The organism is Haloplanus sp., from assembly GCF_028275055.1.
In the GTDB taxonomy this organism is placed as follows: domain Archaea; phylum Halobacteriota; class Halobacteria; order Halobacteriales; family Haloferacaceae; genus Haloplanus.
In genome coordinates this window covers 1-44022 of the sequence record NZ_JAQCNJ010000023.1, presented here as the reverse complement: position 1 = coordinate 44022, position 44022 = coordinate 1, and the positions used below count along the sequence as shown (strand labels likewise).

Below are 44022 nucleotides of genomic sequence, written 5' to 3'. Positions count from 1 at the left end.
GACGGGGACCGGTCGTGATGCACCGAACGCCACTCTTTGACCGAGCAACACCGTGACGGGATTTTTATATAGAGCGATAGATACAACGACGTGGTTCGGATTGGTCCCCTCCAGTTGACCGAGATGTGGACATACGCACTCGTCGGTGGGCTACTCGCACTCCCGTTCACCGTGCTCGAAGTGTGGCGATCCCCGGAGAACATAACGCTCAAAGCGGTCCTCGTCGGGAGCGTATTCGCCGGGTATCTGATCAAGCGACACGGCGGGAACAGCACCGCGACCGGGATACGGGCCGCGCTTATCGGTGGAATACCGGCCCTCTGGGCGCTGACAGAACTGCTCCGGGCGATCTCGAACATCCCGAACCCGCCGTGGTTCCAAGCGGTCAGCGTCGGGATGGCACTCGCGTTCGGCGGCCTCATGTTAGTAATAGTGGCCGTCTCCGGAGCGCTCGCCGGCCGCGTCGGCGGCTGGCTGGCCGAACGGAGAGGTCTCGACGGTGTCGCCGGCCCACGGGGTCGCACGTAGCGAGGGATCCTGGATGAGAAAAGTTAGAACGCACTCTACACTACTAGTGTTCCTGAGACACGACGCCTCTCTGCGTGACCACTGGTGTTTTCCTCAGTAACATATGTCGAGTTCGTGGTGGTACGGCGTCGCCCTGTTCCCCCTCGTTGCGGTGACGACGCTTCTCTCCGACTTTGGTTCGCGGACGTTTGTTCTCGTGTCCTCGTCCGGCGGTGATCCGAACGTCGCTACTGGCATCGCGTCGTTCGTCCTCGCAGTGGTTTCGTTCTGGGGCGGTATCTTCGTGGCCCTCGTCGTCTTTGGGTGCCTGCTCGCAGACATTCGGACACTCGGTGACGACGAGCACTGGTCGCCGAGTCTCGTGTGGAACCTCGGCGGCCTCGCACATCTCGGGGCTGCCGTCTCCTCGCCGCTGTTGATCATCTCGATTCCCACGCTGACGTACTACCTGTACCGACGCCGTGGCCGTTCTGCTCCCGGTCAATCAGCCATCTAGGGGCGGTCGTGTTCGCTTCCGTTCCGGATTAGAATCGTCCGACAGCACGGCAAGCCAGCACCGGAACACGCTCAACGAACCGGAAAGGACGTGAGTTCGGGAGAACGGTCATCTTCATCAAGCCACACACCGGTCACGTTCATCGGCGAGGGTTTGAACGGAGCGATAACTCAGTGAACTGGTTCGCCGAACGCCACGACGAATCACCGGCGTGTAAACGATCCGAATCAGGCGAGAGAACTCGCTGAGGACGCCGATCCGCCGCGCAGTTGCACGAACGAATCGGCGACGATGCCGTACATCAGGATAACGAGCACCGAGTTGATAACGAGCGAGGCGAGTTGACCGACAGCCGGTGAGATGAAACTAAACACCGAGCCGATCGCACCACCGATACCGCCAACAATGCCGAACAGCACAACGAGTGCGAGCAGTCGCCAGCGGTTCCCACTCGCTAATTCCCAACTCCGGCGGAACGACTCGATCGGCCCGGTGTCCTCGACAGCGGCGGCAAACAGCGCAAACTGGAGGCTCACGGCGAGGAACAGGCCGGGAATGAGGAAAAGCACCAACCCAATCGGGATGACGACCCCGAGCACGGCGCTGATGACGAGCGCGGACAGGAACGCACGCCCGATACGACGGGTGAACAGGTCCCCGGAGAACGACGAGAGAGCCGAGACATCGCGTGCCAGCAGGCGTGCCGCCACGAGAAAGATACCAATACCGAGCAGCAACGAGGAGACGGCCAGCACGGCCGCGATTTCGGTCGACAACGGAAGTAAAAAGCCGATCCCGGCGTCACCGGACAGACCTCTTGATCGAAGTCCGTCCACGACAACGGTGTTGAACGAGCCGACGAAGAGAACCTGATAACAGACCGTCAACACGAGTGCAACGATACCACTGACCGAGAACGAACGTCGGACACCGCGCCCGAACGCCTGGCTCAGGTGGAGGGCCATACGATTGATGTCGAACACGGGCCGAGTAAACATCACCGCGGTGTTTCTCGGCCGGAAACCTCCGCCCTCCTGTGGTCCGATGGGTAAAAATCGGCCGGGAGGTTCGGGGCGTCCCGTCGGGTGGCGACACGGCCGATGACGGTCCATACGATGTTCGACACGAGATACCCAACGGCCCGGCGGACCGTTGCGTTGGGTTGGGTTGGGTTGCGTTGCGTAGCCAGAGACCCCGTGCAGACACCCGCCGGATGCGAACGCGGCTTGTCACCCACTACCGAGGGTCCTGTTGCACTCAGGCGGCAGCCGACGCTCGTGCCTTCGCTGTTGTGCCTACCCGTGGGTTCCAAGCGCGTTCTGTGGTGTTCTCGCGGTTCGGCGCGGGGACTGTGTTCACGAGCGGTCTCTGCCGGCACGGCGCGTTGTTCGATCTGTTTGTGATTCGCTTCGGCGCCGCGACATCGCCCACCCCGCCGATTCCGACAGCGATCGTCGTGACATCGGCAGGTCTTGTGGCCGACATATCCGGTACTGCGACCGTCCGGCTGATCGAACGAACTGTCGTGTGACGCGACGGTCGCTCCGCGGCGTGTGTCTGCTCGACTGTTGGGACACTGCCGATGGCTGTCTGTCTCCGTCGATCCTACTCTTCCTCTTCTTCCTCTTCTTCCTCTTCTTCGCGTTCCTCTTCTTCTTCCGCTTCTTCCTCTTCGCGTTCCTCTTCTTCTTCCGCTTCTTCTTCGCGTTCCTCTTCTTCTTCCGCTTCTTCTTCGCGTTCCTCTTCTTCCTCTTCTTCCTCTTCGCGTTCCTCTTCTTCTTCGCGTTCCTCTTCTTCCTCTTCTTGCTCGCGTTCTTCTTCCTCTTCTTGCTCGCGTTCTTCTTCCTCTTCTTCTTCCGCTTCTTCGAACTCGATTTCTTGTTCGTACTTGATCACATCGCCGCTACTGCCGTCGACCCGAATCTCGGCCTCACCGGGGTAGCTGGCATTGATGAGAACGTACTCGAACTCGTAGTAGTTGCTCTCTTCGTGGGCATCACCCTCAACCAGCCGCCACTCGCCCTGCGGCGGCTCGCTGAGGGCCGCATCCGCGATATCACGGGCGTCAAGCAGGCCGATACTCATCCGCTCGCTCTCGTTGTACTGTGTCCCGTTGTTGTACCCTTCCTGGTACTCCGCTTCCTCGTACTCCTCTTGTTCCGCTTGCTGGTACTCGTACTCCTCGCTGATGAGGGAGAGCGAGCCGTTCTCGACGTCGTACTTGATCTCGGCGTTGAACGCGCCTTTCACCAGTTCGACTTCGAGTTCGGTGACGTTTCGCGTCTCGTTGGGACTGAGAGCGAACGAAATCGTTCCGTTCGTTCCGGTCGTGCCGACGCGGTTGTATTCGTTCTCGTTCTCGTGTTCGTTCTCGTACTCGCCTTCGTGTTCGTACTCGTACTCGTGTTTGTGCTGGTACGCGTTTTCGTGTTCGTGTTCGTGGTACCGGCTTCCGCTGTACGCGCCCTCGTAGTTGTGCTCGTACTCGTCAGCGCCGTATTCGCCCTCTTCCTCGTACTCGTGTTTGTGCTGGTACGCGTTTTCGTGTTCGTGTTCGTGGTATCGATCCTCGTTGTACTCGGCCTCGTAGTTGTGCTGGAGGGCGTTCGCGGTTCTATTGTTGTACTGCTGGTGGTACTCGCGGTTCACTTCGACACTGGCGTTTGCGACACCAGCACCATCGGACTCATCGACGAGCGTGAGCGTCACCGTCCCGTTCGCCAGCGTCGCGTCGACATCCGCATCATCCACCGGCGATGCTGATTGGCTGTACTCCGCGTCGTGATCCGCCATGACTCCATCAGACGCCCCGAGTCCCGGTCCCAGTGCGCCCGCACTACCGGCGACGAGCAACACTATTGCGGCGACTGCGGCACTTGCTTTCAGCGATCCTGACATGCATATCGTTCATGTGGGTGGTATATAATGAAGGGCTAGATCTGTCGCGGCATTTTCCGCCCATTTGCAGACGTTTGCACGGGGATTCCACCGGTTTGATGGGGTGTGGCGGGGTTGTTCCGGCCGTGACCCGACGACCGGCTGTCGGCGCACCCGGTGCGCGTTTCGAGCGCGACGTGAGAGATGGTGATCGCCGGGTCGGGCGCGAAGGGACGTCTCTGTGCAACCTGTCCGTCGGCCACCCCACCGCGATCACGAGCGAACGGGACTCAACGCTGGTGGGCCGAGTGAACCACACACGAGGGGAACCGGTCGACCGTCGGAACGCCCGACGCTTCGAACACGGCTTAAAATGTTGATTGCTGGGTCGGACACAAGGGGGAGCGTCCGGGACCAGCCTACCCGTTGACTGCTTGCGTCGTAAGCACAAGGGGACGGTGCCTGACGCAGACGGGCTTGGTAAATCAAGCACAAGGGGAACGGGGTTCCAACATGGTGCACGGAGCGATCATTGCTCCGCATCACGGCCAAACTGGGTTGTGAATATAAAGGTGTTGGTAGCTCCGACCGATTTGCACGGACTTTCACCGAGTTACTCACATGGCTGACGGCTCGGCCGTGGTCCGAGGTTGGTGTCGGCGTCTATCGCCGCCACAACCGTCCGCGTGCGCGGCAGAGCTCTCGGCCGCGGGAGACGCTGTGTCGTCGAGCAGGGGGCGGTCTGTGGGTAGGCTCCGGAACATCGGTGTGGCAAGCGGCGGTCCAACCCCCGCGACACCGCGGCCATCCGAGCACGTGTCCACCCTGCCACCGATAGAACCGGCCCGCCGATAGCACACCGTTTGGGCCGGCATACTGGTTACCCAAAACAGCGGAGGACTCTTAACTTTCCAATCATATTTATAATTGTACTGTGTACGAGTGCAGAACTGCCAGCGGATAGTGAAGGGGAACAGCCAGCCATCTTCGGCCGGGTGCTACGGATGGCGACGTGAGACCAGCGATATCAGCACAAGGGGACACACGGAGACAACCGATGTCAGCACAAGAAAACACTAAGGGGACAACCCGCTCCGACGCGGGGAGAAGATGACGGTCCATATCAAACTGTACGGCGAGAAGGGCGAACGATTCGAGGAGATTAAGCGCGACTTGACGGACCACCTCGGTTACGAACCGAGCAATCCGGAGGTCGTCGGGTTCCTGATGGGTGACTTCGATCAACCGGAACTCAGCCTCACCTCCGCGGAAAAGAAGTAAGCTCACCCAATTTTTGCGGCACCGGTTACGATCCGGCTGTCGATGCGTTGAGAAGCGCTCGGATCTACCTCGATAGCGGTCTGTGAGCGTGTACAGGTCCCACAGCACCGCCCGCGGCGCGGTCGCCGATACGGACACCCACCGATCGGATCCAACGGGATGAAGTAGGGTAGCAGAGCGTGGTTTTATGTGACGGTTCGGCTTCGGTCAGCGGTCGACAGTCGGTGAGGCGGCGCTACTCCGAGCTGGGAGTATCGACCTCCTCTTTTCCGGAACGGTAGCTCGTTCTGAGGCTACCGGCGAGCGATTTGAAACGCTTGTACGCGATGGCAACGATCATGAGCACTCCGATGCCGATGAGTATTTTGTCCATTGTTGTGTTCGAGTTCCGGAATTGGTACCGACTGTCCGTTTTGAATCCCTAATCCGCGGTAGGGACGTTGGTTAGAGCGTGGTGTCCTCCTCGACGCTTCCACAGGCCGTGCATTCGAAGGCCGATTCGGCGGTGTCGACGCGCTCCCAGAGGCTCGCGTCGCCGGTCACCGCGCTCTTTTGACCGCAGTCGGAGCACTGGAGGAAGCCGACGTGGCTGCGTGACGCCTCGGTGTCCGACGCGCGCGATGCGCGCCGCCGGTTTCCGCCACGGCCGCCGTCGTCACCGTCTTCCTGCGCTTCGTCGTCTTCCTGCGCTTCGTCGTCTTCCTGCGCTTCCTCTTCTGCTTCCTCTTGCTCCTGCTCTTGTTCTTCTGCCTCTTCCTCTTGTTCTTCTGCCTCTTCTTCTTCCTCTTCTTCCTCGTCCTCGTCTTCGGGCTCCTCTTCGACCTCGCGCTCGTAGTCGTCCTCGACGTGTTCGGCCTCGCGGACCGCGTTGATCGTGTTCTCCGTCGTGCCCTTGACGAACCGCCGGGACTTGGTGTCCGTCGGGTTCTCGATCTCGTCAAGCGCCTCTTCACCGCCCCGCACGGTCATGACCTGACCGGAGGCCGTGTACATCCCCAGAACCGGGACGTTCTGGTTTGCGGTGCCGTTGCCGAACCGCTTGGACTCGCCGGGCGCTTGGATCTCGAGCCGCGTACCGAGTTGCTGGCCCGCCTCGCTGCCGAGCAACACCAGATCCGCGTCCGAGAGTTCTTCGAGTTCCTCGTCTTCCTCGAGGTCCTCGAAGATGTACACCGCGCCCGCGTTTTTGGCGCCGACGTTACTGTTGGGCACGCCGACGATCACGTCTTCGACATCCGTGTCGCCGACGAAGTCCCCTCGAATCACGTTCCAGTTCGGACGCTGTTCGGGACGGCGGTACGCCGATCCCTGATTCCGCCCGCTGCCGGTGATCGAACCCGCGGCCGGAAGCGGCTGGAGCGGGGTCTCGAAGTCGCCCGGATTGTCCTGCACCCGGAAGATACCCCACGCACCGGATTCGAGTCGGCGGCGTTGTTTCGTTTCCTGGAAGATGTAATCGCCGGTCGCTTCCATGTGTCCGCCGGCACCGGATGTCAGACCGAGTCTCGCGCCCTTGCCGGGGCTGAACCGGTCGTCGACACCGACCACCGGTGCCTCCGGAATGCCACGGTATCGGGGCCACTGGTGACCCGACAGGTGGAACGCCATGCCACGGGCCTTGTCGGCGGGCTGGTGGACGAGGAACTTCACGTTGTCACCGGTCAGCGCACGGAACACCGGCGTCGCCGGGTCACCGTGCGTGTCCGAGTCGAACACCTTGTGCTGTGGTCCGTCCTCCAGCCGGCGGGTGAACGGCTCCGCGCGGTTGTTGATCGCGAGGTGGCCGCTGTCCTCGAAGCCGCCGATGGCGTTACACGGCTGATTGCCGTGCTTGTCTCCGGGCACGACACACCACTCGGGGTCGTCCCGGTTGATCATGTACCGGCCGTCGCTCATCGACACGGTGTACTCGCGGGTCGCCTCGCCGTTTGGCGGCGCGACGATGGCGTCGACACCCTCGGGGAGCGGTTCGGCCGTGGTCTGGTCGATCCACGTCGCTCCCTCTGGCTCGATGACCAGGTTGCCGTACGCGCCGTGGTGTCGGTGGCCGCGCACGTCGGCGAAGTCGGTCAACACCATATTGTCGTAGAGCTCGTTTGCGTACCACCGGTACGTGATCGTCTCGCCGGGAGCGACCGTCTGGTCGTAGTTGAACCCGACCGTCACCCCGGTCGAGGCGGTTTCGTCGTACTCGATCCGTTCCGGATGCAGGGAGACGCGGTTCGAAACCTCCCACGTGTCGTACGGACCCGTCACGGCCGAGTACGTCTTCTCGTCGGGGTACTTCTCGGAGTTGACGGACTCCTCTGCCCGCATCGGCGGTTCGACGTGGTTGTGCTCGATGTCCTCCGGAAGCTCGTTCCGGACCGTCACCTCGATGCAGTCACCACGGTTCGCACGGAGCGTGAGCGGATCGGCCTGCCTGTCGCCGTTTGCCTTTGCCTGCCAGTACCGTTCGAGCGAGAACACGATCCCGTTGGGGTCGTGATCGCCGTACTCGTTGAACTCGATGTCGGCCTCGTGGGCAACGACCTCGAACTTGCGGTCCGGCGAGTCCGCGCCACAGGGCTGGCCGGGCGTCTCCGGCTTTGGCGGTCGCTGACCGATGTTCTCGTTGCGCCGTTCGGCCGAGTCCGGCGGCAGTTCGCGGTTGTCGTCCTCGGTCCACCGGAGACGGGCGCGCTGGCCCTCCTCTTTGAATCGGTCGATACCGATAAACGGTGCCGAGTGGCCCATCTCTTCGAGTTGGTTGTCGTCGATCCGGCCGTTCGGCGCACCCCTGTCGGGGAGCGGTTCGAGGTGTGGCACCTCCGCACCGAACGTGCGGTGAATGCCCCACATTCCGGTGTACAGGTCGTCCGCAACGCCCGAGCCGTACAGGTGGTCCTGAACCGGCAGTCCGTCCGGGTTGTCGACCCGTTCGAAGGAGTCCTGCTTGTCACTCGGCCGTTTCGGATCGAGCATGAAGGTGAACGCCTCGGCCGGACTGATGATCTGGGTGACCGTGTCCGACTCCTGGAGTCCCTCTGGCTGGATCTCTCGGCCGGTGATCCGGAAGTTGTGTTGCTCCTCCCAGGCACCCTGGAACAGGCGGATCCGGATCGGATCGTTCTCGTAGGCCTCGAGCAACGGCGTCGCCGGGTCGCCGTGGACCGCCGAACTGTGGAGGTACGCGGGGTCCTCGTCATCGCGGTGGAAGTACGGCGCGTTCCGGTTGTTGATCGAGGTGAGACCGAGGTTCTGCTTGTACTCGTACTGCTGGTTGACGTACTGGTCGTCCTCGCGGTCCTTGACCTGCGTGTAGTCGCTGTAGTGGAGGCCGAACTCGCGGAAGTCGGTCCCGTTGGGCACCTCGATGATGGCCTGGGCCCCGCTTTCGATCTCCTCGCCGTTGTACGGGTCGAGGTGGCGCGAGCCTTCGGGTTCGACGATCAGTCCGGCGAAGGTGCCGTGCATGCCTTCCTTTGCGGCGACCGCGTGGTCGTGGAAGTAGATCGAACCCTCCTCGTCACAGTACCAGCGGAACGTCCGCTCTTGGCCGGGTTCGACGGACTGTTCGGTGTTGTACCCGATGCTGGGTGTCGAGTCCGTGGCCGTGTTGTCGAAGCCGATGAAGTGTGGGTGGATCGACACCGGGAAGTCCGACTCGTTGACCACGGTGATGTTCACGACCTCACCGACGTTTGCCCTGACGAACAACGGTTCGGGGTTGATGTCGCCGTTACGAGCCTCCTCGACGTCGTTTTCGTGGACGTAGAGCAGTGGCTCGTCGTCGTAATCGCCTTGGTCGTTGTAGACGACCTCTCCGACCTCGTTGTAGTCGAGCACGTGGATCTGGTGGTCACGATCCGCCGCCGGCGGATCGCTGTCCAACGGCGACGCCGGATCCTGATACGGCGCGCCGGCAATCTCGTCGTCGAAGCCTGCCTGTGCTTCTCGCTGGGTCGGGCTCCGTCCGTTCGGCGTGATGGGCTTCGGAGCGAAGTACCCTTTCATTCCCGGGACGTAGTTCGGGAAGCCCGGAACACCCGAATCGGCCCCGACGATACCGTCCTGAAGCGGGAGGTTCGCGGGGTCCGGGTTGTCGACGACGTTCGTTCCGGGCAGCTTCTGGAGGTGTGGCTGCTCCTTGTCGTGGACCCGCATGAACGACCACATCCCCACCTCGTAGTGGGGGAAGAGGTGACAGTGGAACAGGATGTCACCCGCACCGCCGTGGACGTATCCGGCACCACCCTTGCTGAACGCCTCCTTGAAGCCCATGTCCGGGCGGACGGTCGTTTCCTCGTCGTGGTAGTCGGTCGCGCTGTGACTTCCGTGGGCTGCGATCAGGTACTGCGGATACGCGGCTCCGAGACCGATCGTCTGTGAGTCGATGGTGTCGGAGTCGGTTCGCGTCGGAACGGTTTTCCACCGAACGTTGTGGCAGTGGTGGATGTGGTTCTCCTCGAGGGAGGCACTCACCGAGACGAACTTGATCGCGTCGCCTTTGTACGCCTCGAAGACGCCGTTTCCGTCCCCGCCCGGGTCGCCGTTTGGCCACGAGGAGTAGAACAGGCGTTCGATCGCACCCGCGTACTCGTCGTTGACCCGGGTTCCCGTCCCCTCCGCGACGTAGTTGACGGCGTGGACGCCCTGCTTCTGGTCCGGGTACTCCGGCCACGTCTTTGGCTCGCCGTTCTGGAGGTAGACCCCGGACGGACTGTAGTAGTGGGGCACGAACTCGCGGTAGCTCTGCTCCATGTAGTCGGGGTCGTGGATGTCGGCCCTCGTGCCGCTCCGAAGCGGACCGCCCGTCTCCGGATCGGTCCAGGTCGCACCCTCCGGTTCGACGACGAGCGTGCCGAACAGCCCTCGCGAGAGGTTGTTGGCGTACGCGGCCTTCGTGTCGGGGCTTTTGTACCCCTGATGGGCACCGTCGTAGAAGAAGTGCCCGCCCTTGTGTGCGGCGTACCACCGGTAGGTCACGGACTCGCCCGGCTGTGCGATGCTGCTCGGGTTGTTCCCGACGTTCATCCCGTCGGACTTCTTCGGGTCCTGCGGGAGTCCCGTCTGGTGCATCGACGCGGGATTGTCGAGATGGTTGACGAATTCAACTTCGACCATCTCGCCTTTGTTCGCCCGGATGACGAGCGGTTCGATGACCGTCGTGTCGATCGGTACGTCGGGTTCGGGCTCGTCGCCGGTGTTTGGCTGTTTCGGATCCGAGTTCGCGGAGTCGTAACGGGGGTCGATGTTCCCCCTGCCCTCCTGTGGATCGGTGTCCGGCCCGGAGTCCTGCTTGTAGTTGTACGAGTTCTCGTCGTCCTCGAGCGCCTCCCACGGCTCACCCGGGAGCACACCCGAGGCCCGTCGCGCCGCCTCGAGGTTCTCCTCGAGAACGTACATCGCGCCGTTGGGCTGGTGCAGGCCCATCTTGTTGAACACGATGTCCACCTGAATCGCGTGGACCGTGAACTTCCTGACGGGATGATCGTGGTCGTCTTCCCCGTCTGCCGCATCGGACCCGTCCCGCTGACGGAACTGATCGCTGACCTTCAGCTGATCGCTGAGAGCGTATCCGGCGGACAACGCGCCCGTTGTCGCCATGAACTCCCGCCTGGACTGCGACTCCCCCTGTGTCTCGTCGCTGTCTTGGCTGGATTGTGATGCCTCTTGCTGATCGTCGCTAGCTTGCATGTTGTCGTGTTCCCCTTGTACCCGTCGACCGTTGCGGGCCGCCGGGTCTGCATTAACACGTTGTGAGCCCGAAGTCGGACTCTCACGTGTCCCCTTGTGCTTCCTCTGCATTTACAGGAAGGGATTGGAACGGTAAGAATGCTACTAGTAGTCTGTACTCGAATCCGCGCGATCAGAGTAGAATAGAGAAGTATCTGCCCGAATCTACTAATATCATGCCTGATAACGTCCCGGATTTCTCGGGTATCATCAGTAATAACCGGAATCCCCCGGGGTTCGGTGATTTTCAATAACCGATTTAGCGTTCGGTAGCCGGTGTCTAAGCGTCGTTATCCCGTTCATTTTGTAGTCGTCCGCGTTCTCGTTTCCGGGAGCCTCGTGTTCGTCCGCGTTCTCGTTTCCGGGACCCCCGTTTTCGTTCGCGTTCGCGCGTTTCGTGACCGTTGTACTCGTCTGCGCGCGAGATTTGGTTGCCGGGACCTTCGCTTTCGTTTGTGAGACCTCTGTTTCCGTTCTCGAAACCTTCATTTTCGTTCCCGGCCTCACGATCTTGTTCGTTTGCGTTTTCGGGAGCCTCGTTTCGGTGTCCGTGCCCGTTCTCGGGCACGTCGTCAGCGGGGCCTGTGAGTGGCGTGGTGGCGCTGACCGCGTCGCCTGATCGGGGGCGGCGGCGAACCGGTCCCGGTGGTCACGGGAGGGCCGTCGAGACGACGTCGGACGGCTTTCGCCCACTCACGCCGCATCGATCCATTGGGGTAGGAAAATATTAACAGCCGAGATTCTCCCGAGGATTTTCCACGAGTTGTAATGAAATCCGACGCAAACGTCGGACCCGTGAGTGGGCGGTGGGTCTCGCTCCACGGACTGCATACGGTCGGGACCGATATCCCGTCTGGACCCGTCACGTTCGTACTCGACTGCGCCCGAAACGAACAGGATGATCCCACACGCGCGCGGTCGTAGCGCCGTTTACGCGGGAGAACGGAACCGGCCGGGCCGACGGTGACCTGATACAAATACACAACTTTGCGCGCGCGCACACGCGGGCGCGGGCGAATATTCTACTCCTCTTTCGCTTCGTCCTCGGGCAGGCTGATCACGTTCTCGCGCCCGATCCGTAGCTTTTCTACCTCGCCTTCCTCGGCCAGCGTCGAGACCGCTCTGGAGGTTTTCGATCCCGACCACCCCAACTCCTCCGTGATCGTACTTTGTCGCACCCGGCCACCGCGTTCGTTCAACAGTCGGAGTACCTTGTCCTCCCTCGTCAGCAGTTCGTCCTGTGGCTGGGGTTTGCCCGTGGAACCGTCCGGCGTGTCGGCACCGGCACCGTCGCCGGCGCCCGGTGCCGACGATTCGTTCGTTTTGGCCGTGTCGCCCTCGGGACCGTTCTTCGTCCGCAGGACGTAGAACGCGCCGACCGCACCGGCCATACCGAGACCGACGAAACCGGCGAGAAGCCAGGTGGATGGGACCGGCATCGGTGAGCCTTGTCCGTTATCATCCGGCGCTGGACCGGCGCCGCCGGTCGTTCCGGCGCCTTGATCGGCCGGAACGAACCGCACCTGTGGGCGGCCGTCGCCGAACTGTTTCGACCCATCCCACGACACCCGCTCGGCGTCCTGACTCGCCGGATCGGGGGACACCGACTCGACGGCGTATCCGGGCGGTCCAACGATCACGAGCATATCGTCCGGGCCAATAAAGAAGCCGCTGCCGAACACATCACCGACGACCAACGCATCCCCGTCGGTCGAGGCGAAGTTCGTCCAAACAAAGGTGTACTCGACGATTCCCCACTGCCGAGGAACCTGTTGGATGCGCGTGGTCGCGGTGACGTTTTCGGCCCGCATCTCGCGACCGGTCGTGTTCGCTGCGTTCGCAACGACCCCGGTGATACGGTTGCGGAACGGGGATAGATACTGACTCCGATTGCGTCGGAATTGGGACTGGAACGTCGAGTACTGTTCGGTTTGATTCTCGGTGTCCAGTCGGGTCCGAATCTGGACCGTCCAGCGTGCCGTCCCGTTCTCCGACAGTTCGATGCGGGTGACCGTACTGTCGGCCTCCGGCTGGGACTGCTGTGGGACCATGTTGGCTGTGCCGCCGGAGACCACCGTGGTTGTCGCCGTGAGTAGCAGTATACAGAGAAGTACCAGTAGCCGCCTCAGTTCCATAGTTGGACCAACGACATAAACTTGGCCGGGAACATCATATAACCCTTGATTTCACCGTCCGGAACCCGGGACACGGGGCCACGATCACGCCAATAAGCGCGGGCAAAGACGTTCTAAGTCGGCCCGAACCGTGAATTTCGCCGAAATTCGGGTACATGATCTGGCCTGTTTAAGTTCACGTGTACGCAATGGACGTGTACATGGATACGAATGGCACAGTGAGGCGAACCGCAGCCGTGGCCCTGTTGATTGTGGCTCTTGTGACGGTGCAGCCCTCGGCGGCGGTGCTTGCCACAGAACGAGAGCAGACTCAGGACGTACCGTCCCGAGCCACGGTCGACGTGACTGCTGCGGAGGCGGCGGCGAGTGACGACACGACGAACGGCTCGGTGGACGGTTCGGTGAACGCGACCGTCGGTCAACAACTCTCGACGATCATCGGCGCGTCGAGTAGCAAGGTACAGACCGACTACGAGGAAAGCGCGTTCACGGCGACGCTGGCGGATGCCAATGCGACGGCCAGAGCCGACATCATGGCCGACCGTGCGAGGGAGCTTCGGACCCGGTCCGAGTCCATCCTGACCGAGTACCGGACGGTAACGGCGGCGTACCGTGCAGGGAACCTGACGAGATCGGAATACGCACAGCGACTTGCGTTGCTCAACGTCCGTGCATCGAGCGTGCAGAACAGCTATCAACGCTTCGAGCGGGTGAGTTCGAACACCTCGAGATTCGACCTCCAGACCGCCGGTGTCAACCTCACGAGTCTCGAGGCGACCGTCGAGCGTTTGGACACGGTTACCGGTCCCGGCCTGAACACACTACGTAGCCAGTACACCGGCACGTCGGAGGGTGAACTCGAGCTTGAGATCCGGGATGGCCTCTCGATCGAGGCGTACAACGAGGATGGCGAGCGGGCCCGCGAGTTCGAGCGCCCGCGTGACGGAGACAACAGTGTGCGCATCTCACAGGCGGACGCGCTTCGAACGGCACGGTCTGCGCTGTCGGCACCCGACAACACGAGGTGGACACTCGTCGAGTCGACGGTGGAGCGAGGTGACGGGAGCTACGAATTCGCCTTCGCCCTGGGGAACACGACGGCCGCCACTGGCGAGGCCGAGGTGAGCGTCGACGCGTCGTCCGGAGAGGTGTTCGAACTCGAATCCGAAATCGAGCGCGACGACCGACCGGACACGGAGTCGGATGACGCTCGGACTGCCGGCTTCGAGGACCGCGAACTGGCGCTGGTCATCGCAGACGGAACCCCGGCACCCGGGGAGGAAATAGTCGTCAGAGCCGCCGGCGGCGGCGATCCGGTACCGAACGCGACCGTTCGTCTGAACGAGCGGGTCGTCGGAGAGACCGACGAGAAAGGAACGGTGGCGGTGACGCTTCCGGCCGACGACGATGCTGAACTGTCCGCCCGTCGTGGCGAGGCCGAAGGCTCGCTCGATATCGACCTCGATGTCGAGGAGGAGACGCGGTCGGTGGAGAACGTGGAGCTTGATTCACAACTCGACAACGAAACCGGAACCGTGACCACGACCATCGCCCACGCTGGGGAGGGTGTCAAAGATGCCTCCGTCTCGGTGAACGGCCGACAGGTCGCCGAGACCGGGGCCGACGGGGTGGCGACGTTCGTAATCGATACCGCCGCTGTCGACGAGGTAGAACTTGCGGTCACGAAAGGCGAGTTCGAACTCGAGGAGACATACGGCATCAGCGACGGCTCACTCGTCAGAGCTGACGTCCTGGACGAACGAGAGGAGCGAGAGGAAGAACAGGAAGAACAGGAAGAAGAACGAGAGGAAGAGGAAGAACAGGAAGAACAGGAAGAAGAACGAGAGGAAGAGGAAGAGGAAGAACAGGAAGAACAGGAAGAAGAGTAAAAGAATCGAGACATCACGGCAGCGAGGACGGCCCACTCACGGTATCTATCCTATTGTCGACATCGCTCCGGTCGCCGAGAGGCTCGACACCGGAAAGTGCCGGGGGTGGGCGCTATCGGCCCGCTTTGTTCCTGAGAAACGTCGTTCTCGGATCTCGTGGTGGCGAGGGCCCCACACCCGTGTAGGGCGTGGTTACTTCGAGTCGCCTCGGCCACCGGGGGCAATCGCCTGCTTGCGTTCATCTGTCCCGTCATCACCTCCCCTTACCTTTCGACCGCCCTTTCGAGCCTGTTGTGCCAGGGTGGACCGTGGCCGTCCCGCGAACGGGCCTGCCACCGTCCTCTCGCTTGGCGAACAAGCGGACCCGAACATCACCGTCGGAACCACCGGGTGCCGTGTCGATTTCGGTCTCGGCGGCGGAGAAGGTGAACGTCGTTCGGTTACCGCGCTGGCTTACCTGTCGTGGGTCGGCTCCGCGTGCCCGATTCACGTCGTAGAACCAGCCGAACCGAACGGAGCCGTCTTCGAGGTCACCGGCCGTGACTCCGTTGACGGTCACGTTGTAGTTCTCGCCGGCATGCTTGACCGTGATGTCGACCTCGTCGCTCCGGGGAGACGGGAGCGCCCGGGCCGTGATCGGCGGGACGAGGTAGTTCCCGCGGCGCTTGGTGTCGAGATAGTTGACGATACCGCTGTCCGGGCCGGCTCCGATGGCCTCGTCCTGGATCCGGGCCTCGCCGGTCAGTCCGAACCCGGCCGAGTCGAACTCGACGCCGTTCATGGCCTGCCGGATGTACGCCATGTACGGGTTGAACCGCATGAGTGAGATGAATAGGTTTCCCGGCGTATCTTGATCGGTACTCGTGACGTCGCGCCGGAGGAGGACCTGTTCGGCCTCCTGATCGCCGGCGTGTCCCGCCAACTCGTCGTCGCGTTCTTCGGCGGGCAGTAACTCGTTACGATCACCGCCGGACAGGCGTTGTCGGCCCTCCGCTGTGATCCGCGTTTCGAGGTCGAATCGCGCCCGGGCGAGTTTCTGTGCGTGACCGACAACGCCTTCGCTTTCGTAGTCGTCGGTGACCTGTTCTGCCTTGTCCACGGATTCGCCGTCCAAATCTCGCATCGGGGTGTCGCCCGGTGCGCTGCTTTCCCCGAGATTCTCACCGACCGTACCGGTGTTTTCGGCATCGTGGTCGGGCGAGAACATCCGTTCTCGCCGACCGGTGGTGTCGTGGTCGTCGTAGAACCGGGTGAGGTCGATATCGAGTTTGGAGACGTGTTGGATCGTCCCTTGTGCGAACTGTCCCGGAGGGTGTGGTTCGACCAGTTGCTGATCCTCTAACATCGTCGCGTTGTCCTCTCGGGGAATACTGTTCCGGTACAGGTCGTTGAAGCCCATCATCAACTCCGCGTCGTCCGGAACCCGACCCGAGTCGAAGTCGGTGTTCTCCTCAAGGTTCTCAGTGATGTTTTCGTTGCCGGAGAACCCGACCCGTCGGTGTGGGAACTCGGTTGGACGCCCACCCCCGCTCCCGGCCGTTTCGAGGATTCCAGAGAACGTGTGTTCGAACGAGACGTCCATGTCGATGGGGTCGCCCCACAACAGCCCCTCGACGGCCATGATGTTCTGGACGTTGTTACTGGCCAGATGGAGACAAACCTCCGCCTCGTCGGGTGTCGGGGTTTCGTGGTCGAGAGTCACGCCCGGGGTGTCGATGAGTTGTCCCGGACGGAGGAGTGCCGGCTTCACCACCTTCCCACTCGGGCTCAGCCCCTTCGGAAGGTCCGCCTCGAACCGGTCGAAGTAGTTCGGCGAGTACCCGATGGTGAACAACACGCCCTCGCTGTTCCACTCGAAGTGTCGCTCGATTTCACGGAGCGCCCCTTCGACGGCCGTCCGCTCGTCGGGGGTCGGCGCCCCATCATTCGCGTAGTCGAGATGGAGCGTCACGTGGTGGCGAGGATGCGCCGAGACACCGCCTATCGAGACGTCCGTTTCGAACCCATCCCAAGCGTGCTGGCGATTGTCACGCTCCGCGGCACCGATCCGGTCGTCTCCGTCGGCCGATACCGTTGACGGCACGCCGTACAACCCCGTGATGGTCGACAACGCACTCGCTCCGCCGATGACGAGCGCGGACTTCATAAACGACCGGCGCTCGATGCCTCTGTCTGCGGAGTCGCTCGCCTCTTCGGAGTGGTCGGAATCCGCTTCGCTCCTGTCCCCCACATTGTGATACGGGCAGCCCATGCCGTCCCGGGAGCCGGCTGATGCTTATATTTCAGCATCGGAGCAGCATTTACTCGAACATGACTCACAGGATCACGTGGCACGCGAACCGGCGGAGGAGATTCGTTTTCGGATATCGGTACGTCCGGCGTCAAGACCGATCCAACCGCTCCCCGAGACCATCACCTCGGACACAGTCGAACGCGGAACGGGATAGGACGGGACGGAGAGAGCACCCTCCCACGCCGGCGGCACCGGGGACGACCCGTCGTCGAAAACGGCAGACCGGACGCCCCCGAATGCAACCGTGGAGAGGCGCACACACCCGAACACTCGGCAGTAGCGGCGTCGGTTTGATCGGCGTCGACGCACCGAACACGTATCGAGAATGCGGACAGAGGACGGGTCCGGCGGTGGCGCGCGGTTCGAGACGGCCACCGCCGACAGGGACGGTTGGCGTCCTCTGGTCGGCGGACTGACCGCCATGGAACGCCGACAGCCGGTGTGCCGAGGCCGACACCCAGGGGTGGAGGCGGCTACACGGCAAGAACGATGTTCAACACCCGGAAACGACACGCAACGTCGGCGACGCAGGCCACCCCTGTCACACCCGGTTAGGGTGGTCGGTCAGTCCACGGTCGTGTCACTCGCCGGCAAAGTAACTGGTGAAAAAGCCCGAAAGAAACGCCGACACGGCGACAGCGAGGGCTACGTCGGTCGTGTTGTACGCGTCGTCGTCGTCAGCCATGGCGACGGTCGCGGCGACGCTGACAACGAGTGAGATGCTACCGTTCAGGAGGTCCTTTCCAAATCCCATACGTATCTATTGGGGTGGCTCGGGCATAGAAGTTCGCCCTCAATTCGATCCACACCGGATGACACGCACAAGCTATTTGTGCTTATGTTAGAGAATAATTTGCATGGCCGGAATACTCAATACGATCTATGCGATCATCGCCATCGCCGTAGCGGTTATTGGACTCCTGTTTGTCACGTTCGGGACGGGAGACAGAGATACCGGGCTGTTCGTCGGGGGAGCCATCGGAACCGTTCTTCTGCTTGGCCTCGGTGCAACGCTTCTCCTGTAGCGAGACGTGGCGGTGGGGGTGACCGATCGGTTTGGCGACGCCGCCGCACGGTGGCGCACGGTTTTTGAAACCGGACCGCATACGTCACGGCATGAATCACACAACGACAACGCGGACGGAGAGGCGACCGTGAGCAGCGAGTGGGTAACACAGAAGCGGTCCTTCCGTGGCATCTCCCGCCGGCTCGCGATCCAGTACCTAGAGACTCTGGGCGCCGACCGTGTCGACGACGACCGGGTTGAGGCCGAGGAGTGGGCGGCGACGCTCTCGGAACAAACGGTCTCCGTCGGACCGTCGGTATCGTTGACGCAGGTCGACCTCGTCTTCGAGGGCGACCCCGAAGGTCTCGACGCTCTGGTCGAACGGTTCGCCCGCAAGGCGATGCGTGCCGGCGGCTGAACGCGACGCCATCCGGCGAACACCGGACCGCGAGACCTGATCGGGGGCTCCCCCGGTCACACGCCGGGAATCATCCTGCTGTCGGTCCCGTGTCTGGGTTCTACACCGATACGGACGAACGCAACGGGTCGCTGCGACGGTGACGGCGGGAGTCACTCAGCTTCGATAGGTTCCGTCGGAACGTTCTCGAACGTGCCGTCGGCAAACACCGTTACCCGGCCATCCTCCTCACTGAGCGTGACGGCAGCGGTCACCCCACGGCGTGTCGATGTCTCCAAGGCGCTCATGTGGCGGGCACCCATCCAGTCGGCGTACTGCAGGTCGTCGACCCGGTGGTGGTCGGCCGCGGGGAGTTGCTCAACCCGGACCATCGTTTCTCGAACGGTGCCGTCGGCGCGAACGATGGCCGCGCCGTCACATGTAAACGCCACCGACCGCGCGGCTCGAAGAAACGCCGCCCACCCTGCGAGGACACTCTCACAGTTCTCAACCGGCCAGCGGTTCGTCCCCATCGGCGCTACGAACTCGGCCGACGGACCGCGTTCGACGACAAAGTACAGCCCCGGGCCGCGGGCGAGCGGGTCGTCCCATCGGTCGAACTCGACGCTGACCGCCGCGACACACCGCTTGATCCGGTCAAGAGCTGTCTCAGCACCCGTGCCGTCGGTGTTCGGCTGCAGCGCCGCCATGTCGGACCCGTTGGTGGAGTCACCCATTCAATGTGTCCGGAGACGGGACGTGAACACATAGTCACACCGGCTCTCACGGTGAGAACGCTGTCGTGATTAACCGGGTGAACGGTCGTCGACCGGTTGACCCGGCCGATCACAACGGGTGCAGGCGTCATCGTCTCGCCGTAGGCACGTGTCGACGGACAGCAGGGTAGCCCCCGGTCTACCCACGGAGGCGCGAAACCGAACCGTCATACCGAGAGACGTCCGGCCCGAACCAAGCAGGCGGTCGGCGCGTGGTCGGCGGTGGTGTCAATCATAACTCGAACGCGCGGACGGCCCCAGTGGGTCGACCCATCATCACCGACGCGCCGACCGCCTCCGGCGGCGGTCGGGGCGGGCGGCGGGTTCGGCAGACTGTTCCCGTCACGTGCGTCAACGGGACCGTCGGGGGTCACCGAGGATCGAATCGAGGCGGCAGGCGAGTGTGCACGGCCGCGGTGACCGGTGACGACGGTCCGGATTCGCTTTGACGTGGTCGACGTTCGTGAGTCCGACGTGCGCCGCACCCGTTGTCGCCGGTCCGGACCCCGGCGTCGAGATGGGGTTCGGCGGTTATCCGACCGAACCGGTCACCGACAAGAGACTCGGTGCGACGGTCGACGAACCGTTCACTCCGACGGGACACGGCGGAAAGCATCGCGAGCGCCTCGTTGTCGTGGAGAAACCGGCGGGGCTGGGTGCAAACCGTCGCACCGGAGATCGGAATCGAACAGCAAGCAGCGAGCAGCGAGCAGCGGGTGCCGTGCGATACGGAGGCGTCGGCAAACCCGACACGGGAACCTCGGAAACCGCCGGCGGAATGGATGAGACACGTGCGAGAAGACGTTTTACCGGTGATATGGACGCCGACAGGACACGGCAGCGTCACACGTACTGTGCGATGACGTTTAGGATTTCGTCGAGTTCGTCGCCGTCGAGCGAGTAGCGGCCGTGTGCGAACACCGACCGAAGTTCGTCGCGGTCCTGCGGGAGCAGGTCGACGATTTTGAACGCCGCAGCCTCATCGACCTGATCGAGTTCGAGCAACTGCTCGACCATCTCGCGTGACTCCTCGGCGTCGAGAACGGCGAACCTGTTGGCGTGTTCGACCGCCCGCGCGAGTTCATAGCGCATCTCACGGTCGGGGTCCGCCGCACGCTCCGCCTCCACCTCGGCAAGGAGCGCCTTCACCTCGGAGACGGTGACGAACTCTTCGCCGGTCTGCTCTTTGAAGATACTCATCGCGTGTTACTGTTGCGCCTTGAGGTGGGCCGGGCGCGCGATGATCGTCTTTTCCTTTCCGCCATCGTTGATCTCGATTTTGAACGCGTTGCCCTGCATTCCGACGACGGTCCCGGTGTGCCCGTTGAACCGGGGGTGGAACCGGCCTTCGGTGACGCTCGGGTCGAGCGTGAGGTGGACTTTCTGACCGACATCATACTCCTGGATCGCTCGCTGTGGCGGAGACGCACCGCGGTCCCGCGGATCGTTCGAGAGTTTTCCCCGCGTCCCCTGCAGCGGCCCGTTTGAACTCGGCATTGGTGTAGAGAAGGGTACTGTCGTGGTGGTTATAAATGGTGCGTTACGGCCCGGCCGTATCGCTCAGATGCGGCCGACGTTCTCGACGGCGACGCTTTCGACACCGTCGACCCCGCCGAACGCCTCCTCGACGGCCTCGGTCCCGCCGGCGTCGTCTGGAACGATCACCGTCGGCAGGAGTGCGACCAGTCCAAAGGCCACCTCGTCTCGCTCGAACCCGTTGATCTTCGCGCCTTCGGGAAGCGACGCCTCCAAGCGTTCTTGTAGGTCGTCAAGGTCGACGTCCGGGCTGCCGGGCATGACCTTCATTTTGGCAGCGACCTTGCCCATCGTTATGGCCCCCGAAACCCACAGTCGGGACACTCATACAGGTTGCTCTGCTTACGGCATTTCGCACAGCGGTAGATCCGATGGCCACAGTCCGGGCATTTGAACGACGCGGCGCTCATCCCGGAGATGTTGATGCCACAGGAGACACACTGATGCTCCTGTTTCCCTTCGGTCTGACTCATACACGGATCAACCCACTCGTGGGGTTTAATCATTGTCTTTCGACTCGCACCGACGAACGTCGGCGTGTTTGGGCCCGTCCCGCCGGTTACGCGAGAACGACGGCCGGACCGAGAACGGCCATCAGGTGGACCCGTCGCACGCCGAGAGCGGGTGGAACCAGTCCCACAAGCGCCGCGAGCGCAAACACCGCGAGACCGACACCACCGGCGAAGAGATAGGCGAGAACGACGAGGACACACCCCGTCGCGAGCGACACCCGGGTGTAGTCGAGTCGGCCGATGGTCCGGAGGTATGCGTCGCCGACGGAAACGACGAGAACGAACCCGACCGCGGCAGCGAGACACGCCGTTCCCACCAGTACCCCTGTCGCGTGCGGGACACCCGCTCGGTCCATCGCCACCATCACGCCGGTCCGGGGTGTCCCGAGTGCGACGAGAGCGAACAGGGCGAAAACGGTGTTTGCCGTGCTGGCCCCGCTGGAGGCGACGAGAAAACCCCGTGCGCCCGACCGACCGGGGACTGCGGGCAGGACGAGCACCGTCCCGACGGCCGCGGAGACGCCCGGAAGGTAGCCGACCAGCGCTCCCGCACCCGTGCCGGCACCCGCCGTTCCGACCACCGTCCGCGGGTCAAGCGTCACCGATGGATCCGCCTGCGGCGGGACACCCTCACCGTCGAGTGCCTCGACGAGCACCGGCGCACCGAACAGGCCGGCAAACAACGGTGCGAGCACACCCCCAGCGGCGACCGGCCCGGACGGATCGAGATCGAGAACCAGCCATCCGAGGCCGGCCGCGACAAGGAGTGTCCCGACGGCGGCGAGGCGTCGCCGCCACGTCGGTTCGGTGGCGACAAGAACAACGGCCACCGCGGCCAGCAGGAGGGGGAAGTGTCGACGTAGCGTCGGATATATCGCCTCGACCGCACCGGTCAGAACGGCGGCGACCGGCAGGGCCGCGACGGCGGCGAGGCCACTCCCGAGCGCGGAGAGCCGGAGCGCCTCGCGCCCCCGACCGTCGAGAACGAGTCGGTGACCCGGTAGCGTCACGGCCGCCGTCGCTGGGTCCGGAACGCCCAGCGCGAGCGCCGGAACGACGTCGAGAAAGGTATGGACGATGCCGGCGGCGAGCATCGCGGCACCGAGCGCTACCGATGGACCGGGAAGAGCGGGGACAACCGACGCCAGTAGCAACGCGAAGTTGTTCGCGTGGAGGCCGGGTGTCAACCCGCTGAGCGTGCCGAGACCGATGCCAGCCACGGCGTAGCAAAGCGTCGTCGGGCCAGCGGTCGGTAGCATCGAGAACGGGTTGCCGCCCGACCGCATTTGAACCCTCGGCTGCGGCGCTCGCCGGTGAGGTCGTCAAAAAAGCCGGATCGCCGCGTTCTGCGTGGTGTGGCCCGTGGCCGGATCAGCCGAAGAGTTCGCCGAGGCCCTCGCCGCTGGCCTCGTCGTCGTCGTCGTCCTCGGCCGCGTCCGGTTCCTCGTCGTCGGCGTCGTCGCCGGCGTCCTCGTCATCGTCGTCGTCGGCGGCGTCGGCGTCGGTTGTCTCGGCCGCACCGCCGGCCGCACCGCCCGCAGCGGGCGCTGCGGCGGCCGTGTCGATGGCTTCCTCGATGTCGACGTCTTCGAGGGCCGCGACCAGCGCTTTGACGCGGGACTCCTCCACGTCGACGCCGGCGGCTTCAAGCACCGCGGTCACGTTGTCTTCGTTGATCTCTTCGCCCGTCTCGTTCAGGATGAGTGCTGCGTAAACGTATTCCATTGTGGTGTGTCTCCGTGGTTAGCCGAACATGGCGCCAAGACCCTCGCCGGCGCCGCCGTCGTCGTCGTCGTCGTCCGTATCGGCGTCGGCGTCCGAATCGCCGTCGCCGTCGCTCTCTGAGTCGGATTCGGATTCGGATTCGTTTGTCTCCTCCTCGTCGCCCGGTTCCTCCGCCGTCGCCGCGGGCGCGTCAGCCCCGCGCAGTTCCTCGGGAAGCGCCTCGTCGTCGTCGATCCGGGCCGCGATGGAACGGACCTGACCGTCCGCTTTGGCCACGAGATCCGGTAGCACGTCCGGATCCTCGATGGCGGCGAAAACGCCGAGTGCCTTGGACTGTCCCGCCGCCTTCGCGAGCAGCGTGCCCGCGGTGCGAGCGGTCGGATATGCGGCGTTGACCGAGAGATTGCGCCCGGCGGCCGCGGCCGAGGCGATGTCGTCGCGGTACTCGTCGACGTCGATGGCGAGTTCCTCGGGGGCGAACAGCACACCCTCGGAGTAGACCGAGCGAAGGTCGAGGCCGACCTCCTTCGGTTCGATGCCGAGTTCCGCCAGAACGTTCGCGAGTTCGGTGCTGACCTCCTCGCCGGCTTCGAGCACCATCGAGTCGGCGGTCACCTGGATCGACCCGTCCATGATACGGGCTTCCGCGCCCACCTGTTGGAGTTCGCCAACGAACGGTCCGGGGTCGACTCCCGTGTCGCCCTCGGGGATCACGATATCGTTGGGAGCGACCTCGCCCGCGTTGATCGGTGCGGGCGTCTTCGACGCTTCCAGTTGCTGGAAGAGGCCGAAAGGATTGTCGTTGGTGCCGATGAGTGCGACCTGCCCGGAGACGAACTCGGCGAGTTGGCCGTGGCCCTCGCCGACCGCATCGAGTGCGCGGTGGACGAGCGTGTTTCGACTCATCCGCACGGCGGCACTCCCGTGGAGGTCGCGGCGCATGTTCTGTAGCTGTCGGCTCGGGATGCCGGCGACACCGACGATACCGACGCTCGCATACGAGTCGATGAAGTCGACGAGTTCGTCGACCTCCTCCCGCTTCCACTGCGGGATGGTCTCCGTCCGACGGACCGACTCGCTCTCGCTCATGCCGGCACCTCCACCGAGGGTCCCATCGTGGTCTTGAGGTACATCGAGTCGATGTTGAGCGGTCCCTTCTCGAGGGCCGCCTCGAGTCGACGGGTGATCACGTCCACGTTGTCGGCGATGTCCTCGGCGGACATGTCCTGTGCGCCGACGCGCGTGTGGAACGTGCGCCGGTCGCGGCTCCGGAGCTGAACGGTGTTTTTCATCCGTTCGATCGTCTCGACGACGTCGTCGTCGGGCTGGAGCGGCGTCGGCATCTTGCCGCGCGGCCCGAGGACGGTCCCGAGGTAGCGGCCGATGTCCTGCATCAGCGCCGCCTCGGCGACGAAGAAGTCGGTGTCGTCGGCGAGGTCCTTGGCCGCGTCGTCGTCGTCACCGAGGTCTTCGAGACTGTCCGAGTCGAGAACCTCGTCGGCGACCTCTTCGGCACGCAGGGCTGTCTCACCGGTTGCAAAGACGACGATCTGCGTCTCCTGGCCGGTTCCGGCCGGCAGGACGACGCTCTCGTCGACGCGATTCGACGGGTCGTTGAGATCCAAGTCGCGCAGATTCACGGCGAGGTCGACCGTCTCGCGGAAGTTCCGCGGCGGCGCGTCGTCGAGTGCGCGAGAGACTGCTTCCTCTATTGTATCTACCATCGTTCACCTCCGTAGTACGCTTTCGCTCCTACGGGTCAGTGAAACAGGTGTGGGCCTGTCTCACCGAAACCGACGGGGATGGCAGACTTAAACCCGTCGAAGCGTCGACAGCAGGATCCGCGGTGTCAGTACACCAACTCCCCGGAGACGAACTTCGCGGTCCGTTCGTCCACCGGGTTCTCGAACACCCGTTCTGCCCGACCCACCTCCGCGATACCTGTTCCGAGGAGAACGGCGACCCGGTCGGCGATGCGTTCGGCCTGGTGCATGTCGTGGGTGGCGACGCCGACACCGATGCCGCGGTCCCGGGCTTCGAGGACCGCGTCCTCGATGAGGTCGGTGTTCCGCGGGTCGAGGTCGGAGGTCGGTTCGTCAAGGAGGAGGTACTCGGGGTCGTAGGCGACGGCCCGCGCGAACGACGCCCGCTGGGCCTCGCCGCCCGAGAGCGACCGCGCCTCCTGGTGGAGTTTGTCGTCCAGTCCGACGAGGTCCAGCGCCTCCGTGACCGCCTCGGGGGTGCCGTTCGACCCCACGAACGACCGCAGTTCGTCCCGGAGTCGGTCGCGCCAGGACTGTCGCACCCGCAGTCCGTACTCGACGTTCCGTTCGACCGTGGCGTCGAACAGGCTCGCGTCCTGAAACACCATGCCGATGCGCCGACGGAGGGCGAGGCGGTCGTCCTCGGAGAGGTCCCACGCGTCCCGGCCGTCGAGTTCGACGGTTCCGGCGTCGGGTTCGATGAACAGCGCGAGGATGCGCAGAATCGTCGTCTTGCCGACGCCCGAGGGACCGATGATGGCGACGACCTCCCCGGGGTCGATTGACAGCGAGAGGTCCCCGACGATCCTCTCGTCGCCGTACGCGTGGGAGACGTTGGACAGTCGGACCATCAGCGCATCGTCCCCTCGTCGCCGAGTCGAACGACGATGGCGTTGACCGTCAACACGAGCACCACGAGGACCGCGCCGAGCACCATCGCGGTGTCGTACCGGCCCTGCCGGGCTTCCAGTTGGATCGCGGTCGTCAGCGTCCGGGTTTGGGAGATACCGTCCGAACTGGTGATGTTCCCCCCGACGATCAGCACCGATCCGACCTCGCTGATGGCGCGGCCGAACCCCGCGAGGATCGCGGTGGCGATGCCGTACCGGGCTTCCTTGATGACGACGAGGGCCACGTCGAGGCGCGTTCCGCCGAGAACCTGGGCCGCGTCGCGGACGTTCTCGCTCACGCCGGTGATCGCCGCGAGGCTGATCGCCGTGATCGGTGGCGTCGCGAGGACGAACTGGGACATGATCATCGCCTCCTTGGTGAAGACCAGATCGAGGGGGCCGAGCGGTCCTTGGTTCGAGACGGCAAAGAGGACGAGGAGGCCGACGACGACGCTCGGAAAGCCCATCCCCGTGTTGATCACCGACTTCACGAACTGCCTGCCCGGGAAATCTGAAAAGCCCATGACGATAGCCACCGGGATGCTGAACAGCGTACTGAGCGTGACGGCGATGACGCTGACGTACAGCGAGACGAAGATGATGCTCCGGACGTACCCCTGACGGAAGGGGGAATCCACGAGCGCGGGCAGCAAGTGACCGATCGCTTCGAACGGCACGGTTACCCGTCGGCGGAGTCACCACTCCAACCTTCCGGAACGTACTGCTGGAAGTCGGGGTTCTCCGAAACCGCTTCCGGGAAAAACAGTTGCTCGCCGTTCATCTCGTACCCCGCGATGGCATCCTGTGCGCCGGGGCTGGTGATCCAGCCGATATAGGCCATCGCGAGGTCGTAGTTCGTGTCCTCGTGGACACCGGGGTTGACCGCCATGATCCCGTACGGGTTCGAGAGGACCTCCGGCCCGCCCTCGATCGGTCCCTGCACCAGAATCGTGAGGTCGATCTCCGAGCGCTGGGAGATAAAGGTCCCGCGGTCCGAGAGTGTGTACGCACCCTGTTGGGTAGCGATGTTCAATGCCTCGCCCATCCCAGTTCCGGTCTCCTGGTACCAGTCGCCCCCGGGGTCGGTGCCCGCCACCTCCCAGAGGTTCAGTTCCTTCGTGTGGGTGCCGGAGTTGTCACCGCGGGAGACAAACGTCGCCCCCGACTCGGCGATCGCGTTCAACGCCTTTGTCGCCGAACCTGCGCCCTGAATCCCGGCCGGATCGTTCTCCGGGCCGACGATCACGAAATCGTTGAACATCAGGTCCCGGCGGTTGACGCCGTAGCCGTTGCGCAGGAACTCGTCTTCCAACCCGCGGGCGTGGACCATCACCACGTCGGAGTCGCCGTTGCGGGCCGACTCCAGTGCCGCGCCGGTCCCTTGGGCCACCGCGTCGACGGTCACACCGTACATCTCCTCGAAGTCGCCGTGAATCTCGTTGAGCAGTCCCGTGTCGTGCGTACTCGTCGTCGTCGTCAGCGTCAGCGTCTCGCCTTGCACGCCGACGTTCTCGCTCTGGCCTCCTCCGCTGCCGCCGGAACAACCGGCGAGTCCCGCGACGATCCCACCGCCAAGCGCCGCGACGAACTGACGTCGTTGTATCGGCATAGAAACAACGAGACATGGGGAGAGTAAAATTTCTTTCGGTTGCGTAACCGGTGATGGGTCCGTGATCGACTCACCGGCGAGCGACGAAACTATATTGGGTTATATCACCGTTTCTCGGTCGCCAGACTCCCTGCACGGCAACGCCTTTGACCGCTCGTGTGGTACCGCCGCCATGGAGTTCTCGACCGAGTTCGACGCCCGTCTCGGGCGGGGCGACGTGACACTCGCTGAACGCGACGTCGAACTGCTTCGGACTGTCGACGACCACGGGTCGATCAACGCCGCGGCGACGGCGCTCGGTCGGTCGTACTCGCGGGCCCAACAACGGATCGTCGAACTGGAGGAGGCGTTCGGCGAACTGGTCGAACGGACGCGGGGCGGGGCCGGCGGCGGCGGCAGTCGCCTGACCGACCGGGCCGAGCGTCTTCTCTCGCGGTACGACCGCCTGCGCGCGGAGTTCAGCGGTGTCGTCGAGACGGCCGAGACGGCCCTGTCGGGACGGGTCGTCGACCGCGAGGGCGAACTCGCGACCGTCGAGACAACGGCCGGCACGGTCCGGGCACTAGTCCCCGAGGGCGGCGAGGCCGTCCGTCTCACCCTCCGAGCCGACGCGGTGACGCTACAATCGCCCTCGGAGTCGCCGGATGGGGATCGGACGAGCGCGCGAAACCGCGTCCGTGGGACGGTGCTTACCGTCGACGCCGGCGAGTCGGTCGCACTGGTCACCGTCGACGTCGGCGGCGACGTGTCGCTGTCGGCGCTGGTCACCGCGGCCAGCGTCGAGAAACTGAACCTCCACCGGGGGACGCCGGTCGTCGCGTCGTTCAAGGCGACGGCCACCCGTGGCGTCCGAACCGACTGACGGGACGAAACCCGAACGCCCCGCCGGTTTCGGTGGGTGTATCGAGCGGGACATCGAAAGCGGAGACGTGTCAGCCGACCTGTTCACACCGCTCGAACTGCGTGGTACCGAGATTCCGAACCGCGTCATGGTGTCGCCGATGTGTCAGTACTCCTGTGAGGGCCGCGACGGCCTCGCGACGGACTGGCATCACACGCACCTCGTCAGCCGGGCCGTCGGCGGGGCCGGCCTCGTCATGACCGAGGCGACGGCCGTCGAGGCCCGCGGCCGGATCACGCCTCACGACCTCGGAATCTGGAGCGACGACCACGTCGACGCCCTCGCCGAGATCACGTCCACGATCAGCGACCGAGGGAGCGTTCCCGGCATCCAACTCGCCCACGCCGGCCGGAAGGCGTCAAAGACCCGACCGTGGGAGGGTGGTGATCCCCTCACCGGCGAGGAGGGCTGGGAGGCGATGGCCCCGAGCGACCGTCCGTGGCCGTACGACGACGGTGGAACGGCGACCCGGGCGATGACGACCGACGACATCGATGATGTGACCGACGCCTTCCGGGACGCCGCCGTTCGCGCCCGCGAGGCCGGCTTTCGGGTGGCCGAGATTCACGCCGCCCACGGCTACCTTCTCCACGAGTTTCTCTCGCCGGTGACCAACCAGCGGACCGACGCCTACGGCGGCGGCTTCGAGAACCGGACCCGGGTCCTCCGCGAGGTGACGAGTGCCGTCCGCGAGGAGTGGCCGGACGACGACCCTTTATCGGTGCGGATCTCCGCGACCGACTGGCTCCCGGACCGGGAGTCCTGGACCGTCGGCGACTCCGTCCGCCTGACCGATGATCTTGCGCCCCTCGGCGTCGACCTGATCGACGTGAGCGCGGGCGGGATCCACCCCGACCAGCGGATCCCGTCGACCGGACCGGGCTATCAGGAACGGTACGCCCGGCGGGTGCGACAGGACTCGGCGGCGGACATCGCCGTCGGCACGGTCGGCGGCATCACGACGCCGGAACAGGCCGACGCCCTGATCCGCAACGGACGGGGTGATCTCGCCATCGTCGGGCGCGAACACCTCCGTGACCCGTACTTCGCGCTCCACGCCGCGCAGGCGCTCAACCGCCTCGACGCCGACGGGATCGAGGTTCCGACCCAGTACGACCGCGCGTTTTAATGGTCGGGCGACCGTGCGGCGAACTCCCCGTCGTCGTCGAAGGTGAGGCTCTCGGCCGCCTCAACCACGCGCAGGTCGTCGCGGTCACGCGCGGCCTCGAGCAACGGCTCGGAGGCGTAACACCGTTCCAAGCGCATCGTGTCGGTTACCCGCAGAACGCGGGCGTCCGGTCCGTCGACCGGGCCGATGGTCCCGAGAACGCCGAGCAGTCCCGCACGGTCGTTCTCGACGACAGGTGGCAGGCGGACGCCTCGGACGGTGCTCGCGGTGATGGCGTTGATCAGCGTCTTCGACGGCTCCAGTTCCTCGAAAACGGTTTCGTGGACGAGGTCGGCCTGCCCCATCCCCATCGCGTTGCCGTGTGTCCGGTCGGTGAACCCTCGGAGGTAGATCCGCTTGATCGCCGGTGACTCCGGTTCGGGTTCGTTGATCGTGAAATGTCGCCGCCCGGTGACGTTCGTGTCCATCCCCTGCCCGCTCACGTCTTTGCCGATCCGGTCGATGATCAACACGTCGAGGTCGTCGAAGGGGAGTTTCGGCATCCGGTCGTATGCGGTCTCGAGTAGTTCCCGTTCGCGGTCGAGAAACGCCGAGGCCGGAACCCCTTCGAGAAGCATCGTGTCGTCGTGTTCGTCCTCGATGATGGCGACCCCGCCGGCGACCGGGAGGTTCTCCAGCAACTGGCTCGTGATCTCGGGGAGCATGTTCCGCAGGCTCCAGTCGACCGCCCAGTCGTGAGCCATCTTCGCCCCCTTCTGTTTCCCCATACCGATGACAAGCATCTTCGAGAGGCCGCTCTCGACCTCGCCGCTGAAATCCGTGTGGGGTTTGATCCGGTTGACCATCACGATGGCGTCGGCCGCCACGGCGTTGGCGTCGGCGAACACGGGTACGCCGCGGTCGGGCGTCTCGCCCACCGTCTCCACGGCCATCGTCGCGCGGATGTCACAGCCGACGCGCGTCTCCGTGACACCGAGGGTGTGCAGTTTCTCGCGTTGTCCCTCGGCGGTCGCACCGCCGTGACTCCCCATCGCCGGGAAGACGAACGGGTCGTACCCGCGTTCGCGGACGCCGGCGACGACGCCACGGACGATGGCATCGAGATTGGCGATGCCGCGACTGCCGACGCCGATAGCGACCTCACCACCATCCGGCGCGACCGAGAGGTCCAACCCCTCGGTCGCCGCCGCGGCCCGGCGTTCGACCTCATCGGTCGGGATCGGGTCGGTGTCCCACCGCTGTTCGATGACACCCATGCGCGGAAGCGTCTTGTCCCCGACCGTTGCACGGATGGTGTTCTCGGGAACGACGGGCGAGTCAGTCATGCTTCCCCGCTAGCGGCGAAGGGAAAAAGAACCCCGCGGTCCGCGTCGCTCGGCCTACGCCGCCGCTTCGTCGGCGAACTGGTCGTCGTACTCGCCGTCGTCGATCCGGTCTTTGAACTGCCGGGGGTCGTTGCCCTCGATGGTGACGCCCAGCGACACACAGGTACCGACGACCTCCTTCGCGGCGTTTTTCAGGTCGTACGCGAGCAGGTCGGACCGTTTCTGCTCGGCGATTTTCTGCACCTGGTCGACGGTGAGGTCGGCAACGAACGTCTCCTTGGGTTCGCCGCTTCCCGTCTCGAATCCGGCCTCGTCTTTGATGAGTTCGGCCGTCGGCGGGACACCGACCTCGATGTCGAAGGAGCCGTCGTCGTCGTACTCAACGGTGACGGGCACTTCCATGCCGTCGAACGCGTCGGTCTCGTCGTTGATTTCGGCCACGACGGCCTGCACGTCGACCGGCGTCGGGCCGAGTTCCGGGCCAAGCGGTGGTCCGGGGGTCGCCTCGCCGCCGGGGACGAGTACCTCGATAGTTCCAGCCATACCGAACCAAACCCGTGGCCGACTTTTAACGGTTTTCTTTCGGCTCACGGGTGTGTTCCGGGCACATGGGCGGTCACACGTCGACGGCAAAGGAGTCGACACCGCCCGCTCGGTCCGCCAACCGCCCGAGCAACGCCGCCAAATCGCGGAGGTCCGTCTCGTCGATCACCTCAACCGGCGTGTGCATGTAGCGGTTCGGGAGACCGATGTTCAGCGCCGGCGTCCCGCCGCTCGACGTGTAGAAGGCGTCGGCGTCGGTGCCGGTGCGACTCCCCGAGGCCTGGGCCTGCACGTCGACGCCGGCGTCCTCGGCAGCAGACTGTGCCAGCGCGACGAGCGTCGGGTGGTTGGCGCTCCCCCGCGAGATGACTGGGCCGCCGCCGAGTTCGACCGGCCCCCGGCGCTTGCCCGGCACGCCCGGCGAGTCGGTCGCGTGGGTCACGTCCACCGCCACCGCGGCGTCGGGCGCGAGGTCGGTCCCCACCATCCGCGCCCCCTGCAGTCCGACCTCCTCCTGGATCGTGCTGACGGCGTAGACGGTGGCGTCGACGCCGGCCTCGACCGCGCGGCGCAACCCCTCGGCGGCGGCCCAGACGCCGATCCGGTTGTCCATCCCGCGGGCCGCCAACCGCGACCCGTGGAGGCTCTCGACCGTTGTCGAGAACGTCACCGGGTCACCGACCGACACCAGCGATTCTGCCTCCTCGCGATCGGTCGCGCCGATATCGACGTACTGGTCGCCGATGTCGTCGTAACTCTCCTCCCCGGTGTCGCGCAGGTGGATCGCGGTCTGGCCGACGACACCGGCGACCGCATCGTCGGCGTGGACGGTCACGTGTTGTCCCTTCGAGACCGTCCGATCCGCGCCGCCGATGGCGCCGATGCGGAGAAAGCCGTCGTCGTCGATCCGGCGGATCATAAACCCGATTTCGTCGGCGTGACCGGCGAGAGCGAGTTCCGTCTCGCCGCCCTCGTAGGCGGCAACCGCGTTGCCGTAGTCGTCCGTCCACACCTCGTCGGCGAACGGCTCGACGTAGTCGAGCCAGACGCGTTGTCCCCGGGTTTCGAACCCCGATGGACTCGGTGTCTCCAGCAGTCGGTCGAGAAAGGCCCGGCGCTCCGGTTCCAGTGACATATGAGTATGTATGGCGACGAGGGCAAAACCGTAGCGGTTCGGCCCCCGACCGCTTACTCCCCGTGTCGGGTCACGCAGGTCGACAGCCCCGTCAACTCGACCGGCTCGGAGTTGTCCGGCGAGTACACCACCATCTGCCCTTTTTCCATGTACGGCACCTTGTCCTCCAGTTTCGGCGGGATGTTCACGCTGCTGATGGCGTTTTCGTCGCCCAGGTTGAGCACCAGTTTCGTGTTCACCTGCTTGAACACCGAGTCGGCGATATCCTGTGGATCCTGCGTGATGAGAAAGAGGCCGAGTCGCTCCTTGCGGCCCTGCTTTGCCGCCTCGGTGAACTTTCCGATCACCTTCCGGGCTTGAACGCTCTCGGCGTCGGTCAGAAAGTTGTGTGCCTCGTCCATCCCGACCACGAGTGGCGTCTCCTTGATCCGGTCGTGGTCCGGGTCGTTCGACAGTTTCTCGTCGACGAGCAGGCTGGCGACGGCGAGCACCACCAACTCCGTGGCCCGGGTGTCGGTGACGTGGTACGTGGGAACGACCGTCAGCCCGCCGGGACGGACGAGTTCGTGGACCAGGTCGGTCACCGGCCGGGCGTCGCGGTCGAACACCCGGGAGAAGGCACTACCGAGTGCCCGCCGGCGCACGGCGTCGAACGTCGCCTCGTGGACCCGCCCCGACTCGTCGAGTTCCTCCCGGAGCGTCGGGTCGTCGAGGTAGGTGGTGAACGCGTCGTACGTGGCGTTGTCGCCGTAGTCGTCGAAAAACTGGGAGAGAAGGTAGTCGAGCGCCTGATACTGGTTGTCGTTGAGGCTGGCGCCGGCGACGAGCCACGGCCGCCGCTCGACCATTCGGAACGGAACAGTGAACGGAACCTGCTCGGCGCGGTGGGTCCCGCCGCCGTAGGACGCTCCGCCGATCTCCGGCACGAGGGCAACGGTGTCGTCGTGGCCGCCGTGGGTGATCCCCTGCCGGTTGAGGCGCCGCCGGGCCGCGTCGTCCAACTCGGGGTTGTCATCGTGCATCTGGGCGTACTCGTCCTGCGGGTCGAACTGGACGACGGCCGTTTTGGCCTCCCGCCCGTCGTCCATCGCGTACGCGGAGTCGAGATACTGCCGAAGAACGTTCTTCGAGGCGTGGGTTTTCCCCGACCCCGTCCCACCGGCAATGAGGGTGTGGCGGAAGACGAGTGGGTCGCCGTCGGCGTAGTCGTCTTTCAACCGGTAGCCGATCGTCGGCGGCGTCGCCGCCGTTCGCACCGTCTCGCCGCCGACCGAGAGGTGACCGAGAAAGACCCCTTCGGCCGGGATGGCCAGTCCCGTCTTGATCTGACTCGCGTCGGTCGCCTCGCTGACGACCGATCCGGGTTTCGGAACGCGGTCGGTCAGCCGCCGTTTCAACTCGTCGCCCTCGGTGAAAAGAACGGCCACGGGATCAAGCGTCGCGACGAACTTGTAGTCCCGTTCCGCAAAGTCGTCCCGGCGCATCGCACGGCGGGCGTGAATCTCGGTCGCGTCGTCGGCTTCGAACTCCTGGGCGTACTCCAAGGCGGTGATCCGGCAGAACAACGTCTCGTCGTCCGGGTAGGGGACGATCACGTACTTGCCGAGGCGGACCGACTCCCGGTTGTCGCTGGTCACGAAGGCCTTGAGCGCCGTGTCGTCGCCGTCCTCGGCGACCCGGAGCCCTTTCGAGACGGAGATTGAGCCGAGGCCACGGTCGCTCCCCGCCGGCGAGACGTCGTAGGTCTCGAAGTCGTCGACTGTCGAGGCGCCCGACGAATCGCCGTCACCGTCGTCGTCGGGATCGTCGGCCGACATCTCCGTGAAATCGCCGAGGTCGGACATATCCACTACCACGGAGGTAAGGACCAAACCCCTTTCGCCCCCGTCCGCTGTCAGGAGTCGTCGTCTGTGTCCACGTCCGGGCCCGCGTCGGGGTCTAGATTTATCTCCGGAGAACGCCCGCCGTCGGCCGCGTCGTCTCCGCCGTTGCCGTCTGCATCCGGATCGGTCTCGGTATCCGAATCGGCATCGCCTCCGAGCATCCCGTCCAACCCCGCCGTCGGGGGTTCGTACGCGTACAACAGTCCGTCGTCGGCGACGTAGAAGGCGTCTCGCTCCGGTGTCTCGAACACCCGAGCGTCGACGTCGATGGCGGTGTCGACCAGTCCGTCGAGCGACTCGACCTCAACGCGGGGGCGGGCACGGATGGCCTCCGGGAGACGGGCGGTCGTGATCCAGTCGTCGAACTCCTCGCGGGTCGACTCGAACTCGAGCGCCGCCCGTTCGGCCTCGGAGACGGCAAAGCGGCCGTCGTACCGGCCGTAGGCGAGTGCACCCACGCCAACCAGCCCGATCAACAACGCCACAGGCCCGCCGATCCGGTAGAGCGGGCCGTACGTCCGTTGTCTGGTGACCAGTTCGGTCGTCGATCCGTCGGGATTCTCGCCGGCGACCGAGCCAGGCCGGTATGTCGTCGAACCGACCTCGATGGGTAGACGGTAGGTGGTCGTCCGGTCGACCTCCTTGCCGTTGACCGTCCCTTGAAACTCGACGGTCGAGACGATGAGCATCTCCGTCGTGCCGGGTGTCCCGCCGAGTTGCGCGGAGACGGTCGACATCCGATCGGCCGTCGCGCTGATGTTTCGCTCGAAGGAGCGTTCGACCGATTCACCGGAACTGACACCCGCCGCTCGTTCGGTACCGAGCGGTTCCGTGAGCCGCCAGTACTCGACGGTCATCTCGCCGTTCTCGGTCTGTTGTGTATCGACAGACCGGAGGACGAGCGTCTGCTGGATCGTCACGTCGACATCTCCGCCGTTGGTCGCCTGATACCCGAACCCGAACGTCCCTCTGGCGACCGGGCTTATCGACAGGAAGTACGCCGGTTGATCATCGAGTTGGGTGTCGACCGGGTACAACGGGTTCGGTTCGCTCACCCTCGCGCTCACGTCGTATGTCCCGGTTGCCTCCCACGACGATACCTGCCGCTGTTCCGTTGTCGTTCCGGGGGACTCGTACGCGGTGTAGGTGGCGTAGCCCCCGAGTGTGGCCACGACCACCGCGAGCAACAACACGGCGGCGAACCATCGCCCCAGCAGTATCCGACCGCGCACCCCCCACTCCCGTGACATGTGATACTACTTTTCGTATTCCGGTACAAGAATCTTGAGGAACACACTCCCGCGGTCAGCCGTATCGGTTCAGCAGTCGGCGAACCGTCGAGACACTGTCGCGGGCACGGGACCGGGACCGAAGTTGCCCGGTCCCCACGAGGAACATGCCGAAAACGTAGAACGGGATGCCCATAACGGCGTCGATGATGAGGATCGGGAGCCACGGATGGACGCGGTATGAGGCGTCGATCACCGACGCCGGTAGGATCGCGAGATACCGGTATTCGCCGACGTATCGGCGATAGAACCCCGTTTCCGGTGGAGCAGAAAATGTGAGCGTCGCGTTCTCCGCCGACTGGCCGGGGACGTACAACCGCTCCGGTTCCGTGGTCACCCCCTCGCTCTCCGGGGAGAGATAGACGACGACCGGAACCAGACCGCCGTTGGGGACGCGATAGGTGATCGACCCGGACTCGCCCTGTCTGATCACGGTCGGGTTCTCCGAGTCGAACTCCGCACTCACGACACCGAACTCCTGGGTTCCCGCAGGGGCGACCATCGCCGCCGTCGCGGTGACGACCACCAGCGCCGCCAGACCGCCGATAATAAGCCGCATCGAAATACCCTCGTCGCGGTCCCGCGACCGCGACCGGTCGCGATCCCCGTCGCTCGCGAACAGATCGAAGATGTACAACGCCACCGAGAGCGCGAGCAACAGATACGTCAGCCCCTGCGTGCCGAGCAACGCCCGACTCCCGGTCACCGACGCGACCACGCGTTGGGTGTCGGTGATGGCGGTTTGGACGCCGATCAGCGCGGTTCCAAGGTGTGGAATAACGACGACACCGCCGCCGACCTGCCACGCCTTGGCGACGATCTGTGCGTTCTTGACCGGCGGTTCGCCGCCGTCCTGGTCGGTGAAGGGGTTGGCGTCGCCGCGGGTAACGTACCCCCGATCCGTCTCCCCGACGACGCGGTGTGTGGTCAGCCCCCCACCTTGGATCTGCTCGGCGCGGAAAACGACCACGTCGCCCTCTTCGACATCGCCGTCGATGGCAGCCGGAATCGCCACGAACCCGTCGCCGGGGTCGAGTGTCGGTTCCATGCTCCCGGTTTCGACGAATCCAAGCAACACGGGATATCCGAGAATCTGGCCGGCGATGAGTGCGGCGACGAGAACGATGGCGAGCACCTCACCCCCGAGTTTGAGCGTTCGCCGTACCCTCATTCGACGTATCGAACTGTGGCACCCGATCGACAAAAAACCACCCCGGCATCGGTCGGTCCCACGGGGATCAGTCGCCGCCGTCGCGCCGTCTGGCCACCAGCAACACCACGAACAACGCGACAAGGAGGCCTACGAGGCCGACGATCACCGGGAACGGAAACCCTCCGGCCTCGCCGACCGGGTCGGAGGTCCGTGTCGGTGGCGTGGTGTCGTCGGTCGGTCGGGCCGTGGACACCGGGGTGTCGGCCGGCGTCGCCGTCGACGGACCGGCCTCGACCACGAGCGTTCCCGCGTCGGTTCCGTCCACGCCGACGACGTACCGGCCCGGCGCGTCCGTGGAGACGTCGAACCGGATCGTCGCCGTTTCGCCGGGGGAGAGCGTGACCGTACGGGTCGCCACACGGTCGCCATCGACGGTCAGAGACACCGTTCGCTCCCCCGCCGCTCGGCCGTCGTTTCGCACCGACGCCGTGACCGACGCCGACTCGCCGGGGGCCGCGGTCGTCCGGTCTATCCCGGCCTCAACGACGCGGAGCGCCGGAGTGCGGGCGCCGACGACGAGCGCCGAGGAGCGGGGGGCCTCGACCTCGAACACCGTCCGGCCATCCCGCGTGCCACCCGCCGCGATGTCGAGCGTGCGCCACTCCGTCCCGTCGGTGTGGCGGACGACGAGGCTGTCGAACGTCGTTCCGTGGTCGTCCAGATACCCCGGAGCGACGCTGAACCGGAACGTCGCCTCGGTCACTGCGCCGTCGTCGTCCGATTCCAGCGCGCCGAGCGGGGTGACCCCGGGACCGGCGTCCACCGTTTCCGGTTCGTCGATCACCCGGAGGTCCACGGACATCGCGGTGGCGTCGCCCGTCACCACCAGTTCGTCGAGCGTGAGCGTCCGCGTCCCGGTGCCGTCGAGCACGAGCCGGTCCGTGTCCAGCGCAACCGGCGCGCCGAGTGGGGCGTTCGTCACGATGAACGTCCGGGTCGAGGCGTTCGGCGAGAACGACCGGATCGAACGCTCGTCGTCGTCCGAGCCGTCGGATGCCCTGTCCGGGTTCGCGCCTGTGTTCGAGTTCGAGTTCGAGTTCGAGTCAGAGTCCGCGTCCGGATCAGCGGTGGACGTCCCGCCGACGTCTTCGGGATCGGCCACCCTCGCGTGAACGGTTATGTCCTCGACCAACCCGTCGGTGGTTCCGGTGGTGTTGATCCGTAGCCCGACACTCGCCGACTCGTTCGCCGGCAGGAAAACGGCGTTTGCCTCCGACTGGATGGGGTCGCCGTCGGCCCGGAAACCGACCGACTCCGAATCGTGGGTGAGCCAGACCCGAGCGAACCGGTCGCCACCGTAGTGGATCACGAACACGTCGTCGAGCGTCGTGACGCCGTCGTCGCTCGGCCCATCGCCGTCGAGGGTCGGATTGGCCGGCGTGAGGTCGACAACGAGTTCGCCGTCGGCGAGGTAGGCGTAGTCGCCGTTCGGCCCCGACGCCGGGGAGAGGGTCACGTCCTCGGAGACGGGGTCGGTCGGTCCCGACAGGATGGACCCACCGGTTCCGATGGCGAGTGTCGCGGCGGACAACGCCGCCACGACGACCACGAGACGGACGATGCCTCGGTTCATTAAGCGGTCAGAGTCAGGCGTAAGCAAGCGCATCACTTTAGTATGGGGTCTTTTCCCCGAATTGATAATCGCCGAACTCCGGTATGCGCCGACGGGTCGCCCGTGTTGCCTTTGTGTCTGACCGCCGGTCCGGTCGGTCGAATCCGATCCGCTCATCGGCAGTGACCGCGCCACCGACCGGAGACGACGGCGGACCAGGCGGTGTCGGTCCGGCGCTCTGCATCGCCGTTCCGCTCGCCGTGACGACGTGGCCGGATCGGCCGACTGTTCGGGGGCGATTCCCCGTAACCGTCGTTCAACGTCGAGTGCGACACCGATGTCAGCGATCCGGAACGTGTCCGTGTGGTCGTTTGCGTCCACCACACCGACACGGTCGACCCCGACCGGATCGAACTCGACCCCTCGTCTACCGCGTCGACAGCAGGTTCAAAAGGCAGTACACCGTCGGTCGGGCCGGACCGACGCGCTCGCAACCGCGTGGACCGGCGAAACCGGCGGGTGAGGCGGCGTGGTCACGCGACCGAACGAGGCCGGGTCATAGCCGTCGCTCGTGCCGTGCGGTTCCGGATCGGGTCGCGCCGCTAGCTTCCGACTGCAGCAAAGCCCGTCTCGAAGCGTCCGCCTCGTGTATGGGTCAGGGCCTCGTGGGCGACACGCCGTCCGAGTCGGACCGTCGTGGGTCGGGGTCGGATCGCGCCGGAGGAAGGTCGTCTCGTCACACCGGCCGGTTCACCCGCAGAAAGAACTCGGGAATCGTCGGGGCGACCGTCGAAGAACGTCGTTTCGCGGGTCGTGCAAGCGACACAAAAGTAACCGAAGACCCGTTCACGGGCGACTCGTTCACCGCCACGCCCTCTGCCCGTCCACCACCGTTGTCGGGTCGGACCGTCCCGTCCCGTCCCGGTCCGATCGGAGGGTCCCGTGGCGTGATGTCGGGTGTGACGTCAGGGCGCTTCCGCGACGACGCTGATCGTATCGCTCAGTTTGGTGGCATCGACCGCGTCGTCGGTCGCCGCAACGACCATGTCGTATCGTTCTGTCTCTCCGGTGTCGACTCTGACCTTCGGGAAGTCCGTCTGTGGCACGACGAGAACGACCAGCGTCGTGTTCGCGCCGCTGGCCTCGACGAGCGACAACGGCGTCACCTGGACGTCGACCGCCTGTGTCCCCTGATTGCCGACCTGAAACAGGTCCCGGAACACGGTCACGCCGTCGATATTGACGCCGGAGCCGCCGTTGCCCGATCCGGACACGTCGATGGCAAGCTCGCCGTCGGTCTGTGTGACGTGCTGCTGGCTGTTCGGGCTGCCGGGCACCTGTTCGATGCGCAGAAACGCGTCCGTGTCGTCCGCGACTGCCACCGACACGTCCCGGTCGGCCGTTACACTCGTGAACGCTCCTGTTCCGGTGGTCACCGCGCCGCCACCGCCCAATACACCCATCGTAGTGACAAGCTGTCGTCGATTCATCGTCCGGCCGCCCACAAGGGCGAAACCCACCGGCGGAGTCGAACCGCCTCACCGCGACCCAAAAAATGGGAGTCGCCGCGTGCCAGCGTGGGTGAAATCCGACGTCCTGCTTAGAGGTCGTCGAAGCTCGCCACGGCCGTGAACGTCACCGGATCGGCCGAAATCTCGGTGGCGTCGGGTTCGCCGAAGAAGAACACACCGACGTGTTTCAGCGTCTCACCCGGCTCGAGCTGGACGAGGTCCGGTTCGCCGTCGCCGTTCTCGTCCTGAGCGGTGTCGATGTTCAGTTGGCCGCCGTTGTTGAAGTTGTCGCTGGCGGGGTCGTACTGGGACCCCTGGCCGTCGAAAGCCGAATCCTCGTGGAAGAGCGCGAAGTTCCCGGGAGCAGGGCTGGCGGGGTGCGTGTACCCGACGTAGACAGCCTGCGTTCCCTGATTGGTGATCTGGAGAATGTCGTCGATCACCGTCGTCGCGTTGTCGTTGAGCCCCTGCCCGTTACCGGGAGCGTCGGTGTTGGTGATGTCGAGGCTGACCTGGCCCCCGTTGATATCAACGTAATCGTTCGCGTTTGCGGTCGCGTTACCGCCCCTCGTGTCGCGTTCGAGTGCGAGGAAGGCACCGGAGTCGGATGCCACCTCAACAGCAACCGACCGGTCCGCGTCGACACTCGTGAACGCGCCCGTACCGATAGTGGCCGCCCCGGCGGCGGCGAGCGATCCCAACCCAGCAATGAACTTTCGTCGTTGCATTGGTAGTCCTGCCCTTTCGGGCGAAACCCACCGGCGGAGTCGAACCGCCGTGCTCCGAGTGGGTGACGGCAGACTGCTGTGTGTCGACCGATTCTCCGGACGGGCCGTCCGAATCGGCCTCGTCACATCGCTCCTGCGCGTGTCGTCGGTCGCGAGCGTCGCGTGGCTTCGGGTCGTGCTACGTAGCATCAGAGCGAGTCGGTCTGGTCGGCGATGAACGTCACATCTCCGCTGGTGGAGACGTCGCTGTTCTGGAAGTCGGTCGTGTCGACGACGAGGTTGAGAACGACGGAGTCGCCTTGGCCGAGTTCGTGCGGCCCGTCGGCGGTCGGGTCCGGAACGACGCCGCCGACGTTCGAACCAGGGGTGTCGCTGTCGAAGGCAACGTTGTCGTTGAGGACGCTCCCGTCGAACCCGTCCGCAACTTCGAGCGCCACGTACGCCTGATTGCCCGAACCGTCCGACAGGTCCAGCCCGGCGAGGTCGACGCTGAGAAACGCCGACTGGGTTCCCTGGTTCGCCACCTCGAGGATGTTGTTGATGCGCGTGATCGCCCGCGGGTTGAACCCGTTGCCGTCGACGTTGGAGTTGGAGCCGCTGAAGTCGAACGAGACTTCGTCCCCGGAGTCGTCGACGTAGGCCTCCGAGTTCGCACCACGGGTGCCGTCGTCCGCCGCCACCCTGAGGGCGAGATACGCCTGGGAGTCGCCCGCCACTTCGACGTCGACTTCCCGGCTGGCTTCCACGTTCGTGAACGCGCCGGTGCCGACCGCCGCTGCCCCCCCAGCAGCGACCGATCCCACCGCCGCGATGAACTTTCGTCGTTCCATGGTTGCTTCGTGCCCCCGTTCGGAGCACATTCTATCCATATACCCCCATCCCCATTGTTGTAGGCCGATTGAACCGGTGCAACGACTCTGCGACCCGGTTCAAAGCCCGATTGACCGGCGTAAATGGCCCATTTCAGGGTGTCAAAACCTTGTTGAGGCCGGTCTAAGCCACATAGAAAAGCCCGTTGTTACCGTTTACTTATTAGGCACACAGTATTACGGAATTAACGTGATGCGACTTACGGGGGAGTCGTCGGGCCAATGAGCCTAGCACGGGACGATGTCTACGAGGTACTGAGCAACCGTCGACGGCGGTTCGTTATCCACTACCTACGGCGAAACGGGGCAAAGGCAGCGCTCGGGACGCTCGCCGAGCACGTGGCCGCGTGGGAGAACGAGATCGATGTCACGGCCGTCGACGCGGACGCACGAAAGAACGTCTACACGTCGCTCCAACAGTTCCATCTCCCGAAGATGGAGAAGTTGGATCTGGTGGTCTTCGACCAGCGGGCGGGCGAGGTGGAACTCACGGAGGAGGCCAACGATGTCGACGTCTACCTGGAGATCGTCGAGGGGGGCGGCGTGCCGTGGAGCCTCTACTATCTCGGGGTCGGGGTTCTTGCCGGCGGCGTGACGCTCGGAGAAGCGCTGGGGCTACCGTTGCTCACGTCGGTGACCGATGTCGGCACCGGTATCTTCACCGTGACCGCCATCGCGATGCTGTCGCTTGTCCACACCTACTACAACCGGGGGATGCGTCTGGGTGGCGACGGCCAACCACCGGAGGTCGGTAAATGACGGGGGCAGGCTACCGGACAGGGCACCCGCGAACGGGATGGGGGTGAACCGACGTGAAGCGCCGGACCCTGTTGTCGCTGCTCGGCACAGCGTCCGTCGGCGGAAGTCTACTGTTGGGTTCTGGTGCGGTGACGACCCAGGAAGCGCCCCGACAGGTGGGCGCGAGCGTCGTCGGTGACGGCGACGCCTACCTGACCATCGAGTTTGAGGATGCGGTGTCGGTCGACTGCGAGGCCGACGACATCGAGGTGACGATCCGAAACCGGACGCCACAACCGCTCGAGCGGTTGACCGTCGACTTTTCCACCGGCGCGGGCATGGTCGACGACCTCTCCGCGCGGTTGGGCGAGGCCGACGGGACGACGACGTTCGAGACGGACGAGACCACGCTAACCCTCGCGTCCGGCACCGTTCCGGTCGGCGAGTACGTGACGGCGACGGTCACCGTCGCGGGGTTTTCGGGCACGGACACGACGGCCCTCTCGTTCGGCGTCGACGCCGGGGGGGGGTCCGTCTCTGTGCGGACCGAGTCGGACAGAACGATCACCTTGGACTACGACTGCCCGCAGGCGCCGTTGTCACTCGCCTGTCCGTTCGAGGGAGCAGTCGGGGCATCTGTCACCGCCGAGGCGGCGACACCGGTCCGTGACCGCCTCGCCTTCGACGACGACACGCTCCCGGACAAGGGCGATATCGGCTTTTCGACCTCCCGGGCGGCGATCAGAGACGAACTCAACGGTATCTCGGGGATCGACCTCGGAACCGACGAGGTGTTGGGTCCCGGCTTGGAAGCGGATGATATCGAGGCGATGCCGGACGATCCGTGGAGCCTCGACCTCAGTGGCGCGGCACGGATCGGCGAGACGGACGGCGACGACGTGGCGTCGATACCGGGCGGCGTCACACTGACCGACGGGGCCGCGGTCGTCGGCGATGTCGACACCGGCCGCACCCTCGAACTGACCGACTCGGCGATTGCGGGCGACGTGACGGCCGAGGGGGTCGGCGAACTCGCGGATGCGGTCATCGTCGGCGACCTCACCGAGAACGGCGCCGACGGGGCGTTCCGGATCGAGAACAGCGCGGTCTGTGGCACCGTCGATGCGGGCGTGCCGATCCCCCGGATCGATAGCTCCGAGGTGGGCGGATCGGTCACCGCGAGCGGCGACATCGGAGGTGCTGGTGGCGACGATACCGGCGTCAGAAACGCCGACATCGGCGGTGACGTGACAACGACTGATGGCGGCGATATCCGGATCGCCCCCGAAAGCACCGTCGCGGGCGATGTCGACGCCGACGGCGCAGTTCCGTCGGTGAAAGACGCCGTGATCGGCGGGTCGGTGTCGGCGGTAGGCGACATCGGGACCGCGGCCGACGACGCCGGTATCGAGCGGTCCGACGTCGGCGGTAGCGTGGCCACGACCGACGGTGGCGACGTTCGCATCACCGACTCGACCGTCGCCGGGAGAATCAACGCCGACGGGGGAGTCCCGACGGTCAAAAACGCCACCGTGGGCAGGTCGGTCACCGCAAGCGGCGACATCGGGGGCGCAGGGGACGACGATGGTATCGAGCGATCGGACATCGGCGGCGACGTGACGACCACCGGTGGCGGCGACATCCGGATCGAATCGGGGACGGTCGTCCAAGGAGATGTCGACGCCGACGGCTCGATTCCGGTACTGAGGGATGTGGATATCGTCGGTGCGGTCAGAACGGACGGCCCGATCGGTGTCGGTGACGACGGCACGATC

Annotated in this window: 38 protein-coding genes; 10 read left to right on the top strand and 28 right to left on the bottom strand. The window is 64.7% G+C overall.

The window, feature by feature from the left end; all coding sequences use genetic code 11:
• Positions 1-90: 90 nt before the first annotated feature.
• Both Q0925_RS03130 and Q0925_RS03125 read left to right on the top strand, forming a co-directional pair.
• Positions 91-528, top strand: a complete 438-nt coding sequence (locus Q0925_RS03130; RefSeq protein WP_299331837.1) for a DUF5518 domain-containing protein — start codon at positions 91-93, stop codon at positions 526-528.
• A gap of 103 nt (positions 529-631) precedes the next feature.
• Positions 632-1024 (top strand): hypothetical protein, encoded by a 393-nt coding sequence (locus tag Q0925_RS03125; RefSeq protein WP_299331835.1) that lies wholly within the window; start codon positions 632-634, stop codon positions 1022-1024.
• 227 nt (positions 1025-1251) lie between these two features.
• Here the strand turns inward: Q0925_RS03125 and Q0925_RS03120 are convergent, their stop codons facing one another.
• Both Q0925_RS03120 and Q0925_RS03115 read right to left on the bottom strand, forming a co-directional pair.
• Positions 1252-1989 carry a hypothetical protein gene (locus tag Q0925_RS03120; RefSeq protein WP_299331833.1) on the bottom strand — a complete coding sequence of 246 codons (738 nt, stop codon included), beginning with the start codon at positions 1987-1989 and terminating at the stop codon, positions 1252-1254.
• 640 nt (positions 1990-2629) lie between these two features.
• Entirely contained in the window at positions 2630-3922 is a 1293-nt protein-coding gene (locus Q0925_RS03115) for a hypothetical protein (protein ID WP_299331831.1), read from the bottom strand.
• A gap of 1089 nt (positions 3923-5011) precedes the next feature.
• Between Q0925_RS03115 and Q0925_RS03110 the strand changes: the two genes are divergently transcribed.
• Positions 5012-5182, top strand: a complete 171-nt coding sequence (locus Q0925_RS03110) for a hypothetical protein (RefSeq protein ID WP_299331829.1) — start codon at positions 5012-5014, stop codon at positions 5180-5182.
• 444 nt (positions 5183-5626) lie between these two features.
• Here Q0925_RS03110 and Q0925_RS03105 read toward each other — a convergent pair whose 3' ends face one another.
• Complete coding sequence (locus Q0925_RS03105) at positions 5627-10861, bottom strand: multicopper oxidase domain-containing protein (protein ID WP_299331827.1); 5235 nt, start codon at positions 10859-10861, stop codon at positions 5627-5629.
• A gap of 1061 nt (positions 10862-11922) precedes the next feature.
• A complete protein-coding gene (locus Q0925_RS03100) occupies positions 11923-13035 on the bottom strand; it encodes a helix-turn-helix transcriptional regulator (RefSeq protein WP_299331825.1) in 1113 nt (370 codons plus the stop codon).
• 188 nt (positions 13036-13223) lie between these two features.
• Here Q0925_RS03100 and Q0925_RS03095 point away from each other — a divergent pair, with 188 nt between their 5' ends.
• Positions 13224-14924, top strand: coding sequence for a DUF7096 domain-containing protein (locus Q0925_RS03095; RefSeq protein ID WP_422653622.1), 1701 nt, complete (start codon positions 13224-13226; stop codon positions 14922-14924).
• A 253-nt stretch (positions 14925-15177) separates the two neighbouring features.
• Here the strand turns inward: Q0925_RS03095 and Q0925_RS03090 are convergent, their stop codons facing one another.
• Both Q0925_RS03090 and Q0925_RS03085 read right to left on the bottom strand, forming a co-directional pair.
• Positions 15178-17154 carry a DUF7405 family protein gene (locus Q0925_RS03090; RefSeq protein WP_299331821.1) on the bottom strand — a complete coding sequence of 659 codons (1977 nt, stop codon included), beginning with the start codon at positions 17152-17154 and terminating at the stop codon, positions 15178-15180.
• 643 nt (positions 17155-17797) lie between these two features.
• Positions 17798-17971: a hypothetical protein gene (locus Q0925_RS03085; protein WP_299331820.1), complete on the bottom strand. Its 174-nt coding sequence runs from the start codon at positions 17969-17971 to the stop codon at positions 17798-17800.
• A 103-nt stretch (positions 17972-18074) separates the two neighbouring features.
• Between Q0925_RS03085 and Q0925_RS03080 the strand changes: the two genes are divergently transcribed.
• Positions 18075-18242: a hypothetical protein gene (locus Q0925_RS03080; protein WP_299331818.1), complete on the top strand. Its 168-nt coding sequence runs from the start codon at positions 18075-18077 to the stop codon at positions 18240-18242.
• Positions 18243-18371: 129 nt separating this feature from the next.
• A complete protein-coding gene (locus Q0925_RS03075) occupies positions 18372-18641 on the top strand; it encodes a hypothetical protein (protein WP_299331817.1) in 270 nt (89 codons plus the stop codon).
• A 152-nt stretch (positions 18642-18793) separates the two neighbouring features.
• Here Q0925_RS03075 and Q0925_RS03070 read toward each other — a convergent pair whose 3' ends face one another.
• The 12 genes from Q0925_RS03070 to Q0925_RS03015 form a co-directional block, all read right to left on the bottom strand.
• On the bottom strand, positions 18794-19357 hold the full coding sequence (locus Q0925_RS03070; RefSeq protein ID WP_299331815.1) for a diadenylate cyclase: 564 nt from the start codon (positions 19355-19357) through the stop codon (positions 18794-18796).
• Between the two features lie 882 nt (positions 19358-20239).
• A complete protein-coding gene (locus Q0925_RS03065) occupies positions 20240-20596 on the bottom strand; it encodes an RNA polymerase Rpb4 family protein (RefSeq protein WP_299331813.1) in 357 nt (118 codons plus the stop codon).
• 6 nt (positions 20597-20602) lie between these two features.
• Positions 20603-20893 (bottom strand): 50S ribosomal protein L21e, encoded by a 291-nt coding sequence (locus Q0925_RS03060; RefSeq protein WP_299331811.1) that lies wholly within the window; start codon positions 20891-20893, stop codon positions 20603-20605.
• A gap of 63 nt (positions 20894-20956) precedes the next feature.
• Entirely contained in the window at positions 20957-21223 is a 267-nt protein-coding gene (locus tag Q0925_RS03055; protein ID WP_299331809.1) for an elongation factor 1-beta, read from the bottom strand.
• Positions 21224-21225: 2 nt separating this feature from the next.
• The gene (locus tag Q0925_RS03050; RefSeq protein WP_299331808.1) at positions 21226-21405 is read right to left on the bottom strand and encodes an HVO_2753 family zinc finger protein; all 180 of its coding nucleotides are present in this window, start codon (positions 21403-21405) and stop codon (positions 21226-21228) included.
• 86 nt (positions 21406-21491) lie between these two features.
• Positions 21492-22703: a tripartite tricarboxylate transporter permease gene (locus Q0925_RS03045; RefSeq protein WP_299331807.1), complete on the bottom strand. Its 1212-nt coding sequence runs from the start codon at positions 22701-22703 to the stop codon at positions 21492-21494.
• Between the two features lie 112 nt (positions 22704-22815).
• Positions 22816-23169, bottom strand: coding sequence for a 50S ribosomal protein P1 (gene rpl12p, locus Q0925_RS03040; RefSeq protein WP_299331805.1), 354 nt, complete (start codon positions 23167-23169; stop codon positions 22816-22818).
• Positions 23170-23187: 18 nt separating this feature from the next.
• On the bottom strand, positions 23188-24258 hold the full coding sequence (locus Q0925_RS03035) for a 50S ribosomal protein L10 (RefSeq protein WP_299331804.1): 1071 nt from the start codon (positions 24256-24258) through the stop codon (positions 23188-23190).
• Positions 24255-24893 carry a 50S ribosomal protein L1 gene (locus tag Q0925_RS03030; RefSeq protein ID WP_299331802.1) on the bottom strand — a complete coding sequence of 213 codons (639 nt, stop codon included), beginning with the start codon at positions 24891-24893 and terminating at the stop codon, positions 24255-24257. Before Q0925_RS03030 ends, Q0925_RS03035 begins: the two co-directional genes overlap by 4 nt.
• Before the next feature lie 125 nt (positions 24894-25018).
• Positions 25019-25783, bottom strand: coding sequence for an amino acid ABC transporter ATP-binding protein (locus Q0925_RS03025; protein WP_299331800.1), 765 nt, complete (start codon positions 25781-25783; stop codon positions 25019-25021).
• Positions 25783-26499: an ABC transporter permease gene (locus Q0925_RS03020; protein ID WP_299331798.1), complete on the bottom strand. Its 717-nt coding sequence runs from the start codon at positions 26497-26499 to the stop codon at positions 25783-25785. Before Q0925_RS03020 ends, Q0925_RS03025 begins: the two co-directional genes overlap by 1 nt.
• 2 nt (positions 26500-26501) lie before the next feature.
• Positions 26502-27431 carry a substrate-binding domain-containing protein gene (locus Q0925_RS03015; RefSeq protein ID WP_299331795.1) on the bottom strand — a complete coding sequence of 310 codons (930 nt, stop codon included), beginning with the start codon at positions 27429-27431 and terminating at the stop codon, positions 26502-26504.
• Between the two features lie 172 nt (positions 27432-27603).
• Here Q0925_RS03015 and Q0925_RS03010 point away from each other — a divergent pair, with 172 nt between their 5' ends.
• Both Q0925_RS03010 and Q0925_RS03005 read left to right on the top strand, forming a co-directional pair.
• Positions 27604-28293 (top strand): TOBE domain-containing protein, encoded by a 690-nt coding sequence (locus Q0925_RS03010; protein WP_299331793.1) that lies wholly within the window; start codon positions 27604-27606, stop codon positions 28291-28293.
• A 67-nt stretch (positions 28294-28360) separates the two neighbouring features.
• Positions 28361-29461 carry an NADH:flavin oxidoreductase/NADH oxidase gene (locus tag Q0925_RS03005; RefSeq protein ID WP_299331839.1) on the top strand — a complete coding sequence of 367 codons (1101 nt, stop codon included), beginning with the start codon at positions 28361-28363 and terminating at the stop codon, positions 29459-29461.
• Here Q0925_RS03005 and Q0925_RS03000 read toward each other — a convergent pair.
• From Q0925_RS03000 to Q0925_RS02955, 10 genes are all read right to left on the bottom strand, one after another.
• Positions 29458-30786, bottom strand: a complete 1329-nt coding sequence (locus Q0925_RS03000; RefSeq protein WP_299331791.1) for a DUF362 domain-containing protein — start codon at positions 30784-30786, stop codon at positions 29458-29460. The genes Q0925_RS03005 and Q0925_RS03000 overlap by 4 nt on opposite strands.
• Positions 30787-30840: 54 nt before the next feature.
• Positions 30841-31329 carry a 50S ribosomal protein L11 gene (locus Q0925_RS02995; protein WP_299331789.1) on the bottom strand — a complete coding sequence of 163 codons (489 nt, stop codon included), beginning with the start codon at positions 31327-31329 and terminating at the stop codon, positions 30841-30843.
• Positions 31330-31402: 73 nt separating this feature from the next.
• On the bottom strand, positions 31403-32458 hold the full coding sequence (locus Q0925_RS02990) for a M20/M25/M40 family metallo-hydrolase (RefSeq protein WP_299331838.1): 1056 nt from the start codon (positions 32456-32458) through the stop codon (positions 31403-31405).
• 59 nt (positions 32459-32517) lie between these two features.
• Positions 32518-34308 (bottom strand): ATP-binding protein, encoded by a 1791-nt coding sequence (locus Q0925_RS02985; protein ID WP_299331786.1) that lies wholly within the window; start codon positions 34306-34308, stop codon positions 32518-32520.
• Positions 34309-34358: 50 nt separating this feature from the next.
• Positions 34359-35597, bottom strand: coding sequence for a DUF5305 domain-containing protein (locus tag Q0925_RS02980; protein ID WP_299331784.1), 1239 nt, complete (start codon positions 35595-35597; stop codon positions 34359-34361).
• Positions 35598-35652: 55 nt separating this feature from the next.
• Positions 35653-36807, bottom strand: coding sequence for a signal peptidase I (locus Q0925_RS02975; protein WP_299331782.1), 1155 nt, complete (start codon positions 36805-36807; stop codon positions 35653-35655).
• Between the two features lie 67 nt (positions 36808-36874).
• Positions 36875-38422 carry a CARDB domain-containing protein gene (locus tag Q0925_RS02970; protein WP_299331780.1) on the bottom strand — a complete coding sequence of 516 codons (1548 nt, stop codon included), beginning with the start codon at positions 38420-38422 and terminating at the stop codon, positions 36875-36877.
• A gap of 944 nt (positions 38423-39366) precedes the next feature.
• On the bottom strand, positions 39367-39837 hold the full coding sequence (locus tag Q0925_RS02965) for a hypothetical protein (protein ID WP_299331778.1): 471 nt from the start codon (positions 39835-39837) through the stop codon (positions 39367-39369).
• Between the two features lie 164 nt (positions 39838-40001).
• Positions 40002-40640 carry a hypothetical protein gene (locus Q0925_RS02960; RefSeq protein ID WP_299331777.1) on the bottom strand — a complete coding sequence of 213 codons (639 nt, stop codon included), beginning with the start codon at positions 40638-40640 and terminating at the stop codon, positions 40002-40004.
• Between the two features lie 188 nt (positions 40641-40828).
• Positions 40829-41470, bottom strand: coding sequence for a hypothetical protein (locus tag Q0925_RS02955; protein ID WP_299331776.1), 642 nt, complete (start codon positions 41468-41470; stop codon positions 40829-40831).
• Between the two features lie 261 nt (positions 41471-41731).
• Between Q0925_RS02955 and Q0925_RS02950 the strand changes: the two genes are divergently transcribed.
• Together Q0925_RS02950 and Q0925_RS02945 are read left to right on the top strand one after the other, a co-directional pair.
• A complete protein-coding gene (locus tag Q0925_RS02950) occupies positions 41732-42268 on the top strand; it encodes a DUF7344 domain-containing protein (protein WP_299331775.1) in 537 nt (178 codons plus the stop codon).
• Positions 42269-42321: 53 nt separating this feature from the next.
• Positions 42322-44022 (top strand): hypothetical protein (locus Q0925_RS02945; RefSeq protein ID WP_349254381.1); only part of this gene is annotated, 1701 nt, incomplete at its 3' end.

What these genes read in the sequence shown, in the direction of transcription:
- Q0925_RS03125 (WP_299331835.1), top strand. Translation starts at nt 632, where the DNA reads ATGTCGAGTTCGTGGTGGTACGGCGTCGCCCTGTTCCCCCTCGTTGCG.
- Q0925_RS03120 (WP_299331833.1), bottom strand. Translation starts at nt 1,989, where the DNA reads ATGGCCCTCCACCTGAGCCAGGCGTTCGGGCGCGGTGTCCGACGTTCG.
- Q0925_RS03115 (WP_299331831.1), bottom strand. Translation starts at nt 3,922, where the DNA reads ATGTCAGGATCGCTGAAAGCAAGTGCCGCAGTCGCCGCAATAGTGTTG.
- Q0925_RS03110 (WP_299331829.1), top strand. Translation starts at nt 5,012, where the DNA reads ATGACGGTCCATATCAAACTGTACGGCGAGAAGGGCGAACGATTCGAG.
- Q0925_RS03105 (WP_299331827.1), bottom strand. Translation starts at nt 10,861, where the DNA reads ATGCAAGCTAGCGACGATCAGCAAGAGGCATCACAATCCAGCCAAGAC.
- Q0925_RS03100 (WP_299331825.1), bottom strand. Translation starts at nt 13,035, where the DNA reads ATGGAACTGAGGCGGCTACTGGTACTTCTCTGTATACTGCTACTCACG.
- Q0925_RS03095 (WP_422653622.1), top strand. Translation starts at nt 13,224, where the DNA reads ATGGACGTGTACATGGATACGAATGGCACAGTGAGGCGAACCGCAGCC.
- Q0925_RS03085 (WP_299331820.1), bottom strand. Translation starts at nt 17,971, where the DNA reads ATGGGATTTGGAAAGGACCTCCTGAACGGTAGCATCTCACTCGTTGTC.
- Q0925_RS03080 (WP_299331818.1), top strand. Translation starts at nt 18,075, where the DNA reads ATGGCCGGAATACTCAATACGATCTATGCGATCATCGCCATCGCCGTA.
- Q0925_RS03070 (WP_299331815.1), bottom strand. Translation starts at nt 19,357, where the DNA reads ATGGGTGACTCCACCAACGGGTCCGACATGGCGGCGCTGCAGCCGAAC.
- Q0925_RS03065 (WP_299331813.1), bottom strand. Translation starts at nt 20,596, where the DNA reads ATGAGTATCTTCAAAGAGCAGACCGGCGAAGAGTTCGTCACCGTCTCC.
- Q0925_RS03060 (WP_299331811.1), bottom strand. Translation starts at nt 20,893, where the DNA reads ATGCCGAGTTCAAACGGGCCGCTGCAGGGGACGCGGGGAAAACTCTCG.
- Q0925_RS03055 (WP_299331809.1), bottom strand. Translation starts at nt 21,223, where the DNA reads ATGGGCAAGGTCGCTGCCAAAATGAAGGTCATGCCCGGCAGCCCGGAC.
- Q0925_RS03050 (WP_299331808.1), bottom strand. Translation starts at nt 21,405, where the DNA reads ATGAGTCAGACCGAAGGGAAACAGGAGCATCAGTGTGTCTCCTGTGGC.
- Q0925_RS03045 (WP_299331807.1), bottom strand. Translation starts at nt 22,703, where the DNA reads ATGCTACCGACCGCTGGCCCGACGACGCTTTGCTACGCCGTGGCTGGC.
- rpl12p (WP_299331805.1), bottom strand. Translation starts at nt 23,169, where the DNA reads ATGGAATACGTTTACGCAGCACTCATCCTGAACGAGACGGGCGAAGAG.
- Q0925_RS03035 (WP_299331804.1), bottom strand. Translation starts at nt 24,258, where the DNA reads ATGAGCGAGAGCGAGTCGGTCCGTCGGACGGAGACCATCCCGCAGTGG.
- Q0925_RS03030 (WP_299331802.1), bottom strand. Translation starts at nt 24,893, where the DNA reads ATGGTAGATACAATAGAGGAAGCAGTCTCTCGCGCACTCGACGACGCG.
- Q0925_RS03025 (WP_299331800.1), bottom strand. Translation starts at nt 25,783, where the DNA reads ATGGTCCGACTGTCCAACGTCTCCCACGCGTACGGCGACGAGAGGATC.
- Q0925_RS03015 (WP_299331795.1), bottom strand. Translation starts at nt 27,431, where the DNA reads ATGCCGATACAACGACGTCAGTTCGTCGCGGCGCTTGGCGGTGGGATC.
- Q0925_RS03010 (WP_299331793.1), top strand. Translation starts at nt 27,604, where the DNA reads ATGGAGTTCTCGACCGAGTTCGACGCCCGTCTCGGGCGGGGCGACGTG.
- Q0925_RS03000 (WP_299331791.1), bottom strand. Translation starts at nt 30,786, where the DNA reads ATGACTGACTCGCCCGTCGTTCCCGAGAACACCATCCGTGCAACGGTC.
- Q0925_RS02995 (WP_299331789.1), bottom strand. Translation starts at nt 31,329, where the DNA reads ATGGCTGGAACTATCGAGGTACTCGTCCCCGGCGGCGAGGCGACCCCC.
- Q0925_RS02985 (WP_299331786.1), bottom strand. Translation starts at nt 34,308, where the DNA reads ATGTCCGACCTCGGCGATTTCACGGAGATGTCGGCCGACGATCCCGAC.
- Q0925_RS02980 (WP_299331784.1), bottom strand. Translation starts at nt 35,597, where the DNA reads ATGTCACGGGAGTGGGGGGTGCGCGGTCGGATACTGCTGGGGCGATGG.
- Q0925_RS02975 (WP_299331782.1), bottom strand. Translation starts at nt 36,807, where the DNA reads ATGAGGGTACGGCGAACGCTCAAACTCGGGGGTGAGGTGCTCGCCATC.
- Q0925_RS02970 (WP_299331780.1), bottom strand. Translation starts at nt 38,422, where the DNA reads ATGAACCGAGGCATCGTCCGTCTCGTGGTCGTCGTGGCGGCGTTGTCC.
- Q0925_RS02960 (WP_299331777.1), bottom strand. Translation starts at nt 40,640, where the DNA reads ATGCAACGACGAAAGTTCATTGCTGGGTTGGGATCGCTCGCCGCCGCC.
- Q0925_RS02955 (WP_299331776.1), bottom strand. Translation starts at nt 41,470, where the DNA reads ATGGAACGACGAAAGTTCATCGCGGCGGTGGGATCGGTCGCTGCTGGG.
- Q0925_RS02950 (WP_299331775.1), top strand. Translation starts at nt 41,732, where the DNA reads ATGAGCCTAGCACGGGACGATGTCTACGAGGTACTGAGCAACCGTCGA.